This is a genomic window from Chitinophaga sp., from assembly GCF_039596155.1.
GTDB lineage: Bacteria > Bacteroidota > Bacteroidia > Chitinophagales > Chitinophagaceae > Chitinophaga.
In genome coordinates this window covers 115,343-166,840 of sequence record NZ_JBCNKF010000017.1, presented here as the reverse complement: position 1 = coordinate 166,840, position 51,498 = coordinate 115,343, and the positions used below count along the sequence as shown (strand labels likewise).

The following is a 51,498-nucleotide window of genomic DNA, read 5'->3' as shown; positions in this document are numbered from 1 at the left end:
ATTGACTATAAGCTGATATTCGCATTAATCACCACTCTTGGTCTCTTCACATACACAACTTCCTGTGCAGGAGGAGGTGGTGGAGGAGCAGGTGCATACACAACAACTGGTGCAGGTGCAGGTGCACAAACAGCTACCGGACGAGGTGCACAAACGGCTACCGGAGCGGGAACAAAGACTCTTGCGCCTGGGTGACAATCATAATATGCACCGCGGTAGCTTCTATTGCAATCTTCCCAACGGCCAGCATGAACACGATACCCTCTCTCATAGCCATATCCACGATGTCCATTCTGTGCCTGTGCACTTACTACGGCTCCGCCCATCAGCAGCATCATTATTATTATCTGTTTCATACTTGTTGATTTAGTTTTTGGTAAAAATTGATTGGAATTGAAATATAGGAATTAGAATATATGCTTAAACGTTAAAAGTGGCATTTGTAGTCTGCACCGGCATTACGACATTGTTATATGCATGACGGTAATGGCGATGTGGTCTATGCGGCCGGTGGTGCCAGTGAGGGCGATGTACGACCCTGTGATGGGGATGCGGCGGCAATGGAGGACGCGGTGGCAGCGGAGGATGTGGGGGCAAATGCCTGTGATGCCTTACATGGTGTGGATGCGGGGGCCTTGGTGGCTGCGCATTTGACACGATGAACCCTCCCAATATAAATAGAATGATGAATACAATCTTTTTCATGATCCTAAGGTTTAGTAAGTAAAATAAAGTTAGTGCGATCGGATCTTCATGAGGAGGATGGTAACAGTTACAGGGAGGAAAAGCGTACAACCATCATAGTGCCTTCTAATTTCTTACTATCTCCGCGATTTCTGAACTCGTCTGCGCGATGAAGAGTTGTGTTGAATCGCTTTCTCTTACTCCTGTACTTGCTATAGAATTTTCAAGAAGTATGCCAAAAACAAAAATCCGTGAAGATCGTTGACCAGCACCAACTTACACTTACTAAAACTTTAAACAGTTAGAAAATTATTGTTGCTGTTATTGAAAGAACAGAACAGATTGTCTACCTGAAAAGGCACGTCATCCCTGAATTCAGGGAGAACAGGAATCTCCCTGGCCGGGAATAAATATGGATGATAGTGCATATGCGAGCTTCCTGCTGATGGAATGAATGGATACATAACAGCGCAGGTAAGGTGTTAAAAAATTGGATCAATACTACTGCGAGCTTCCTGCTGATGGAATGAATGGATACATAACAGCGCAGGTAAGGTGTTAAAAAATGGATCAATACTACTGCGAGCTTCCTGCTGATGGAATGAAAGGATACATAACAGCGCAGGTAAGGTGCAAAAAAAATGGATCAATACTACCCGTGGCAGGTAATAAAACCTGGAAATGAACGGGTGTATTGATTGATCATGCGGTGCAGATGGATGCACAAAAAATGCAATTGGATGTACTAGAATTTAGGACAGGTGGACACTTTTTGTTTCCGCCAATGTCCGTACGGTCCGCTGGCGCCGCCAAACCGGTATGCGAGCGTAAACCCGGTAAATACATACCAGTCATCATACTTCTGCGAGCCTCTTGGAAACCCTTCTACGGGATATGGGCCGGGGCCTCTATAGGCATACCTGACGGTCCGCAGGCCATAAGTGGCTAACAGGGTGTTGTAATCGGCATAGCCTTTACTTACATCATCGAGATAATCAGTAAATGTCTTACGCAGGCCCACTTCAAATCCTGCCACCAGGTTGTCACGGATTAAGAATTTCACACCGGCGCCGAATGGAATGGATACGCTTGTAAGACTATATTGCTTACGGTCGGGGTAAGCGGCGAGGCCTTGCCCTTCAGTATTGAGCGCTCTTAATTTGATAACATCCCCGTTCGCATCGCGGGTGGTTGGATAGAAACTGAACACGCCGACACCGCCGAATACATAGGGAGTCCAACCTTTGTCATCTATGTCGAATAAATTTAATTCTAATCTAACATGCGCCTCCAGGATGGGAGAACGAAAACTCAGGTTCCTGTTTTTCAGTTCGATCGCTTTGTTAGTGCTGTCGGCACCTGCGACCCTGGCATAGGTGGCACCGGCACCCAATGTGATGTGCGGACTCAGATCCCGTTTTACAAACAACCCGATATGGTACCGCGTATACCGCATGTCCACCCGTGACTGAGACAGATCCCCGCTGTAATTACTAATCCCTAATGCACCACCAACCTGCCAATACTGCCCGAAAGCGGCAGCGGGGAGACAAACAAATAAAGTAACAAGTACCTTCCTGGAAATAACGTTCATAAAATGGTTCCTCAATGCAATTAGATTTGGCATCAACTTTCGTGATTGATTAGTGACTTTTGTTCATCACATTTCGATAGGTATTGCTAAGGGGTATCAGGACATTGTTTTATAACGAAGGAGACTGGCATAAAATTGTAAAGCAGGCATTCTCATTCTAAACAACGGGCGCAAAATAATACATTTTTGCAGGCGGAACAACTACGGCCAATATTTATCAAATACTCAACACTTCACCTGTGAGTGCTTCAAATGCAGACTTACACATAGATTAAAACACTCACATATTATTTATAGACGCTTAGTGTCAGGGCATTTACGTGTGTATATTTGTTGAAACGTTTTTTTTATTATTCGCAGTTAATACCTTACTTTCGAATAGTATCAATATATCGTAAAATACTATCGTTTTTGGGTTGAATTGATCCATCAGTATACACCTCATTTAGCCCTTACCCATCGCTCTTTTAATAAATTTCAGCTATGAAACAAAGACCTCCCGCTCAGGAGCAAATGGAACTGCTGGCATTAAAGGCACTGTGCTTTGCAGATGATCACATCTCTGAAGCTTTTGAGATGAAACACGTTTCCGAATGGCTTGGCATCTCCTATTCTTATTTCTATCACAGTTTTACGGCAGTCATCGGAGAACCCTATTGGCAATATGTAAAGCGACACCGGCTGGAGTTGTCCGCAGGCCTGCTCAGGCATAGCGGGTACAATATCAGTGAGATCGCGGAGCGGTCCGGTTATGCGACGGTAGCAGCGTTCACGAAAGCATTCACCCAGAATTTCGGCAAAAGCCCAAGAAGTTTCAGGAAGATCCCGACACTTCCTAATGAACAACGTACACTGCAATTGGTCGACTCAATTGTAAAAGCGTTTGACAAGAAGGGGGATACGCTGGCTTCGTTCTTCAATTTTGAGCGAACCGAGATGACGTATCTACCTGAGAGTATGTTGTACTACACGATTTTATCAAGGGGCCAGGACCCAGTGGCGCAGATGATCATGAAGATGACAATGGAGGAGGCAAGGCTGAGGAAGATCGTGCAGCTGCAGGAGCTGGCACAGGCCAAAGTGATCACCAGTACGCTGGATTCCGTGCCTGTCACTTCGTATGAGCAAATGAGTATGTTCGCAGGTATTTTCCTGCCATCCAAAGATGTGACGGCCGCATTGATGAACGTAACGCTCACAGAAAACCTGATGGCCAAGCGTATCCCGGCAGGGCATTATATCAAACTGCCGGTACCAATGGATTTTGCCATGGCAGGTATCCCCATGTATGAGTTTATAGACAGGTATGTAAAGGAAGGTGTGTTTAAGATGAGCGGGAATCATTTCTTTATTTCGCTGGTAGGACCGAACGAAAGTGAGATCTATATTCCTTACCTGAAGCAATTGTTGTAGGCTGTTGCATGCATTCTCTGGAACATCGCCATCAATACCTTCCCGGAATTTATAAAACGATACCTGTTCTTATCAGGTACCCGGATCAAATAGCCTGTATCTTTTTGAGATACGGGCTATTTTATTTCTCCTTTGGCTAGTTTATTGCTCTTTTTTCCCTTCCTTTATAAAAATAATACAAAACCTTCCCATGAATGAAGTAAAGCTACCCTTCAATGCAAGACTTGCTTTCACCCTCTTATCCCTTATCCTGCTGATGTACATTGCCAGGTTAGGACACGAGCTGTTAGTCCCGCTGGCCTTTGCTTTTCTGATAGCTATCATGCTGCTTCCGGTTGCAAGCTTTCTCGAAAAATGTCGATTTTCCCGTGCCCTTGCTGCCCTTACCTCCATCCTGCTCGTGGTTATTATCCTGTTTGGTGTAGGCATGCTGCTGGCTGCGCAAATGGGCACTTTTGTTGCTGATTTTCCACACCTGCAACAACAGTTATTACATACAATAACGGACCTGCAAGGCTGGGTGAATATGAAATTTCACATTGATTCTGCCCGCCAGATGGATTACCTGGAACAACTGGCCATGGGTACACTGGGCTCTGCCACTGCTTTTGTAAGTACGACCCTGTTGTCATTGTCTTCCCTCCTGATCTTTATCATCTTCGTATTATTATATGCTTTTTTCCTGCTCAATTATCGTTCATTACTTGTTACTTTCCTCATTACGGTGTTCCAGTCAAAACACCGGGAAGCCTTGCTGAGCGTGATTGGGGAAACACGGCTGATCATTAAGGGATATGTAACGGGATTGATGATAGAAATGGTGGTAGTAGCAATAGTAAACTGTACCCTCTTCTGGATCTTAGGTATCAAATATGCGACACTGTTAGGTATCATGGCCGCTATCTTTAATATCATTCCTTACCTGGGTATTTATGTGGCAACGGTCATTTCCATGCTGCTGACCCTGACGAACAGTTCACTGGGTACAACTATACAGGTGGGGGTTGGTTTACTGGTCGTTCACTTCCTGGATAGTAATGTGCTGTTGCCGCGCATTGTAGGGAGTAAAGTGAAGATCAATGCACTTGTAACGATCCTGGCAGTAGTAGCAGGGAACCTGTTGTGGGGGATTCCGGGTATGTTCCTGGCGATTCCGTTCATTGCGATATTGAAGATAGTTTTTGAGAATATCGAAGAGATGAGGCCCTGGGCAATATTATTGGGTGATGCTACGCTCAAGAAAGTGAAGGTACGTCGTACCAGTGCGGAGCAGCAGGCGCCTGCGCAGGAGAATTGATGGAGCCGGAAAAGTAAAGGGACTATTCAGTTTATATTTTTGCAGTACTGAACGTGTCCCTGCAAATAATAACATGAGTCATCAACATAAAGAGATGGAAGTTCCTGTATTGGCAGCAGACCATATACAACTGCGCCCCATCAGTGAAAAAGACATCGCCGCATTGTTCAATTTATTTTCATCGGAAAAGGTGACCCGCTTTATGGATATAGAACGGTTCATCAATGTTTCCGAAGCAGCACAGTTAGTCGCTTTTTTCAGGGAAAAACTGTTGACAGGGGAAGGTATGCGCTGGGGGATTTACCAGGAAGACAACGACACCCTGATCGGCACCTGTGGCCTGCATCATATCAATAAAACACATTATAAAGCAGAAATCGGCTATGACCTTCTCCCCTCCTTTTGGGGCAAGGGGATTATGACTGCGTCCCTGAACCGTTTATTGCAATATGCATTTGAAGAACTGACCCTTAACCGGATTGAAGCTGTGGTAGATCCAGCCAATAAATTATCGATTCTCCTGTTGCAAAGACTCGGTTTTCAGCAGGAAGGACTCCTGAGACAGGCTTTTTTCCAGAAAGGGCAATTTGTGGATACTTATATGTATAGCCTGCTCTCCAGCGATTACCGTTACGACCTGCATTATTAGTTATTCAATCAACTTTCTTATAACTTTTTAACTGTGACTTCCTCCCGAAAAATGAGTCCATTGTAAATTAGCAAAATCGGGGAATTACACTTAGCATCTCACGCCTAAAGCGCTATTCGGGGCCAAAATAGGGATAACCTTTATTTCTCCCGGGTGTAACCCGGAGATATCCCACCGCTGCGACCTCCATACCAGTTACTCCTCTCCTTCCTTTTTTAAAAAACCTCGTCACGCTGAGACCTATTCGAGCCTAAAATAGGGATAACCCCTACTTTTCCCGGGTGTAACCCGGAGATATCCCGCAGATATCCCGCCTCTTTATAAATGCGGGATATCAGCGGCTTATAGGCGGGATATCTGCGGGTTATAGGCGGAATATCTCCGAAGAAGCGCTATCGCGGTCCAGTCCTGTCAGCGGTTTATACTACACCACCCCGGGAGTTCCAGCGAACCAGCCCCTCCAGATGCGACCCAAAAAAACACAGCCCTCATCACAAAATATAAATCCCCAAAACTTTCTATTTTTGCCGCCTATGCAATTCAGAAACGCCACCACCCTCGACATGCCTGCTATTGTAGCCATTTACAACAGCACCATTGCCGGCAGAATGGTCACCGCCGACACAACACCTGTATCAGTAGAGAGCCGCATGCCCTGGTTCAACATACATAATCCGGAAAAACGCCCTTTATGGGTCGTAGAAGAAGATGGTATCATGATAGGCTGGGTGAGCTTCCAATCCTTTTATGGCCGGCCAGCCTACGATGGCACTGCCGAAATCAGCATCTATTTAGATGAAAATCAACGAGGTAAGGGATATGGAAAAAAAATCCTGGCGTATGCCATGGAACAATGCCCCACGATAGGCGTAAAGACCCTGCTGGGATTTATCTTCTCCCATAATGAGCCGAGCATTAAATTATTTAAGCAACTAGGCTTCACTTCCTGGGCACACCTGCCCAACATTGCGGTACTGGATGGGATCGAAAGAAGCCTGGATATATTAGGGAAAAGGATTTATTAAGCCATTCAGGAAAGGGGGTTCACCAATACCACAATCTTGTACACACATCTCCGGGCGCCGCTGATGATATGATCAGCGCGCTCTACTTCCACCCCGTCACCCATCAGGTTCTTAAATGTCTTCAGTTCTGACTTACAAATATTTACACAACTCTGGGCCGCATTACAAATAGGACAATGGTTCTCTATAAATATATAGCCACCTTCCCCATCTTCCTGCCACTCCGCCAGGTACCCTTCCCGGGTACGCAAGGCTGCAAATGCGGCTAATTTCTCGCCTATATCCGTAATACCAGACAAGGCATTAAAATATTTCTCATGCCGCTGCTGCTCCCGGGCGGCCACCACCTTGTCCAGGGCGTCCTCACCGAGCTCAACACGGATGGTCTCTAATAATTGTAAAGTGAATTCTGCATGCGTATCAGGAAAATGGGCATGCCCCATCGGGGTCAGATCCCATATCTGCACGGGACGACCTACCCCCTTAGACGTCGTTACCGACATCACCAGTCCTTCTTCTGCCAGTTTCAGCAGTTGCAGCCGGGCGCCTTCTCCTGTAATGTTCAACGCAGCCGCCAGCATAGCGGCCGACTGAGGCCCCTTCGTTTTCAGTAACTGCAAAAATCTATCTGCAGTTGCCTTCGTGATGGGTTTATAATTTTCCAAGTATTTACTTGTTTTATTCTCAAATGTCGTAATTTTGTAGGAGTAAAAAAAATTTGTTGCGACAATCAACGAGCTCCGCGGTCTCACACACCACTCAGCTACACAATATAAAAAGACACAGATGAACGTCTTGATCTTCAATGGAACGATGGACAGCGCTCCTTATACCACAGCTAACAGAGTAGCTGGTTATTTTGAAGAACAGTTCCGCCAGAAAGGCTTCGCTACGGAAGTATTCAGCCCCAAAGGCGGTCATATTCCGTTCTTTGAATATCCCAAGGGGGATATGCCCGAACCCGTTAAGGCCATGTGCGATGCTTTCCTGAAAGCAGATGTGCTGGTTTGGCTCACACCACTTTATCACGGTAGTATGACGGGGGTCATGAAAAATGCACTGGATTGGCTGGAAATGACCAGCAAACTCAGTAATCCATATTTAACAGGAAAGGTCGTAGCTTTGGTGTGCTGGGGAGATGGTCATCAGGCCATGCAGGGCATCAACGCGATGGATTCCGTAGCTAAAGCATTGAGAGCGTGGGTACTACCCTACTCCGTTCCCATCATGAAAGAACATCTGTATACCGCCGATGGTAAAGACTTTACCGAGCCATACAAGATGAAGTTCGAGCGCATGATCTCCTTATTAGGTGAATCCAGGGTATTAAAACACATACAGTAATAGGTTAATATCATAAAAAAGGAAGGAATTATGATAACAGTATCAGATAAAGCTAGTGTATATATTAAGGAGCTGATGGTGAAGGAACACCATGCACCAGATACCTTTGTCCGCGTAGGCGTTAAAGGCGGTGGTTGCTCCGGTCTGGAATATGTACTGAAATTTGAGGAATCAGAAAAACAGGACGGTGATCAAATCTTTGAAGATAAAGGTGTTAAGATAGTAGTACAGATGAAAAGCCTCTTGTATCTTTACGGTACAGAATTGGACTACAGTGACGGCCTCAACGGCAAAGGGCTTTTCTTTAACAACCCGAATGCAACCCGTACTTGTAGTTGTGGCGAGAGCTTCGCTGTATAATAATAAAATAAAAACAGCCAGGCCGCTTACTTAATTAATCCGGAAAATGAGAAATAGCAACGAAATAATTGACGACATAGCCAACAAGGAATACGAGTTTGGCTTCACCACCGACATCGAGATGGAAATGGCCCCCGTTGGCCTCAACGAGGATACCATTCGCTACATCTCTGCTAAAAAGGAAGAACCAGAATGGCTCCTGCAATGGCGCCTGAAGGCATTCGCTGCCTTCCAGAAAATGCAGTGGCCCAGCTGGCAGCATTTTAAAATGCCTGAACTGGACCTGCAGAAGATCTCTTACTACGCCGCTCCAAAAAGAAAATCATTAAAAAGCCTGGACGAGGTGGATCCCGAAATCCTGGCTACCATGGAGAAACTGGGTATCCCGCTGAATGAGCAGAAAGCGCTCTCCGGTGTAGCTGTAGACGTGGTGTTCGACAGTGTATCCGTTGCTACTACTTTCCGCGAAAAATTAGCTGAACTGGGTGTGATCTTCTGCTCCTTCGGGGAAGCAGTACGCGAACATCCGGAACTGGTAAAAGAATACCTGGGTACTGTAGTGCCTCACTCCGACAACATCTTTGCCGCCCTGAATGCAGCTGTATTCTCCGACGGCTCTTTTGTATATATTCCAAAAGGAGTACGCTGCCCCATGGAACTGAGCACCTATTTCCGTATCAACGCGGAAAATACCGGCCAGTTCGAGCGTACCCTCATCATCTGCGACGATAATGCCTACGTGAGCTATCTCGAAGGCTGTACGGCTCCCCGCCGCGATGAAAACCAGCTGCACGCTGCTGTAGTGGAACTCATCGCACTGAACCATGCAGAAATTAAATACTCCACCGTTCAGAACTGGTATCCCGGTGATAAAGACGGTAATGGTGGTATTTACAACTTCGTTACCAAACGTGGTATCTGTAAAGGAAATAGCAGCAAGATCTCCTGGACACAGGTTGAAACCGGCTCCGCTATCACCTGGAAATATCCAAGTGTAATCCTGCAGGGCGATGATGCTGAAGGCGAATTCTATTCCGTAGCAGTGACCCGCAATAAGCAGATCGCTGATACCGGTACCAAAATATATCACCTGGGTCGCAATACCCGCAGCCGTATCATTTCAAAAGGTATTTCTGCAGGTACCAGTGATAACACCTATCGCGGTCTCGTACAGGTAGGTCCACGCGCTGCCAATGCACGTAACTTTACCCAGTGCGACTCCCTGCTCATAGGCGATCGCTGTGGCGCTCACACCTTCCCTTACATCGAATCAAAGAATAGCACCGCTACCGTAGAACACGAAGCGACTACTTCCAAGATCGGGGAAGACCAGATCTTCTACCTCAATCAACGTGGTATCAATACAGAACAGGCTGTAGCCCTGATCGTAAACGGTTATGCAAAGGAAGTACTGAACCAGCTCCCTATGGAGTTCGCGGTAGAAGCTCAAAAACTGCTGTCCATCACGCTTGAAGGTAGCGTAGGATAACAGTTATAGGAACGATATATTTATTTACAAAGCAAACAACAGAGAAACAAAACATATCATGCTGACGATTAAAAATCTGCACGCAGAAGTAGACGGTAAGAAAATATTAAAGGGACTGAACCTGGAAATCAAAGCTGGTGAGATGCATGCCATCATGGGACCTAACGGTGCCGGCAAAAGCTCACTGGCGTCTGTGCTCGCTGGTCGTGAGAACTACACAGTGACTGAAGGTGAAGTGATCTTTGACGGCAAAAACCTGCTGGACTTGTCTCCTGAAGACCGTGCCCGTGAAGGCCTCTTCCTGGCATTCCAGTACCCTGTTGAAATTCCAGGTGTATCTAACCTGAATTTCCTCAAGACTGCCCTGAACGAGATCAGAACTTACCATAATCTGCCTGCAATGGAAGCGAAGGAATTCCTGAAACTGACCAAAGAAAAACAGCAGATGATGGACTTTAATGCTAATCTGATGAACCGCTCTCTGAATGAAGGTTTCTCCGGTGGTGAAAAGAAACGTAACGAAGTTTTCCAGATGGCTATGCTGGATCCAAAATTCGCTATTCTCGATGAAACTGACTCCGGTCTGGACATCGATGCGCTGCGTATTGTAGCAAATGGTGTAAACAAACTGCGTGGTGCTGACAAAGCATTCATGGTGATCACTCACTATCAGCGCCTGCTCGATTATATCGTGCCCGACTTTGTACACGTACTGGCTGATGGCGTGATCGTAAAAACAGGTAATAAAGATCTGGCGCTGGAACTGGAAGAAAAAGGCTACGACTGGCTGAAAGAAGATGTACATCAGAAAGAATCCGTATAAGGGATGCTGTTTTGACAACGTACAAATTATTTTAACTCAGGCAATCGGTCTATAGATTTCAACACATGACTAGCGATATCAATAAATCATTTTACGACTTTATATCTAACGGGATACCGGGTCCCGAGCAACAGGCAGCGGCAGGCAATGCCATCCTGCCTGCACGCAAAGAGGCTTTCAGCCGCTTTCGCTCACTGGGCCTCCCTACCCTCAAAACTGAAGAATGGCGCTATACCAACATTCAGCGCTATCTGAAAGATGCATTCACCCTGGCAGAAGAAGAGCAATCCACCGTGACTGCCGAACAACTGAAAGGCGCAAGCATTCCTAAGCTGGACAGCTATACAGCTGTACTGGTAAACGGCCGCCTGCAACCTTCCCTGTCTCAACTGCCTGCCGACGGAAAGATCACCATCTCCCGCATCAGCGACGCAGCAGGCAATGCTTCTTTACAAACCTGGTTTGACAAACATCCGCACCTGCAAAAACAATCTTTTGCAGCCCTCAATGCTGCCTTCTTTGCCGATGGCCTGTTCATTGAAGCAGGTGTAAACGCCAGTCTCGATAAACCACTGCACATCATTCATGTATATACCGCCGCTGTAAACGCTTTCATTCAGCCCCGCCACCTGGTGGTACTGCATAAGAGCGCTACCCTCGAAATCATCGAGACTTCAGTAGGCCTGAATGAAGCTGCCATCGCTTTCGTAAACAGCGTTACAGAAGTCGTACTGGAAGAAAACGCGGAACTCTGGCATTACAATGTGCAGAGCACTATCAAAAATAGCCGCCACATCTACCATACCTCTGCCCTGCAGAAAGCTGATAGCCGCTACCATCACTTCAACTTTACCCTGCCTGCAGCTGAACTGACACGCAACAACCTGAGCGTAGCACTCACCGGCAGCAATACAGAGACCAACCTGCATGGCCTCTTCCTTGCTACCGAACAGCAGCATGTAGATAACCATACTTTCGTGGACCACCAGGTAGCACACTGTAACAGTAATGAACTGTACAAAGGTGTATTGCTCGATAATGCAAAAGGTGTATTCACCGGCAAAATCATGGTTCACCAGGATGCACAGAAAACAAACGCTTTCCAGCAGAACAACAACCTGCTGATGAGCGAAAAGGCAAATATCAACTCCCAGCCACAGCTGGAAATTTATGCGGACGACGTGAAGTGTAGCCATGGTTTTACCGTAGGCCGCTTTAGCGAAGAAGCCTTGTTCTACCTCCGCTCCCGCGGTATTGGTGAAGAAGCTGCTAAAACACTCATGGTAAATGCGTTTGCATTTGATATTACCGATCAGGTACATATCCCTGCACTACAGGAATTCCTGTCAGACAAGATCCGCAGGTATGTAACCGGCGCTATCAATAATTAATTCCGTAAGAAATCAGGTAGTGTCTACAGGGAAGAAAGTTGTAAAGAATTTTTTCAAACGACAACACTATTAGAAATTACGATCTTTGCAGGAGGTCATGTCATCTTAGTATGACATGACCTCCGTCTTTTCAAAATTGAATAATATGGCACACGTTCCAGATATTGCTGCACCGGCATTAGATATAGATAAGATCAGGAAGGATTTTCCGCTGCTTCAGGAAAAGGTGTACGGCAAACCGCTCGTATATCTTGACAATTCAGCTACGACGCAAAAGCCACAGGTAGTACTGGATACGCTGGAGCGATATTATAAACATTACAACAGTAATGTACATCGCGGTGTGCATCACCTGAGCCAGGTTGCTTCCGAAGAATATGAAGGCGCACGTCACATCATCGCAGGTTTTATCAACGCCCGCGAACATGAAGAAGTGATCTTTACCAAAGGCACGACCGACAGCATCAACCTGATCGCAAATGTATTCGGCAGAGGTGTTATCCAACCAGGTGATGAAGTGATCGTTTCTGCGATGGAACATCACTCTAACATCGTTCCATGGCAGATCATGTGCGAAGACAGGGGAGCTGTCCTGAAAGTGATCCCCATGGATGAACATGGAGAGCTGATCATGAGCGAATACATTGCACTCCTGTCTGATAAAACGAAAATTGTAAGCGTAACATATGTTTCCAATGCCCTGGGCACCGTGAACCCCGTGCGGGAAATCATTGCGCAGGCACATGCCCGCAATATCCCCGTCATGCTCGATGCTGCACAGGCTATTCAACATATGCCGCTGGATGTACAGGAACTGGATGTAGATTTCATCGCTTTTTCAGGCCATAAACTGTATGGTCCGACCGGCATTGGTATCTTGTACGGCAAGAGAGCATGGCTGGATAAACTGCCCCCCTACCAGGGCGGTGGCGATATGATCAAGACCGTTACTTTCGCTAAGACGACTTATAACGATCTGCCATTTAAATACGAAGCCGGCACACCTGATATCAGTGGCGCCATTGCTTTGGGCGCTGCCGTGAAATATGTACAGGAAATCGGCCTGGAGAACATTCATGCATATGAGGAACAACTGGTGAACTACGCAGTAGAACAATTGTCTGCTATTGAAGGATTACGCTTTATTGGCCTTCCAAGGCACAGATCCGGCGCCATCTCCTTCCTCGTAGATACCATCCATCCGTATGACCTGGGAGAGCTCCTGGATAAACAGGGTGTGGCCATCAGAACAGGACACCACTGCGCAGAGCCCGTGATGGACTTCTTCTGCATTCCAGGTACCGTAAGGGCAAGCTTTGCAATGTATACAAACAAGGAAGATATTGATAGACTGGTGGTGGCGATCAACAAAGCTGTCGGGATGCTGAGATAACCTGGACGGCACCTGGTTGGGTGCCATTCCATTTTCACTCCGGCTCCACTTGAATTTTTAACGCCGCTATTGCAGGTCAACTAACATAAAAAGGAAGTAATGACGATCAACGAAAAACAGGATGAGCTCATTTCCGATTTCTCCTTTATGGATGAATGGATGGATAAGTACGAATACATTATCCAGCTGGGTAAAGATCTCCCACTGATAGACCCGAAATATAAAACAGATGATAACCTCATCAAAGGCTGCCAGTCGCAGGTATGGTTACACACTGACCTCGTGGATGGTAAGCTGATCTTCACTGCAGATAGCGATGCCGTGATCACAAAAGGACTGGTAAGTCTGCTGGTAAGTGTGCTTTCAGGCCACACGCCGAAAGAAATTGCAGAATCCGAAATCTATTTCATCGATGAAATCGGTTTGAAAAGTCACTTGTCTCCCACCCGCTCAAACGGCTTGCTGAGCATGCTCAAGCAAATGAAAATATACGGATTAGCTTATCAGGTAAAATCGCAACAATGAACTTAAGAGATCAGATAGAAGAAGTACTGAAAACAGTGTATGACCCCGAGATCCCCGTGAATATCTGGGAACTGGGTTTGATTTATGAAGTAAGGATTGGTGATAATAACAGGGTCGGCATTACCATGACACTGACAGCACCAGCCTGCCCCGTAGCAGGAGATATCGTGCGCGAGGTAGACGAGAAAGTGAAGGCCATAGAAGGTGTGAGTGATTGTGATGTGACGCTCACTTTTGATCCTGCATGGAACAAAGATATGATGAGCGAAGAGGCTAAACTCGAACTAGGCTTTATGTAATATTGAAAAGGTTGTCTCAAAGTAATCGGGCTGTCCCGGCACCTTACCTGATATTCCTGTTCAGCCGGTTACCGGACCATACCAGCCAGCATTTATCTCTGAGACAACCTGTTTCCCTATTTTGCTTCCTTTAATATATATTTCTGATTGTCTTTTTTCAGTGCGTATTTCACCGTCTTCATTTCTTTTTCAGCGAGATACTTCCTCACTACATAAGGCTGCTGGATATAAAAAGTGTCACTCCCTTTATAATCCTGTATTTCATTGTCTACATCTCCTGAAAAGATCCTCACCGGCTGGTGATTGATAAAAGTTACCCCATATATTGTACCCACCGCATCGGTTCCATCTGATTTTGTAAAAGTGAACACTTCCGGGTTACCGTCCTTATCCAGGTCACTCACAGCCGTATTGGTTACTTTTCCCTTCACATCGTGTATAATAGTACTATCCCTGGTAGGCTTGGTGGTGTCCCCTCTCATATCCTGTGCAGCGATCATAACCGTTCTTCCCGTACCATCTCCATTTACCTTTACTACAATTTTGTAATGGCCCTGGATCATGGTACCTGAACTGCGCATCCCTTCTGACTTAGCGAATTGCTGTGCCTGTGTAGCCACTTCCTCACTGGATGGCTGAGATGGGTTTGCATCCCTTTCTTCCTGCATCTGGGCAGGATTCTTTACCGGTTCATTACAGGCCATTGCTGCCATTACTGCTAATCCTAAAATTTGTAGAGCTTTCATCCTATTGCTTTTATTATAATGTGCAACAAGGAATATGCCATCACCATTTATCCATTAGCTGTTTGATATGTAAGGGCAAAATTATATATTTGTGATGATCAACTGACGAGTGCGAACTAATATGCTTCAACTAAAAACCGACAATACCATTCGGAACAGGTTTTTATTTGTTTTCCTGTTCATGACCATTTTGGGTGGTTTGACAGGTCGTGCAGGTAATATTTCTATTGATCTTCCCATTGATAGTACGAATGATGTAAAGATTGTCAATGGCAGTGTATCGGCTGTTCATGCAGATCACGATATATCCATCCATTTCCAGACGGCCAATAGCAGTGTTACAACTGTTCACCTGGAACATGATCCGGCGGCTTGCTCTCAGACAGCCCACCGCTACCAGGAACTGACATTCCGTGCACAGCCCTCCCGCCGTCAACAGCACTTATCATTCCGCCCACTTGCTTATCGCCCTCATTTCGACCTGAATAAACCTTCCAACTTCTTCATACATCTTCCCCATTCCTTAATGGAAGACATTCCTGAAGACATTACGGAAGACCAGGTTGCCTTCATTTTCCGCGCACACGAACCCCGTCACAAGCGCAGGTTCTATATTTCTGTTACCAGTCAGCAATATTCTTTTACTACCCGCCTACAACAGTTACAGCTCCTTCTGGATCAATATATACCAGAAGATGAGGATAAAACCGGTATCTACCAGTGGCATGATGCCTTTCTACCCGCTTATTATAAGTTTCTCTTCCGGTACACCCTCTTTTGAGCAATTCCTTCATTGAGGTAATGACTCCTGCTGTTTTATAGCCGAAGAAAGCCGTTCAGGCATCGGTCTTCCGCCGGCTGCAAAAACAGGAACGCGTCTGACCCCTCATCTACAGATGATAATATCGCATTGCATTCACTTGTACATCGCTTCCCCGTTATGAATGATACGTCATCAGGGAAAGATTTTGTACATACATAGAATAAATGCGTCACCAGAATTGTATTACCAGCTATACAAAGCCCCCGTTATGAATGATACGTCATCGGGGAAAAGCATTGTATACGCGAAAAAAGATGGATACCTATCATGCGCACAACTACTGTGATATTGATGAGCATCGCCCTGGGGGGATGTATTACTAAAGGAGAAAAAACTAATTCAACGGACAACCTGACTACATATCCTGTCGTGCAACTTGCTATTACTGACACTGTATTACACAAGAACTACGTAGCTGATATTGAGGCAGTACGGAATGTGGAGATCCGTGCCCGTGTAAACGGTTTTCTCAATAAGATCTATGTCGACGAGGGGCAACATGTACAACAGGGACAACTGCTTTTTAGCCTGAACGACGAAGAGTTCAGAGCGGAGCTGGCCCGCGCCAAAGCGGCCCTCAGCAGTGCGATTGCCGATGCAAAAGGCGCGCAGCTTGAACAACAGCGGGTACAACTGCTAGTAGATAAAAAAGTGATTGCCAAAACAGAACTGGAGGTGGCTGCTGCAAAAGTGGCCGCGGCCAACGCGAAAATAGATGAAGCACGCAGTGCGGAAAGTAATGCCGCCACCCGACTTTCTTATACGATCATCCGCGCACCGTTTACCGGTTATATCGACCGTATCCCTTCCAAGGCAGGTAGCCTGATCGCTGAAGGTGCTTTGCTGACCTCTGTTTCCGACATCCAGGATGTGTATGCCTACTTCAATGTATCTGAAACGGAATACCTGCAACATAGCCGCAATAAAAATGCGAATAACCATGCCGAAGTACGGCTCCTGCTGGCAGATGGTACGCTCTACCCCTACGTAGGCAAGATTGAAACCATCGAAAGCGAATTTGAGGAAAGTACCGGTTCCATTGCTTTCAGGGCGAAATTTCCGAATCCAAAAGCACTGCTGAAACATGGCGCCAGCGGCAAGGTACAATTGTCGGCCGACCTGGATAGCACCATGCTCGTTCCACAAAAAGCTGTCTTTGAAATGCAGGATAAGAACTACGTATTCCTGCTCGACGCAAATAATCATGTAAAGATGAAAAGTTTTAGCCCCGGGCCAAGAATGGCAAACTGCTATATCGTACAGGCAGGTCTGCAGCCCGGAGACAGGATCGTATACGAAGGTGTACGCAATCTGAGGGAGGGCATGCAGATCAACCCGGCACCGGTGTCGCTGGATAGTATCAGGGCCTTGTAGGTAGTTAGCCATATAGCTTACGCTAAGGTTTCCTGACCAGGTCAGCTGCCTGCATGGGGGCAATGGCAATGATGCACCGCTTCGGCGATGATGGGTATACAACTGATTCCCGTTTGGAGTGAATCAGCGATCATGCTACTGCATCGTGTTACATGGACCGGATTGATATCACTGTGCATTCAAAACAACTGATTGATCATTTTTTGGCTAGATCCATTTTCATCTTTTACATTATTTTATGTTCGATACTTTTATTAAACGACCAGTATTGTCGCTGGTCATTTCATTACTCATCGTCCTGCTGGGCTTACTGGCCCTTTTCTCTCTGCCGGTTACCCAGTTCCCCGATATCGTTCCACCATCCGTCACCGTTACGGCTAAGTACACCGGTGCAAATGCAGAAGTATGTGCCAAAGCCGTAGCCACGCCACTGGAGCGTGCAATCAATGGTGTACCGGGTATGACTTACATGTCATCCGTATCCAGCAATACAGGGGTTACACTCATCTCCGTGTCCTTTGCCGTAGGTACCGACCCGGATCAGGCAGCGGTAAACGTACAGAACCGTGTGGCAACCATTCTCGATGAGCTCCCGGAAGAAGTGATCAAAGCCGGTGTGAGCACGGAAAAAGAAGTGAACAGTATGCTGCTCTACCTCAATATTATGAGTGAAGACAGCACGCTTAATGAAAAATTCATTTACAACTTTGCAGACATCAACGTACTGCAGGAACTGAAAAGAATTGACGGGGTAGGGTTTGCGGAGATCATGGGCGCCAAGGAATATGCCATGCGTGTATGGCTGAAGCCCGACCGTATGCTGGCTTACGACGTATCTGCGGAGGAAGTGGTGGAAGCCATCCGTAAGCAAAACATTGAAGCTGCTCCCGGTAAAACCGGTGAAGCGGCAGACAATGATCCGCAGGTGTTACAATATGTATTACGCTATACAGGTAAATTTTTCGAACCTGAACAATATCAGAATATCATCGTTCGTGCCAATACAGATGGTTCCGTCTTAATGCTGAAGGAAGTAGCGGATGTGGAATTTGGGGCACTTAGCTACGGCATGGTGTCTAAAACTGACGGCAAACCATCTGCTTCTATCATGCTGAAGCAACGCCCGGGGTCCAATGCACAGGACGTGATTGCCAATGTTAAAAAACGCATGGCGGAACTAAAGGAAACATCCTTCCCGCCGGGCATGACGTACAACTTCAACTACGATGTATCCCGCTTCCTGGATGCGTCTATTCACGAAGTATTACGCACACTTGTAGAAGCGTTTCTGCTGGTGTTCGTGGTGGTGTTCCTCTTTATACAGGACTTCCGCTCTACCCTTATTCCTGCACTCGCCGTGCCGGTGGCCCTGATCGGTACACTGGCATTTATGCAGATGATGGGCTTCTCCATCAACCTGCTCACGCTCTTTGCACTGGTACTTGCGATCGGTATTGTGGTGGACAACGCGATTGTGGTGGTAGAAGCCGTCCATGTAAAAATGCATGATCACCACATGGCTCCTTTGCAGGCTACACTGGCTGCCATGCGGGAAATCAGCGGGGCCCTGGTAGCTATTACCCTGGTCATGTCTGCCGTGTTTGTTCCCGTGGCTTTCCTCTCAGGACCTGTGGGCGTATTCTACAGGCAATTCTCCCTCACACTGGCCATCGCGATCGTGATCTCGGGTATCAATGCCGTGACCCTTACTCCTGCCCTGTGTGCCATCATGCTGAAAACACATCATGCAGCTGGCAAAAAACGCAGCTGGCTGCAGAAGTTCTTCGACAAGTTCAACCACAGGTATAACCAGACTGAAAAGAAATACCAGCACCTGGTAGGATACATTGCCGGCAGGCGCATGATCACAATTGGCATGCTGGTGCTGTTTTTCGCGGCTACCTGGGGTGTGAGTGCCATTCTGCCGGGTGGCTTCATTCCTTCGGAGGACCAGGGTATGATCTATGTGAACGTAACGACGCCTGCAGGTGCGACTGTGTCCAGAACAGAAGCCGTGCTGGACGAAGTACAGAAGGTCGCCGCCAATCTGAAAGAAACAGAATCCGTATCTACACTGGCCGGGTATAGCCTGGTGAGTGAAGTAGCAGGAGCCTCTTATGGTATGGGCATGGTGAACCTGAAACCCTGGGAAGAAAGAAAACGTTCTGTAAAAGAGATCATTGCACAACTGGAGAAGGATACAAAAAATATCGGGGATGCAAGTATCGAGTTTTTCCCACCTCCTACTGTACCCGGATTTGGTAACTCCAGCGGTTTTGAATTGCGTGTACTGGATAAGAGCGGTACGGGTGATCTCAGGCAGACAGCGGATGTAACGACGGCATTCATCAATGCGTTGAAGGAGAGAAAGGAAATAGGAAGTGCATTTACCAGTTTTGATCCCGACTTCCCGCAGTATATGATTCATGTGGACCAGGCCATGGCAGCAAAGAAGGGCGTGAGTATTGACAATGCGATGAGTACGTTGCAGACATTGCTGGGTAGTTATTATGCGTCGAACTTTATTCGCTTCGGACAGATGTATAAGGTAATGGTACAGGCTTCTCCCCGCTATAGAACCAAGCCGGAAGACATCCTGCATTTGTATGTAAAGAATGATAAAGGTGAGATGGTACCTTATTCTAACTTCATCAGGTTGGAAAGGGTATTTGGTCCTGAGCAGCTGACACGTTACAATATGTATACAGCGGCAATGATCAACGGGGATGCAGCGCCTGGTTATAGCAGCGGCGATGCGATCAGGGCAATTGAGGAAGTGGCGAAACAACAATTACCGAGAGGCTATAGTTATGAATGGAGTGGTATGACGAGAGAACAGATCCTTTCCGGTAACCAGGCAGTATACATTTTCGCCATCGTATTGCTCTTTGTCTATTTACTGCTGGCCGCACAATATGAGAGTTTCTTACTGCCATTACCGGTCATCTTATCCCTGCCTGCGGGGATCTTCGGGGCGTTCATTACACTGAAGCTGGCCGGATTGGAAAATAATATATATGCGCAGGTAGCATTGGTAATGCTGGTAGGTTTGCTGGGTAAGAATGCGATCCTGATCGTAGAATTTGCGATCCTGAAACACAAGCAGGGGGCCACGGTATTGCAGAGTGCAATGGAAGGTGCAGTATCCCGTTTACGTCCCATCCTGATGACATCGTTCGCATTCATTGCGGGTCTGATTCCATTGTGTATAGCGAGTGGTGCGGGTGCGATGGGTAACAGGTCGATTGGTACAGCGGCTGCGGGTGGCATGTTGATAGGAACGATATTCGGAGTATTGGTGATCCCGGGATTGTATGTGTTGTTTGCCAGTATCGCGGAAAAAAGAAGGAAGCCACATGTGGTAAAAGCACATCATGTAGCGACGGTGCTGGTGTTGGGATTGTTGATAAGTAGTTGTTACACGCCGAAGGCAGTGGAATATCCGGCTGCACCGGTAGTGCCTGCGGCATTTGATACCGCTTCAGCCGGAGGCGTTCTTCCGGAAGGAAAGACAATTGCAGGAGACAGTGCGGTAGTGCCTGTCCTCTCCTACCAGCAGTTCTTTGCAGACCCCTATCTGAAACAATTACTGGACACTGCATTGCATAATAATACGGATATCCGGCTGGCTTTGCAGCGGGTAGAAATTACAAAGGCGCAACTGATGGTGGCAAACCGGGCCTGGTTGCCTTCAGTAAACGCTGCGGTAGATGCGGGTGTTGAAAAATACGGTGATTATACGATGAATGGCGTAGGTAACTATGATACCAATCTGTCGCCGAACATCGACGATAAGCAACGTATTCCGAACCCGGTACCCAACTACTTTATCGGCTTGAAGAGTGCATGGGAAATAGATCTGTGGGGGAAGTTGAAGAATGGCAGGAAGGCAGCGCAGCAGCGGATGCTGGCCAGTGAACAGGGGCGCCGATTAGTAACAACGCAGCTGATTGCCAATGTGGCCGGGTTATATTACCAGTTATTAGCGCTGGATAATGAGCGGGTAGTATTGGAAAGGAACATTGCTTTGCAGGAAAGTGCTTTGGCGACTGTGCGTATTCAGCAGGAAGCAGGCAGGGCGACGTTGCTGGCAGTGCAACAGTTTCATGCACAGCTGCTGAATACCCGGAGTGTTATGATGGGGATCAGGCAGCAGACCTCGAGACTGGAGAACCAGTTGAATGCGCTGCTGGGAAGATTTCCGCAGGCCATACCGAGAGACACTTCGCTGTTGACGGCGCCTTTGCCTCCTTATACGAGCATGGGTATGCCGGCTACTATGCTGGCGCATCGCCCGGATATTCAGCAGGCGGCGTTGGAATTGGGTGCAGCCAAAGCGGATGTGGCAGCAGCGAAAGCTTCCTTTTTGCCTTCATTGAATATTAATCCTTATGTAGGGTTCAATAGTTTCAGGGGGAACTTATTATTCAATGCAGGGTCAGCGGCGTATGGATTATTAGGTGGAGTGACGGCACCGATCTTTAATAAACGACAACTGTCTGCACAGTACAAGGTGAATTCAGCAAATGCATTGAGTGCATTTTATAATTACAGGCAGCGGGTGATTGATGGGTACCAGGAGGTGATGACGGCATTGAGCCAGTTGCACAATGGGCAGGAGGCATTTAAGCTGAAGGAAGCGGAAGTGATTATGCTGAGAGATGGGGTGTCGACAGCGAACGATCTGTATATGACGGGGTATGCGAATTACCTGGAGGTGATCACCGCGCAGAAGAGTGTGCTGGAAGCGGAGCTGGCGCTGGCGAATAGCAGAAGGGAGTTATTCCTGGGAGCGATTGAATTGTACCGTGCACTGGGTGGAATGTAAGTAGTAGTAGTAGTAGTAGTAGTAGTAGTAGTAGTATATAAAGTTAGAGGATTGATGAAGTACAACCCTCATTTGCTTAGGCAGGTGGGGGTTGTTGATTTAAGATACTTTCAGTAACTGTGTATCAGGACTCCCAACATTTGCATTAATTTATTTTTACATACATTTATATGGGCGCGGCGCGATTTTTGAGGTAGTCCCGTGGCCAGTAATATATAGGAAGAATGATATTAATCGTCGATGATAAGCCGGAAAATATTTTATCCCTTAGGAAGACACTAGAGCTACATGATTTTGAGGTAGATACCGCGTTATCAGGTGAAGAAGCGCTCAGGAAGATCCTTAAGAACAACTATGCACTCATCATTCTGGATGTACAGATGCCTAGTATGGATGGTTTTGAAGTAGCTGAAACCATTTCCGGATATAGTAAAGCAAGGGACGTGCCCATTCTGTTCCTCTCTGCAGTCAATAAGGATAAAAAATTCATAGCGAAAGGGTATGCATCTGGAGGTTTGGATTACATCACCAAACCTGTAGACCCTGATATATTACTACTCAAGGTCAAGACCTTCATTAAATTATATGAGCAGAACCGGCAGTTGCAGACCATGCATGAAAACCTCCGACAGGAGGTAGAAGTGCGTAAGCAGGCGCAGGCGGCCCTGAATGCGAAGGTACAGGAGCAGCATTCCATACTGGAATCGTTGCCACAGGTGGCATTCACAGCCAGGGGTGATGGTACTGTGGAATATGCGAATCGTCACTGGTTCTATTATTCCCCATCGCTGGATGCGTTTCCTGCTACCTACGACCAGGATCATGAGCAGCAACGGGTGTGGGAAAATGCGATCCTGGCGGGACAGCCCATTGAAAAAGAGGTCTACCTTCACAACCGGTTCACCCACCATTACAGGTGTCATTTGCTGCGTGCCACGCCTATTGAGGAAGAGGGCCGCATTGTGAAATGGGTGGGCACCTTTACAGATATTGCGCACCAGAAGCAGGCGAACGAGATCCTGGAACAGCGGGTAGAGGAACGCACGCATGAGTTGCAGGAAATGAACCAGGCACTGGAGGCGAGTAACTATGAGTTGCAGCAGTTTGCCAGTGTGGCATCGCACGATCTGAAAGAGCCGCTGAGAAAAATTCAGTTGTTCGGTACCATCCTGCGGGACCGGCATCTGGGCACCAACCCGGATGCGCTGCAGTATATGGAGCGAATCGTGAGTTCTTCTGAGCGGATGAGCCGATTGATCAGTGATTTATTAAAGTATTCCAGGTTGTCAGCAGATAATACTTTTGAGCCGGTTAACCTGAATGGGTTGATCAGCGATATACTGGCGGACCTGGAATTGTCAGTCAGGGATGCGAATGCGGAAATCATAGTGGAGGACCTGCCTGTTGTGGAGGCGATACCGGGGCAGATCAGGCAGGCATTGCAGAATATAATCAGTAATGCATTGAAGTTCCGGAGACCGGAGGTGCGCCCTGTGATTACAATCAAGGCGGAAATTATAGAGGGAAAAGATCTGGAAAGTGAAGCACTGGAAGCTGGTCAGTATTGCCGGATCGTGGTGAGTGACAATGGGATCGGGTTTGATGAAAAGTATTTGCCGAAGATTTTTACACTGTTCCAGCGATTGCATAGTACTGATGCATATGAAGGGACCGGGATTGGGCTAAGTATTGCAAAGAAAGTGATAGAGAAACACCAGGGACTGATCAGTGCACAGAGTAAAGAAGATGAAGGGGCAAGATTTATCCTGGTACTGCCGCTGAAGCAATCCAACTGACATAGTGCCGGGGCGGCAAAGCATAAATTGCTGACCGTGAGCAGACCTATTTGCGTAATAAGATTTTATGACTGGCCACAGGCGAATATGGCCATAAAAAAACCGCTTCAGCCAAAGGTTGAAGCGGTTTTTTTTTACTATTTCTTATAACGACATCACCCATTCTGCCATCTCCACCTGTTTCAATACCCTGTCTACCTTCACCACCGTCATTGCATGCCTGGGCATCAACGCGACCTCAGCCTCGACAGGATCCTGCACCGCGGTTACCGCTCCCATTAACTGCGCCACCTGCAATCCCTCTGTACCGTCTGTGTTTGCACCAGACAATAAGAAACACGCCAACCGGCTGCCCAATACATCTGCTGCCGACATAAACGTCACGTCTATGCTCGGCCTGCTATAATGTACCTTCTCAGAATAATCCAGCGTCAGTGTACCATCCGGCTCAATCAGCAAATGATAATCCGCCGGTGCCACATACACCATTCCCGGCGTCAGCTGATCTTTCTCTTCTGCCTCCTTTACAGGCAGCACGCTCCTGGCAGCCAGGACATTGGACAACAATGTATCGTTATCACTCTTTCGATGTAACACAATAATAATTGCCAGCTGACAAGCCGGGTTTAATAAAGGCAATAGTTTTAATAAAACATCCAGACTACCTGCGGAACCTCCAATCACGAGTGTTCGGGGAAGCGAAACTGTCATGTAGTTATTTTTCTCCAGATTTTTTCTTTGTGTGCCACTGGTTTAAACAACGGCGCCACAGCAGTAAACCGCAACGTCTCCTTGGCCCCAAGTGCCAGGAATCCTAATTGCTCAAGGCTATCACTGAACAGGTGAAGTACCTTGTCCTGCAATTCTTTGTTAAAATAAATCAACACATTGCGGCAGATGATCAGTTGAAATTCGTTAAAGGAACGATCTGTCACTAAATTGTGCGCTGCAAAGATAACCTTCTCACCCAGGCTCTCCGAAAATTTAGCGTATTCGTAATTGGCTGCATAATACTGGGAGAAATCATGCTGCCCGCCTGACTGCAGATAATTCTGTGAATACTGTTGCATGAAAGCTAACGGGAAAATTCCTTTACGGGCTTTATCCAACACACTTTCATTGATATCTGTGGCGTATATGACAGACTTGTGAAGGAGGTTCATCTCCTTGAGAAGGATGGCCATGGAATACACTTCTTCACCGGTAGAGCAGCCGGCATGCCAGATCCTGATTAACGGATAGGTGGCCAGCACTGGCAGTACCTGCTTACGCAATGCGAGGAAGAACGCCGGATCCCGGAACATCTCCGTCACATTCACAGTTATCTGTTCCATCAGGTGTGTGAGATAGCTTTCATCATTCCTGACCTTATAGCGAAATTCAGCGAAGCTGGGAAATCTGTCATTGATAAACACCCGCTGCAATCTTCGCTTCACAGAAGCGAATGAGTAATCAGTAAAGTCGTACCCATATTGTTCTAACAAATCGTTCAACAATACATTTACTTCCTCATCCTTCAAATGGTGCACGTGCTCCTTCATTATCGATTCATTAATCTTTTATTCCCGGGCGTAATTTCGTAAAGTTTTTGCTCATTTGTGTAGTGTTCGCCAGACACCCTTTTCACAATGTGAGAAACATCTTCACCACATTCCGCCACAATCTATAACATATTTACGTCAGTACATATATAAAAAACTTACAAAATCCAACATTCGATGTATTCCGTAAGTAATCCCGAAAGGTATCTTTATACAACCTAACTATTGCCAACATGAGTTTATCCTTACACAGGGGAGCGTTGAGCGCTACCGTACTGTTAGCAGCATTTGCCTTTAGCGCATTTAAGTCTGCAACAATTTCCCATAACGGGGGCTTGCTACATGCGATTTCGTCGCCGACAGACAAAACCGTCATCAGCTACAATGAAGACAAAAGTATTGCCAAACTGGTCACTACCCATGCGATGGGCGACGATCAATACACCGATATACGTATCCCGGTGTATCAATCCGGCAAGCTGGTAAAAACAATGAGTACTTCTAACGAAAAGGAGCAGGCTCCTACCCTGTTCTCTGCTTTTGGTTACGATGCCAGTGGACGCATTGAGAGGATCAGTTATTATGAAGAGAACCGGGTATCTGGTTATGACTCGCTGGTGTATGACAATAAAGGTCAGTTGGCCGCCAGGTATTTCTTTGTCATGCCAGCCGGCAAGCAAACTTTTGAGAATCATTATTGCCAGCTGTATACCTGGGATGCAAAGGGCAATATTATCCAGCAGGAGAATATGGGGCGCCGGTCTGACAATGTTGAGTTTGCCCTGAGTTCAACTGTAGCGTACAAGTATGATGACAAGAAGAATTCACAGCGTAGCGTGGCAGATTTTGGGTATATCACTGACCTGAATGCGGTGAACCTGTCTACGAATAATATCGTGTCTGAGGTAATTACACCTGCTAATGGTGCAAATGCGACTGCAAAGAGTTATGTGTATGCTTACAACAGCAACAAGTATCCTGAAAAGGTGACTACGAAAAATAACAATGAAGAAGTGATTACTGAATTGACCTGGGAATAATATCTTAATCTTTATTGAAACGAAAGGGTGTCTCATTCAGCTGAGACACCCTTTACTATTCATCCTTCCTATTAATGCTTTTTATGGGCGATTGCTATTGATCTCTTTCAACCAGGTATACAACCTGCCCCCGCTTCCTGCAATCCACACGATATCTCCAGCCTGTAACACGGTGACTGAAGCCGGGTTCAGTAATCGCTGTCCCTTTCTCTCTATCCCCAATACGATACCGCTGGTGCGCTCCCTGATCCCTGCTTCCCGGATCGTTTTCCCTTCCAGGGGGGATTTCTCTGCTACCAGAAACTGCTTCAGTGCAATCGGATCTCCATCATTCACCGGCGCGGCAACGGCACCATTCGAGGGCTCCAGGTAGTCGTTGAATTTCTGGAGCTGTTCATCTGTACCGATGGCCGTTACCACATCCCCCGGAAACAACCGGGTGTATTTATCCGGCGCATACATCTTGATCCCGCTTCGGTTAATCAGGGCGATATTGATTCCATAGTTCTCTCTCAGCTGCAACTCTTCCAGTGTGCCACCTGCCACCGGCGAAAGTGGTTTGATCTCCGCCACGGCAAGATGTGCATCCCAGGGTGCTAATACCGACTTATTGATATTGCCCACCTTGGTCTCCCGGGCATTGAAGTTGGAAAAGAACCTTTCTTCGATAGTGGTATAAAAATCCCCGATCTTATGCCGCAACACGAAGATGAGTAAGATCATGATCGCGGTAACGGCTATTGCCACCGAGTAAGAGAAGAAACGGTCGATAAAGAACCCAAGCAGGAATACGGCAATGACAATACGTGCGATACGCAGTAGCATCAGTGGCCCCCTGTATTTCTTCTGCTCCCAGATGCGGTTGGACTCTGCACTGGCGATATTCCTGAAGCCCAGTGCCCAGAGGAAGGGCATCAGGAGGAAAAAGGTGATGATGGCACTGACAATCCGTCCCCATTGATATACGCCGGACATAGGTAGCAGGTAGTACGAGGATAATAATATAATGGCCAGCAGTACGACGGTATATATAACGATGTTGGTAAAGTAGCTTCTGAGCAATACCTTCCAGTCACTCACCACGGAAATGGTCTGGGCGGCGGCACTGTACCGGTTGATGGCTGTCTTCCAGCGATGCGGCATAATGGCCGAGAGTTTTTCGTAAACGGGGCCGGACAACTTAACCATGTAAGGTGTAGTGAAAGTGGTCACTGCCGATACGGCTACCGCAACAGGGTAGAGAAATTCGCCCGTTACATTGAGGGTCAACCCGAGTTGGGCGATGATAAAGGAAAACTCCCCGATCTGCGCAAGGCTCATCCCTGCCTGTACAGAAGTCTTGAGTGGCTGGCCGGATAGCAGGGCACCCAGGGCAGTGCTCAGTGTTTTACCCACAAGGGTCACCACAGTAATAATAAGTACCGGAACCGCATATTTTACCAGCATGGCCGGGTCGATCAACATACCAACAGAAACAAAGAAGACAGCACCGAATAATTCCTTTACTGGTTTTACGAGGTGTTCTATTTTCTCAGCCTGCGTGGTTTCAGCCAGGATAGATCCCATAATGAAGGCGCCCAGTGCGGGAGAAAAACCGGCCTGAGTAGCCAGTACGACCATAAGCAGACAAAGGCCTACGGCAGTAACGAGCAGGGTTTCTTCATTCATGAGTTTTTTCGTCATGCGGAGTAAGGAAGGGATAAAGAAGATCCCTGTCACAAACCAGGCAATGAGGAAAAAGACGAGTTTGACAACGGAGATGAGCATTTCTCCGCCTTCGAACTGACGGCTCACGGCCAGGGTAGACAGCAGTACCATGAGTACGATGGCCACCAGGTCTTCAACCACGAGGATGCCAAATACGAGACCTGCGAATTTCAGTCCTTTAACGCCCAGTTCTTCGAAAGCTCTTATGATAATAGTAGTAGACGAAATGGAGATAATACCGCCGAGGAAGATGCTATCCATGGGAGACCATCCCATGATCTGCCCTAACAGGTAACCGAGGGCGAGCATGAAGATGACTTCTACGATGGCGGTAATGGAGGCAGCCCCTCCTACTTTGATCAGTTTCTTAAAACTGAATTCAAGGCCGAGGCTGAAGAGTAAAAAGATCACACCTATTTCAGACCATATATGGATATTCTTTTCATCGGAAACGGTTGGAACAAGCGAGACGTGTTGGCCTACCAGCAGACCTGCTACAATGTACCCTAATACCAGCGGCTGACGAAGACGCTTGAAAATCAGGGTGGTAACAGCTGCGGCAATGAGGATCAATGCCAGGTCTTTAATTAACGGTGCTAAATGGATCATCTGGTCAGTCGGATTAATTAATAAAGTAATGGCTAATTCCATTCCAGCTGCTTGCAGGCGGGCAACCTACAGCCGGACAATTACCTGGATGCTTTCAAAAACGACGAGTTTAGGAATTGTGCGCATCCTTTTGGGAAATACTTACAGTAGTTGAAGTGCTTACCTTTTTTGCATAAGCGTGTATGTTACACCAACCACACAACATGCAACTGGTTACCAGAAAATATGATTGGGAAAGATGAGGGTTTTGACAATAGCATGCAAATCTACCAGGAGTCTTCCTGTAGACAATACTGCCCCATACAAAGGGAGGCGCGGTAAAAAGTACCCACTGAAATGACCTGGACCAGGTCTGTCAACGCACTTATTGGGGGAACTAAAACTGCTATTGAAATCAACGATGGTTTCCGGCAGGTATCCGGTACCGATATGCCATCCTGGTTTGGGATGGCTTTTTATTACTTTCAGTACAGTGGTTGCAGGTTTCCTTTTCGCAACAGCGTCATATTGTTTTTTGCACACGTGGGCACCCGCCTGGCAAAAAGAGAACAATATGATGATATATAGAAGAAGGTGACGCATGAGGACGAAGATACGTTTTTCTGCTCCTATCTCCTCACCTTATCCAGCAGATCGCTCAGCTGCGCGGCTTCTTCAGCACTTAACCGTTCGGCTATATCGTTGTAGAAATTATCCATGGGTACATCCACTTCGTCCAGCAGTTTCAATCCTTTTGGCGTGATATTGATGTCCATTTTACGACGGTTGTGTGGGCATAACCGGCGCTGTACGTACTCCAGTTTTTCAAGTTTGTCGAGCAGACGGGTTACATCGCTGGCTTTGTCAAGCATTACTTCCTTGATGCTACCTGCGGACACTGGTTCCGGATGGCGGCCGCGGATAATGCGCAAAGCGTTGTAATGCTGGGGCAACAGCCCGTACGATTTCAGGTTGGCACCCAGCGAGTCTCTCAACCAGTTACCCGTATACAGGAGGTTCACCACCATCTTGTGGTGATCATCCTTAAACTTGCGCTGATTAATGGCTTGTTCAATTCTCATGGGTCAAAGATAAGAAATATGGGTGTTGCAACATATTAGGACTATTGCATTCTATTAACATTATGTGGATATTTACAGGTGAGTATATTTGTATATACATCCTCCAACCATAAAGTTATGTTATTAAAACTACTCTCTGCACCCTGGCCCTGGTATGTGGCGGGACCGGTTATCGGTCTTACGGTACCTTTACTTTTACTGTTGGGTAACCGGGCCTTTGGTATTTCATCATCACTCAGGCATATTTGTGCGGCCTGTTTTCCGGCGAACATTCCCTTTTTCAACTATGAGTGGAAGCGGGAAAGCTGGAACTTATTCTTTGTGGCAGGTATCGTGCTGGGAGGATTTATAGCAGCACACTGGTTGGCGGATCCGGCGCCTGTTCAGATCAGTCCAAAGCTGGAAAATGCTTTAGGTGAATTTGGCATCAGCAACCACAACGACCTGTTACCCAGCCAGTTATTTAATTGGCCGGCATTGCTGACCACGCGCGGTTTTATCCTCATAATTGTGGGTGGATTCCTTGTCGGGTTTGGAACGAGGTATGCCGGAGGCTGTACTTCGGGGCATGCAATTTTCGGATTATCGACTTTGCAATGGCCATCATTGGTAGCGACCTGCTGTTTTATGGCGGGTGGGTTTATTATGTCAAATTTAGTCTTACCATTTATCCTTTCATTGTCATGAAGAACATAAAATACACATTTGCCGGGATGCTTTTTGGCATAGTGCTGGTAAAATCGCAGGTGTTATCCTGGTTCAGGATCCAGGAGATGTTTCATTTAGAGTCGTTTCATATGTATGGGGTGATCGGGTCGGCTGTAATTACAGGTCTTCTTTCCGTAACACTCATTAAGAAGTTTAAAATCAGAACGTTCGGTGGCGATGAGATTGTAATACCGAAGAAGCAATTTTCAAAAGGAAATATCTATGGAGGGTTGTTATTTGGGTTTGGCTGGGCATTGACGGGGGCGTGTCCGGGGCCATTATTTGCACAGGTGGGGGCCGGATTTACGGTAATGGCAGCAGCGTTGCTGAGTGCGATAGCGGGGACCTGGGTATATGGGGCGGTGAAGGACAAGTTGCCCCATTAGCTGCTTACCTAAAATAAGGCAGTCGTCCTGTTCACAGGCAGACTGGTGCTACTGAAAAAAGCTGAAACGTTATATTAATTAAATATGTGTGTTAACATAATAATCGGGGGGAATGTGCATGCAGCCACAAAGAGGCGGTATGGCCTCCTTGTGAGACCTTACTAACAATGCGTTAAGTTTTCAAATTATATTGAGTACTAGTTACCTAAAACGAGGGATATTTTGTTAATTTTTCGTTAACGGCCATTAATTCGTGACGTTTACCAGATAAAATATAGCCTTTACCAAAATTGACTAGGCGGTATGGAGCTGTCTTATATCTTTGGTTCAGGTTTTTCATAGGATATGGTTAAAAAATTAAGGGCGGTATTCTTACCGCCCTTCTCTATTTTGTTAAAAATGACTTAGACGCTTCATTTTCAGGGATTTTTACACTTCTCTTACAGATTTATATTAAATTCTCTCATTATCGCTTCAATAAATAACTTATTTTTGTATTTTGTTCTCAGCTGTTCCTGTATTCCTTAAGCACAACGGCTAACCAGTATTATATATGAATTATGCACTAATTACGGGCGCAAGCAAGGGAATTGGACGTTCCATCGCCGCTATATTGGCTGAAAAAAAGTATAACCTCATTCTTGTAGCAAGGTCCACGAGTGAATTGCAAGTGGTCTCGTCGGAGTTGATAACCAAATATGGTGTACAGGTTGAATATATCGCGCTAGACCTGTCTGTACCTACAGCAGCAGGAGAATTGTTTGAATGGGTTCAAAAGAACAGGTACAACATTTCCATCCTGGTCAACAATGCTGGGTATGCGGTATGGGGTGAATTTGATATCACTTCATTGGAAGAGCAAAACAGGATGTTGCAGGTAAATATGCAGACACCGGTTGCACTTTGTCATCATTTTCTGCCTATGTTGAAGCAGCAACCCACGGCTTACATTATGAATGTGGCCAGTACAGCAGCCTACCAGGCAGTGCCCACGCTTAGTACGTATGCGGCCTCCAAAGCTTTCATGTTATTATTCACCAGGGGCATCAGGGCAGACCTGAAAGGTACAAATGTATCAGTGACCTGTTTATCGCCAGGACCGGTGAATACTAATTTCATCGACAGGGCGGGGATGCAGGTGATCAAGGCGACCGCTGAAAAATATGGTATGATGCCAGATGAGGTAGCACGGATAGCCGTAAAAGCGATGTTCGACAGGAAATCGGAAGTGGTACCTGGTGCATTAAATGCAGCCACCGTATTCTTCACCAGATTGGTTCCCAAGGCGATGGTAGAAAAAATTGCTGGTAATCTATATAAAAAATAAGTAAATTCATCCCTCAAATTGACATGCAATTTATAATTTGGGTACAAGATAAAATACTATTATCTTTACCCTACAAATTTAGTAGACTAAAAGATGCGTTACAGATTATTATCTATCAAAATACTGCAGCTAACCTGCTTATCGCAAAGTAAATGGTGTCCGTATTGTTGAGAACAAAGACCTATTTATCCTGTACTGACAGGGATTTATAAAAATTAATTATTTTCAATAATTCGTGATCAATCACCAATCATCTATAAATTTACCACATCATGTCTACGGCTTATACTACGTTTACACTAGGTGATACGCTAACCGAAGAACAAAGAGCATTTTTTGACCAGCATGGATACATTCACTTTTCCAGGTTCTTTACTCCTGAACAAGTGCAGGAAATCATTAAAGCATCTGAAGAAGTACAAGAGAAATGGATCGCTGAAAAAAGAGAGAAAGTAAATGGAGTTCCCATCAAGTATGGTAAAGACTTGAATGGTAATCCTATTGTGCAACGCTTTGCCTTCATCAATCAGCATGCACCAGTTTTGGCCGAGGTATTGCAAGACAAGCGTTTTGATGCGCTGTTAAGCCTGATTGGCCCTGGCGCCCGCCTGGGTATCAACGAGAAAGACGGAATGGTATTTAATCATTACGTAAATGGTCCTGAAAGCAAGTTCACCAAAATGGGCTGGCATACAGACGGTTTACGTGACATCTTCATGGGCGGTAAACTGAATCCAATGCTCAACGTCGGTTTGCACCTGAGCACACTGAAAGTTGAGAACGGTGGTCTGAGAATTATTCCAGGTACACACAAACAGAGCAGACTGAGCATGCTGTTCAAGAAGAGATACTTCATTGACCACACGCCAGACAAGAATGAAATTGCTATCACGCCTACAGCCGGTGACGTAACTGTACATGATGGCCGACTCTGGCACCGCGTGGCGCTGAGCTCTGTAATTGGTGAAGAAAGCCGCAGAAGAGTGATCTATGTGCCTATCATCGCCGGGAAATATGCCCCGAAAGATGAGAACAGTCCTACCCAGTTCTACCAGCGCTTTGCCGGTATCGTGAAATAAGGGCCAGGACACAAATAGGGATATGCGAACATTTTCTTCAAAGTTTTGAGGCAGGATTTTTATTATCTTATTTTCCTATAAATATGCTGATAGGTGTATCATTTAGTTGATACACCTTTTTTATTGGTGGTGGGCTGTGCCTGTTTTACGTTTGGATAACTGAGATATCTGCGTTGAGATCCGATTCCCTTTTACGATGATTATTTAAGCCGGTTACCAGACCTTTTTTATTGGTGATAAATGGCTGTTCGAGTTTTAACCGCGATATGAGATATCTATGCTGTGATCCCATTTCCTTTTACGATGACTATTTAAGCCGGTTACCAGGCCTTTTTTATTGGTGATAAATGGCTGTTCGAGTTTTAACCGCGATATGAGATATCTACGCTGTGATCCGATTTCCTTTTACAATGACTATTTAAGCCGGTTACCAGGCCTTTTTCATTGGTGATAAATGGCTGTTCGAGTTTTACCCGCGATATGAGATATCTACGCTGTGATCCGATTTCCTTTTACAATGACTATTTAAGCCGGTTACCAGGCCTTTTTCATTGGTGATAAATGGCTGTTCGAGTTTTACCCGCGATATGAGATATCTACGCTGTGATCCGATTTCCTTTAGCCATGAATATTTAAATAGATCAGCCGGCTGGCACCGTATTTTTCCCGCTCGTTACTATTAAATTATTCAGCATTTTATTGCCGAAGTGGCCCCTTTTTTTGTTATTTTCGTAGTAACCATGTTTTTATTTTCACTGTAGCCTGTTTACCCAAATACCCCATTCTTTGAAGAAAAACCCATAATATGGCACTTAATACTGCAACCTCATTTTCTATTGCCGGCAATCAGTTCGACACCTTTCAGTCTATTGAATTAAGGCAATACCTGAACGGCCATCACGAGTTTGAGATTTACGTCAGCTATGACTGGTTCGAGAAATTAGGAGGAGGGATCTCCGGTGCCTCTGCAAAATTCCTGGGAGAAGAGATTGAAATCAATGTCGCCCCCGCCGAGCAACTTCCCGATGTACAAAACCTGATCTTTAAAGGGATCGTTATGCAGATCGCCACCGGCAAACAGGGTGATGGTACACACGGTAACTGCATCATCAGGGGCCAAAGCCCCAGCATCCTGCTGGAAGATGACTCGCATACTGCCGCATTTGAAAACAAGTCCCTCGCTGATATTATTTCCACGACCACCCAAAGCTACCCTCCTAACCTGCTACGCACCAGCATCAACCCCGACACCAAAGAATCACTCAAATACATCGTTCAATATAAAGAGACCTCCTATGCCTTTATCAAAAGATTGGCAGAGCGTTATGGAGAATGGTTCTTCTATGACGGCCAGCAACTGGTATTCGGGAAGAACAGCCCGAAAACCACTGTACTCACTCACCAGGTAGACCTGCTGGATTTCAACATTGAAGTATCAGTGGTGCCCAACAATGCCAGGTTCAATGGCTACGATTACCGGCAGGATAGCGTAGTGGAAGATACCACTAACGCAAAAGCGGCCGGAAAGATGAATGCCTACTCACAGAAGGCAAGTGATGTAAGTGCGAAGTTGTACAACAGGGAAGGCTTGTTCAAAATGAACTATCCCTTTACCAGCAGTGCAAAGTCACAAATTGACAAACTGACAACGCTGCAAAAGAAAAGCCGGTTGTCCCGGATGGTGCAGCTGCAGGGAAGCAGTACGAACCCCTCTTTCAGGATTGGAGATACTGTGAGCATCAAGGATTCTGCTTTTGCGCAGGAACAGCATCACGGAGAATATATGATTACAAGCGTGCGCCATTACTGTGGTGCCAATGGCAGTTACTATAATGTGTTCGAAGGCATTCCTACTGATGTAGCCGCCCCTCATGTCGATTATACCAATATTCCTTATTGTGAGCCCCAGTCTGCAACGGTGACCGATAATAATGATCCGAAGGCATTAGGCAGGGTGCGGGTGAAATTCCGCTGGATGCAGTCCGGACAAACCCCGTGGATCCGCGTAGTATCCGCCTCCGGTGGTGGAGACAAAGGCATGTTTATCATGCCGGAAGTGGGTGAAGAAGTGATTACGGAATTTGAAGGGGGGAATGCCGAACAGCCGTTTGTGATCGGTGCTACCTATAATGGGAAAGCGAAAAGTAGTTATGGGAATGCAGGAAATGATGTGAAAGCATTGAAAACGAGAAGCGGCAATACCATCCTGCTGAATGATGCCGCAGGTAGTGTGACCGTGACGGATAAAAATGGCAGTTCAATGGCCATGGACGGTGCAGGAAATATCACCATCAGCAGCCAGACGCTGGTAACGGTGAAGACGGATGATCATATTATCGTAGATGCACCCAATAAAATTGAGTTCCTGTCGAAGGAGATCCATTTGAAAGGAAGTGAACTGGTTGTGATCGGGGAAGGTGCTGCACAGGTGAAGGTGGATAATAAAGCAAATAAGATTACCTCAGGGGCAGATAAGATCACCCACAATGCGGTGACGCTGCACGAGACGATTAGCAGTGCAAATATCAGGATGAAGTCGGAAGTGTACCAGGTGACCAGCGGAACAAAAATAGGCATGGCGAGTAAGAGTGTGCTGGTAAATGGAGAGGCAGATACAGGGATCAATGGAGGAACACTGAAGTTGAATTGTTAACGGTAAGCCGCAGTTATCATACTTACAGGGCGCTTACCGGCCCTAATTGTCGTAAAAACGGAAACTTATGCTCATCAGCAATAAACATTTTGTTCCGGTCATTGGACTGGATATCCATATCGTTATCCTTTTCGGATTTCCCATTCCCCTGCCCCACCCTTACATTGGCTTTGTGCTGGACCCCATGGATTACATTCCTTTCCTTGGTGCCACTACAAAGGTCAACCACGTACCCAGGGGGGTTAGTGATACCAGTGGTATCATCATTATCCTCTTTCACTTTCCCATGGGTGGTCCCTGGCTGCTGGCGCCACTCATTGCCCATGATTCTGTCAACTTCTTCGGCGCCAAAAATACCCTGGCAGAAGGCAGAATGCTCAGCCCTACAGGTCATATGCTCATGACCTGTAACGATATCGGCTTGCCGCTTTCCCTGAAACCCGGCAAAAAGCTGATCCCGATGCCCAGTATGTACCTGCCTACCTCTTTTTCCATTCCCCTCTCCTTTGGCAAACCTGTGATTGTAGGCGGCCCCTATGTACCTGACTGGGCAGGAGTACTCATGAACCTCATTACCTCCTTCGGGTTTGGAGCTTTGATGAAAGGCATCGGCAAACTGGGGAAGAAAATGATGACTAAATTCAACCATGCCCTCAAAGGAAAACTGGGTAGTAATAAGCTGAGCAAGTTCCTTTGTAAGCGCGGTTTTGAGCCCGTAGATCTCGTGCAGGGCATCGTGATTTCGGAAGGTCTTGATTTTGAAATGTCAGGCCCGATCCCGATTGTATGGGAACGTACCTGGAACAGCGATAGTAACCATAAAGGAATACTGGGACACGGCAATCACCTCTTCTATGACATGAGGGTACAGGAGTTTACCACAGATAATGCTACGGTTGTTTTACTCCGGGATGGGCGCAGTGCAGTATTCGACGCCCTGCCTTACAGTGGCGACAAAGAATATAACCGGCATGAAAAGCTGTTGCTGACCCGTACAGATGCCGACGAATTTGTACTGTACAACTACGAAGAGAAGCTCTATTATACCTTTAAAAAGATCCGTGACACGGACGAGCAGTACCGGTTGTTCGCCATTCACAATAAAATGAATTTCCTGGTGACCCTTCATTACAACCAGCAGGGTCATTTATTGCGCATCACGGACAGCATTGGCAGACAGTTCCATATCAGGAACGACTTTGAAGGCCGCATTACCAGTGTTACAGCGCATCACCGCGGTCAGGAAAAGCTGCTGGTATCTTATGAATATAATGAAGAAGGTGATTTAATCACCATTGCCGATGCTTTAGGGCAAGCTACCCGTATCCAGTACAGGCATCACCTCATGATCTCCAAAACAGATCGCACCGGGCAAACCTTTTATTGGGAATATGATAATAAGAAACGTTGTATTCATACCTGGGGCGATGGTGGTCTGCTCGAGGGTCATATAGCATACCATCCGAAAGAAGGATATAATCTTGTAACCAATTCACTGGGTCAAACGACCACCTATTATTATTCCCCTGACTTTGTCATTTCCCAGATCAAAGACCCTATGGGGAATTCTACCTTTATTAATTATACCGAAGACTTCGAGATCTACCAGGAAATAGATGAAGAAGGTACAGTAGCCGGGTACACCTACGATGATATGGGCAATTTAGCCAGCGTAGTACAACCGGATGGCAGTAGTTATTCCTTCCTGTACAATGACGAGGGTGAAATGATACTGGGTATGGATGCTGAGGGTAATAGCAGTACCTATACCTATTACCCGGAGAATGGTTTGCTACATACCAATACCCGGCCGGATGGCAGTATCCAGATCATGCGTTATAATGAACATTTATTGCTGGCCAGTGTGGAGGATACAGATGATAATGCCACTCTAATGGAGTATGATGAGGACCTGAACCTTGTAAAAATGATCCTGCCGGATGGAGGTGAGGCCACATGGACCTACGATGTATGGGGCCAATGTACCAGCTCTGGTAATCCTGCAAAACAGGTACAGCGATTCCAGTACGATGCCCTCGGTCGTATCACCACTATTGATACCCCCGATGGTAATCATATCCGGATGGAATATGATGCTTACTTCCAGGTACTGCGCGCAGTTGATAAACACCATGACGTAAAGTTCTCTTACACCCCGCTGGGGAACCTGCGTACCAGGGAAGAGAATGGAGCAAAGATGAATTACATCTACGACACGGAGTGCAGACTACGGACCATCATCAATGAGAAAGGAGAATCTTACCAGTTTGTACGCAATGCAAAAGGTGAAAGTATTCATGAGACAGGTTTTGATGGTATCAGTTATGGCTTTGTACGCGATACGACGGGTAAGGTGATCAGGGTAGAAAGACCTGGTCAGAAGCATACAGTGTACGAATATGATTATAATGGTATGCTCGTACGTGCGGAACATAGTGACGGTACCTGGTCTTCCTTTGCTTATGACCGGAATGGATTGCTGATAGAAGCGGTCAATGAAAACAGCACGGTCAGTTTCAGGCGGGATGCCATGGGCAATGTGATAGAAGAGTGCCAGAACGGGCACGTGGTAAGTACCCAATACGATGAGAACAGCAGGAGAATGCAGTTGCAAACTTCATTAGGGGCGCAGGTAAATTTACTACGAAACCGGATGGGGGATATTACCGGCATGCGGGCTACGGTAGAAAGAAGTAGTGTAAATGGCAGTCATGCGATGGCGGGTGGTGTTATTGATCCATGGACACTGCAAATAAAATATGACCTGCTGGGGATGGAGACGGAACGTTTACTTCCCGGAGGCATCAGCAGCAGCTGGACATACGACAAAGCGGGGATGCCTGCTTCGCAAACGGTGAACAGTAACAGCCGCACCATACGCAAAACGTATTATCGCTGGGATGCCAATCAGCGCCTGCGTGAAATGGTAAACGCCATTAACAACAGCAGCGTGAAGTATGCCCACGATAGTTTTGGCAACCTTGCCTGGGCGCAGTATGAAGATGGGCACTTCGATTACAGGCAACCGGATAAAACAGGTAACCTTTTCAGAACTGTTTCGCAGCAGGACCGTAAATACGCGCCTGGTGGTCAACTGCAGGAAACGCCGGCCGCAAGATTTGAGTACGATGCAGAAGGATTTATGGTCAGAAAGATCACGGCAGATCTGCAGGAATGGACGTATGAATGGACAGGCAGGGGCACCTTGCAACAGGTAACAAGACCAGATGGCAGAACGGTGCGTTTTGAATATGATGCGCTGGGCAGAAGGACAGCCAAGATATATAAACAGGAGATTACGCGGTGGGTATGGGATGGCAGAAATCCCGTACACGAATGGACATACAACGTCAATGACCGGCCACAGACGAGGATCGATGATTTGGGCAATATCACCCAGGCACCCGAGCCGGTGCCGGAAGATACTTTGATCACCTGGGTATTTGAAGGTGATTCCTCTATCCCGGTGGCAAAGATTGTAAATGGCAGGCAATATTCTATCCTGTCTGACTACCTCGGCGTACCTTTTGCTGCATACGACGACGCCGGCGAAGAGCGCTGGTCCTGTGAATTGGATATTTATGGAAAGGTTCGTAAGTTAGCAGGGAGTAAGGGTTTCATCCCCTTCCGCTACCAGGGGCAGTATGAAGATGTAGAAACGGGATTATATTATAACCGTTTCCGTTATTACAGTCCAGACGAAGGCATTTACATCAGTAAAGATCCTATCGGCCTGGATGGCGGCAGCAGGTTGTATAGCTTTGTGAATGATCCAACCAACCTGTTTGACTTACTGGGATTGCACCCCATCTTCGATGATGCGCTGGCAGAAAAAGCCAGACAGGCGCATAACCTGCTAAAGCGGAATATAGAAGGTAAACCGGAGATCGGGTTTAACCAGTCCACGGTATCCATTGCTGAGGGTACCCTGCCCAGTGGAGAAAAGCAATTGTTTGCCTCTGGTAATGGTGCAAAGTTAACACCGGCGCAGCGCGCCAAACTGGTAGAGCTGGGTGTACCACCAGAGAACATCTATAGTGGCGTGGCTTATATGAAGCAGCCGGTCAACAAATCGAAAGTGAAATCAGTAAGGAAAGCTTACAACCTGGAGAACCATGCGGAGCGGGTAATTATCAGGAACGCGCCGGAAGGTACTAAATTTACACGATGGGGTATCTCGTGGGCGAAATATCAGCGGAATGAACCATGTAGTAACTGTAAGCCCCATGTGGAATGTGCATCATAAAACAAGTAATCGATATAAATGGCATTACCTTATTCAGCGTACAAAAAGAAAGTACAACCTGAGCTGGCAAAATTATCACCTGAGCAATTGCTCTTTGTAGGTGCATGGACAACAGAATACCTGGATAGACAATATGGAACAATCCTGGATGGTGATGGGTTCGCACGGGAACATGAAGTGTTGCAAAATGCGATTGCATTTTTGTGGAAGGGAGTAGATGATCCGGCGACATTGGTGGAAGCAGATGTGAAGAAACAGTTGAAGCAGGTGAGGAATATTGATATTGATGGTCTGGATTTCGCAAAACCAAAAGATTGCGGCATTCTGAAACTGATGGAGGCAGTGGAGAGTACATTGAGTTATGTGAAAGACAGGAAATTGGATGGAATACTGATGACGGCATGGTTTCCAATGGATGTGCTGAATGCACAAAAGGATGAAAAGTACGTGATGAATGAAACACCGCCGAAGTATAAACTGGATGACCCGTTTTTTGCGGAGGAATTGGAAGCACAGTTAAAATTGTTGGCTTACCTGGCTGAAGGGAAAGCTTTTAGCAGTGCAAATAAATCAATATTTAGATAGCGGTGTTTAAAATAGGTAGTAGCAGGTTAACTGCCTGCCAATAAATTTATTATTCGGATGATGGAACAATTAACCTTTTCTTCTTTTGATAAAACCTTAAGAGAAAACTTTGCGAATCTTTCCTTTGACCAGTGCCTGTTCTTTGGTGCCTGGAATGCAGAGTACCTGTATAACAAATACGCCAATCACCTGTTGACACTGGAAGATGAGGAAGGCTACGAGATCGTAACAGAAGCCCTTACTTACCTGTGGGATGCGGTGGACAAAACGGCTAACGTGGAAGAGGAGGAAGTAGATGCGCAGATCCTGCGCCTGCATGATATTGATATAGACCAGCTGAACCTGGAGGAGGAAAAAGGTACTGGGGTGATGAAACTGATGGAGTGCCTGGAAAGTTCGCTGGTGTATATAGAAGAAAAGAACTTCGAATTTATAGCCGCTTGTGCTTACTTTCCTATAGATGTAGCGGATGTAGTCATGACGAATGAGCTGGGGCTCGATACGAATGATCCGAATAAGCATATTCAGCATCCTTTACTGCAGGCGGAATTTGAGGCGGAGTTTAAAATGATGGCGTATTTGAAAGCACACGACGTTTTGAGCAGCAGGGATAGACATCTTTTCAGGTAGAACCTGATTTCTTGATCCAGGGAAGAGGCCTTTACGGCCTCTTTTTTTATGTCCTGCCATTTCAGGCGGTCGTCTTTTTAGCTTTCGCCTTTTCCTTATCCCCGTATTGCTTTCTGTTGTCTAAAATTGTCTCAATATGTGCCTGTCCCCAATGCAGCAGGTTATTGATGGGAGGAATCAGGCTGTTACCCAGTTCGGTCAGTTCGTATTCTACTCTTGGGGGTATTTCAGGAAAGAACTCACGCGAAATCAATCCGTCTGCTTCCAGCGATCTCAAAGTAACAGTGAGCATTTTCTGGGAAATATCTCCAATATGGCCTGAAATCTCGCTAAACCGCAACTTTCCTTTTTGAGACAACAATTCCACGACCAGAATGGACCATTTATCACCAAACCTATCCAGCACATGACGGATAGGACAAAAAGCCGGCTTAAATTTTTCATCATTATTTTCAATCATAACTCACTGATTTATAACTATAGTTACCAATTGGTAAGTTGGGCGCTGGCAGGTGCCTTCTTTGTTAAAAGTTACACACCATTTACCTTTGGCTCTCCAAAAGAGAGTGACTCTCTCCGCTACGTAAAAGTAGCACAAAATTTCTGATAAATAAGTGTAAGGATTCAATAAGTGAAAATGAAAACAGCCACCACAAAGAATTTATATTAAAATATCTGTTGAAACACATTTTATTTAAAAAAGTATATATCTTCGGCCTGCAATTGAGACAAACGAGCAGAACTATAATCGGTATTTTTTCAATTGCAGGGTTATATAGACCGGTAATAGTGAGTGAAGGAATTAAACGAATGGTAATACACGGGTCAAAACATTTTTGACAAAAATTCATTTACAAACAGGCAGAACATTTTTTTAAAATAAAAGCAATCTTAAAAACACCAGCTAACATGAAAAAAATCTCAATCGTTGCATCAGCACTGTTATTATTTGCATCTGCATCTTTCGCACAGGCTACATGGACTGTAGACAAAGCGCACAGCAGACTGGGTTATGGCGTTACTCACCTGGGTATTGCTGAAAGTGAAGGTAACTTCAAATCTTACGAAGCAAAGATCACTGCATCTAAAGCAGATTTTTCTGACGCGGTAATCGAAGTAACTGCAGATGTTAACAGCATCAACACTGACAACGAAATGCGCGACAAGCACGTAAAGAGCCCGGATTTCTTCGATGCTGAGAAATTCGGTACCATTACTTTCAAGAGCACTTCTATCAAGAAAGCAAGCGGCAAGACTTTCAAAGTAACCGGCGACCTGACTATGCACGGTGTAACTAAGCCAGTAACGCTGGAGCTGACTATCAACGGTACTACTACTAACCCAATGAGCAAGAAGGAAGAAGTAGGTATCAAAGTAACTGGTACTTTCAAACGTACTGATTTCGGTATCGGCGCTTCTATGCCAACTCAGATGCTGAGCGACGAAGTTGTACTGAAAGCTAACGGCGAATTCGTAAAAGGATAATGGCAATGAAAAAACTAATGATATTTTCAGGAACACTGCTGCTCACGGCAGCAGTGTTTGCCTTTAACCTGGTATCACCGCTGTGGAAGATTGGCGACAAATACAACATTTCGTTTTCTTCTAATGAAGTGAGTGGTATATTCAAGGTATTCAAAGGCACTATTAATTTTGACGAAGCGAATCCGGCGGTTTCTAATTTTGATGTAACCGTTGATGTGGCTTCTATCCAGACTGGTAATGCGTTGCAGAACAAGCATGCCAAGAGTGATGAGTGGTTTGATGCAGCGAAGTATCCGGTGATTCACTATGTATCTAAAAAGATCGTGAAGGCTGGTGCGGGTTACCAGGTAACCGGTGATCTGGAGATCCATGGAGTGAAAAAGGAATTTACTATTCCTTTTAATTTTGTGAAGAAAGGAGCTGGTGCGACCTTCGCTGGTACATTTAATGTGAACAGAAATGATTTCCATATTGGCAAACCAGGTGGGGATGTTGCGGATGTGATCAAGGTGGAGATCGCGGTACCTGTTACGAAGTAATTATTAAATCGAACGTATGCTGAAGAAGTTATTAATATTAGCAGTAGTTTCAGGTGTGCTGGCAGCAGTAGCGAGTTTGGTATACCAGAAAGTATATGCAGAATCGCTGGGGGATGGTTTTAAGAATATCGTTACCCTGCAGAAGATCTTTGCCGCCTGTTTAGGAGCGAACATCGTAGCAGCGATCGGTTATTTCTTACTGAGCAAAGTGCTGAAAAGTCATACAGAGGCGGTATTCAACCTGCTGTTTGCAGTTATTACCATTGTGACGATTGTATATCCTATCGGGTATAAGCTGCCGTTGGATGTTGAGATGCCGGAATTGTTCCCGGGATTAGCGATTCCAATGCACTTCTTCCCGGTACTGGGCTGGATGACGTTGAAGCCATTATTTGCTAAGAATATTTAGTTTTAAAACCGCCCCTGTTTGTTCAACAGGGGCGGTTTTAGATTATACAAAGGCACTGAAGCCGGTGATGGCCCGGCCTACGATCAGTGAGTTGATTTCTTTTGTGCCCTCATAAGAATAGATTGCCTCCGCATCTGCGACAAAGCGGGCTACGTTATACTCCAGCAGTATCCCGTTTCCACCCATTACTTCCCTGGCCCTGCTCACGATATCCCGGGTGCGTAAAGAGCAGAATACTTTTGCGATAGATGCATGTTCATCTTCCAGCAGGCCATCGTCCTGTAACTGGGATAACCTGAATACCATGGTTTGCATGGCTGTCAGGTTAGAGAGCATTTCTACGAGGTGGTTTTGTATAAGCTGGAAACTGGCGATGGGCTTTCCGAACTGTTTGCGCTGACGGGTATAGGTCAATGCATTTTCATACGCTCCCCTGGCACAGCCTACTGCTAACCAGGCAACGCCGGCCCTGGTCATTTGCAATACTTTGGCGGTATCTTTAAAGGAATTGGCGTTGGCTAAGCGATCACTTTCGGCTACTTCACAATCTTTTAAAGTGATGATGCCATTCTGGACGATGCGTAAGGCCATTTTATCATGCATTTTTTCAACGCTGAAACCGGGCGTCCCTTTTCTCAGGAGGAATCCTTTTACCTGGTTATCATCTACATCTCTTGCCCAGATTACCAATACGTCTGCAAAGGTGGCATTGCCAATCCATTTCTTTTGCCCGTTCAGCACCCACCTGTCCCCTACTCTTTTTGCAGTGGTAGTAAGACCACCGGCGGCACCGGAGCCTACTTCGGGCTCGGTCAGTCCGAAGGCCCCGATTATCTTTAATTGCTCCATACCCGGCAGCCATTCCTGCTTTTGTTCTTCTGAGCCCAGGGTATGGATAGATCCCATGGCCAGCCCATTCTGTACACCGAAGAAGGTAGCGATAGAGCAATCTACCCGAGCCATCTCCATGGCAATGATGCCTTCCATAACGAAGGAGTAATCGCCCCGGAAGGTACCGCCGCAGATATTTAATTCGGCCAGTTTAGGAATAATTTCAAAAGGGAATTCGGCTTTAAACCAATATTCGTTGACGATAGGTTGTATTTCCGTTTCCATGAAATGACGGACTTTCAGCTGAAGGGCACGTTCTTCATCTGTGAGCATAGCCGAAAGATCGTAGAAGTCACCGTTGACAGGTGGGAGTTCTCTTTTTCGTCCACTGCCCCCGGTAAGCATTTTGGTTAATCCGGCCAGTTGCTGGTCGTTCATTTTGCCAACGGCGGCCATTACTTTTGGCAGGTCTACTTTTTCAGCAATATGTCCGAGCTGTTCGAAATCAATACTTTTGAGTAAGTGAAATGCCTGTCTGATCGTGGAAAATTTTACTGCCATATGGGGAGTTTTTTATAAATATAAGAAAATCCTCAGCTAGCTGGCCGCCTGCTGAGGATTACATTTGTCCGTACTAACGGGACAAGAAAAATTTTACTGATCAATTTAGCGAAATACGTGAATGAATGCCGGTACAGATGCAACTAACTCATATGTGCATCGGTGAAGCGCTGCATGTATGCATTCAGACGATTGAAAACATCAACCTGGCAGGCAGCGCTGCTGCTAACCGGATGTACTGGATTTTTTCTTCTACCAGTTCTTCAATCTTCTTTTTTGCAAACATGCTGTAAGGAAATTTTAACGTAATCTTAAATTTAATAGCAGGTTCATCGTCCTGTAGCCTGTAACCGAAACGGATGTCCTTAATTTTCTCCTTTCCTACCACGCTGGTAAGGAATTCTGCTATTTCCGCCGGATGCTCTAAAGTTGTGCGTTGTTCCATGTCTGGTTTAGTTTTGGGGGCGTTGGCCACGCCTTGGTTTCTTCAATAAATGACTCTAGTTAAGCTTCAACAGGTGGGAATAGGACTGGGTTTAACGGAAACAATGAATCTATTTTATTGCAAATCCGGTACATTTGTGTACTATGCACAACTACCGGTAATATAAGACGCGTTTTGGCACATTTTAGTATTAACCTTATCCAGGAATTTACCTCGTTAAGAATTAAATGAAAATATATTTATTCACTGCAATCGAACAGGAGTTCAAAAAAGAGTTTTACCAGCAGATACAAGCGCAGAATTTGCGGGTAACTGGTATAACAACTGCAGTTATTACACTTACCACGCTGATCACACATATTCTGACGATTACTCTACCGGTAGGTAGAACTATGCCTGTGGTGCAATTTGACATTCTTACTACAATACAGCGATTCTTAATATTAAGTTCAGCTATTATTGCTTTGATTATCTACCTTATTCGTAAAAAACTGCCATTTATACAGCAAATTCGGTACCATTTTTTAGTGATTCTCTATTCGTTATGTTTTATTGGCAGTTGTATGGCGCTGACATTCCTGGCGCAGCACAACCCCAAAAATACCATGACCATGATGGTGATCGGACTTTTGGTGATTGCGATGGTACAGGTTTTTTCGTTCTTTCAGCTTTTAACTATATGTTTTATAACGGGAGTTACTTTTTCGTCTTTTCTTCATCTTTTCCAGGTGGACCCGTTACAACTGGTAGGTAATATTAATATATTCTGGCTGATGATGTGTGCTTTCTATGTGGTTTCCAGGATGTTATATTCTTACCATGCCAATTATTTTATTAAGATCAAAACAATTGAGCGGAAAAATGAGGAGATAGCGGCGGCGAACAAGTTGAAGACGGAGATACTGGGGATCGTGGCGCATGATCTACGAAGTCCCATTTCTGGGATCCGTTCTGTATTGCACCTGATGCAGGAGTATCCGTTTACGCCTGAACAGGAGAATAAATACCTGCAGTGGATCGGGGAAGCTTGTGGAACGGCAGATCAGATCATAGAGGAGCTGCTCACCGCTGCACGGCAATCAGAAGGAGACAAGTTACAAACGAACTATGTGTGCCTGAATGACTGGCTGGAGAATGTACGGGATAACTGGCAGCAACAGGTGAAGCATCAGCAACGATTATTGCTGGAGTTACCTCAGGGAGAAATAAAGGCACATATACATACCGGTAAATTACAGCGGGTGGTGGATAATCTGGTGCACAATGCGTTGAAGTTTACGCCTGATGGCGGGGCTATTACCCTTGGCATGCGGCCGCATCGCGGAGGTGTGCGGATTTCTGTAACTGATACGGGAATAGGTATTCCGCAGGAAATGCTACCAAATATCTTCGACAGGTTTACTTCAGCCCGGCGGAAGGGCCTTCATCATGAACCTTCCACCGGTCTGGGTCTGCACATTTGTAAGCAGCTGGTACAGCAACACGGTGGTAATATCTACGTTTCATCACAAGAAAACAAAGGTACTGTCTTCAACATAGACCTCCCCTATACAGTGTTATAAAGGTTGGTTAGTATAAACGTCTTTTACGCGGAACTGACTCACACCGTTGACGACATCCATGATCGTACCCCGGTTACCTGACCTTCTACCTACAAAGTGTTGTGGATTCATGGGTAAGATGTGGCGGCATTTCCACGATCTTCCACATGTACTACCTCGAGGATGCGGGTAGCAATTGCATTTACCAGTTGCGGATCTGCTGCGTAATCCGGGTTAGGTTGTAAATCGCCGTTTACCTGCAGTAAATAATCGATGGAATGTTCGTCGTCCAGCACTGCTTTGTAGTGCTCGATACCTCTTGATTCATGCGGTTGCACAACTACGATGTAGTTGCTACCTTTCAGGTCAAAGTCTAAGGTGAAATCTTTCATATGGCATCACTTTTAAATGCAATACGCAAAATTGTCCATACAGCGTAATAGGTTGTAGTTGTAGATTGTCTGCTGCTCTTTTTGCGTTATATAAATATAACAAAATTAAGGCCACGCAGTTGCAAAAAATCTATTAACAATTAGTCTTCTTTTCCTCCTTTTTCACCCGTGAACCAATGTTCTTTTTGTTTGAAGAGCACGTTGAAGGTGGTGAGGGAGCCGTATATGCGGGTAATGTATTGCTGCATGTTCACTTTGTCTTCGTCAGAGAGCTGCTTATGACTGTTGACCTGTTGTTCCAGTACGCGCAACCGGTCTCTTACCATGACTATTTTATGAAAGAAAACCTCTATAGGTAGTTCTTTTGGTTTCAGCGATGCATCTTTTGGCTGGAGCAGGATCGTACCTCCCTCCCATTTATCACCGAGGGGAATAATTTCGGTGGGTTCACCCCAGAGCCGGAGGATTTTTAATAGAGAGGTTTCGACGGCGGAAGTAGTTTCGACTTCGACAGATTGGTTTTCAATGTGGAGGATTTCGAAGAGGGGGTCAGTTTTGTCTATGTCGATGATGCCCTGGTCCATAAAAGTGACTACGTATTGTGCGTATTTAACACCGATAATGACACCCGGACCATATTTGGCGTGTTGTACCCTGGAACCTTTGCCTGCAGTTAATTCTTCCATGCTGTGATATTTTTTTACAAGATATTGAAAAAGTGTTAGTTATTCGCCAGCAGTACGATGGAAGGGCTTCGACGCCGAATGGATTATTGCAGACCGGCAAATTGTTCAACTTCCCGGCCTGCAACTATCAATATATATTACTATTCCAGTTCTACCATTGCTTTGATGACACCTGTCTTTGGATCTAACCAGCTATTAAACTGGTCTTTTACCTGGTCAAACTGCACACGATGCGTGATATAGGTTACCGGATCTACTTCTCCGCTCTTCATATTCTTCACTACATGTTCGAAGTCTTCTCTTGTTGCATTCCGGCTACTCATCAGGGTCGCTTCTCTTTTATGAAACTCCGGATGGCTTACACTGATCTCGCCTTTTTGCAATCCTACCAGCACATACCGGGCGCCATGTGCCATATATTCAAAACCGTTGTTGATAGCTTTCTGGCTTCCTGTAGCATCAATCACAACAGTGGGCATATCACCGTTGGTGATTTCCTGCAGTACAGCCATTACATCTTCCGTTACCGGATTAATTGTATGAGCGACCTTTAATTTATCCTTACAGAACTGGAGGCGTCCTTCATTAATGTCCATAGCGATGACTTTGCCACCGGCTATACGGGCAAACTCCATAATACCCAGTCCGATAGGCCCGGCACCGATCACCAGTACAAATTCTCCGGGAGTAACACCGGCACGTCTTACCCCGTGGGCGCCGATCGCCAGTGGTTCCACCAATGCCAGTGCTTCCATACTCAGGCCTTCTCCATGAATTAAGGACGACGACGGTACGGAAAGGTACTCGGCCATGCCACCATCGATGTGTACGCCACAAACCTGGATGCGGGTACAGCAGTTTGGTTTGCCGCTACGACAGGCGATACAGGTCCCGCAATTAAAATAAGGGATGAAGGTCACGGCCTCGCCGATTTCAAAACCGGGGGCATTGTCGATCGCTACCAGTTCCCCGGCCAGTTCATGACCAAGGATACGCGGATAAGCAAAATAAGGTTGTGTTCCTTCAAAAGCGTGGAGGTCCGTGCCACAGATACCGATGCGTTTGATTTTAATGATGGCATGATTAGCAGTCAATGCTGGCATTTCTTTCTGGCCGTAATCAAACTGCCCGGGCGTGGTACAGGTGAGTATTTTTATCATAATGCGTAAAATAAAACAAAAAATCCTGCTTTTTCTTGCGAAAACAGCAGGATTTTTTTGAACACTTTGTCCGACATGCAACTCGCCTGTCAATTATCTTTTGGGATATTTAAAGTAGAACTGTCTTTATCACTTTTTTTATTTTTCTTCTTCTCCTTTTTTTCCTGTTCTTTTTCCTTTTTCTCCTGTGCTTCTTCCTTTTTTTCCTGTGCTTCCTTTGCCGCTTTTTCTTTTTTGCGGAAATATCCTCTTAACAGGAAATTGTGCTTTAAGGCCTCCATATTCTCACTAAATCCTTCCGACCCTTTGTGTACGGCCTTCATCGTTTTCTTTGCCTCATTCACAGTACCTTCCAGGTCATTGGCCATACTATCGCTATACAATAATCTACCTATACTACCCTTTCCCTGGTTCACCTGCGTAGCAATACCTGCCAGCTGGCCTGTGATTACCTCGGCATTGGTAGCTACCCCGGAAATCCTGTCGAGTACTTTATCAAATTGCAATGGATCAACTGCCTCAATTGTCTCGCCGTCTTTCACCGGCACGTTGGAATTAGCTCCGGAACTGATTGCCACCAGCTTGTCTCCCATCAGCCCATCAGAGGTGATATTTGCTATCGCACCTTTTTTGATAAAGGGCTGCACCTTCTTTTGTACTCTTAAAGTAACCCGCGCAGTAGAGTCTGACAGGATATCGATATTCTCAACGGTTCCTACATCAATCCCTACAAACCGGATATTGTTCCCTACCTGTAATCCGCCTACGTTTTTAAACGTACCGTACAGGGTAAAGGTGCTTCGAAACATATTCTTATTCCTACCGATAAGGAAAACCCCTACCAGCAACAACAGGATGGTAACCGATGTAAAGATTCCAACCTTCACTTTCTGAGATGTCTTGTCGTGCATATCGTATTATTTGAAGAAGTTATTAATAAGTTCATCCGGTGATTTTGCCAGCTCGTCATATGTACCGGTTGCTATATATTTTCCGTCGTTCATCACTACAATTCTATCAGCCGTAATTCTTGCGCAGGGCATATCGTGGGTAATAATAATGGACGATGTATCGTATTTTTCCTGCAGTGCCACAATCAATTCACTGATTTCTCTGGCCGTGATCGGATCCAGACCGGTAGTCGGTTCGTCGTACAAAATGATCTGCGGCCGCAGGATCAATGTCCTCGCCAGTCCTACTCTTTTCCGCATGCCTCCTGAAAGGCTGGAAGGATACTTGTCTATCGCATCTTTGAGGCCCACACTTTCCAGTGCATCTTCTACCCTTTTGGTCAGTTCCTCTTTGTCTGTTATCTGCAATACCCGGGTAAGCGGAAATTCCAGGTTTTCTCTTACGGTCATTGAATCGTATAAAGCACCACTCTGGAAAAGAAAACCGATCTTTTTCCTGATCTCTTTCAATTCATCTTCGTTCAATGACGGGATCTCTTTCCCCAATACCTCCAGCTTGCCTTCGTCGGGATCCATCAGGCCGGCTATACATTGGATGGTGACAGACTTACCTTGTCCTGAACGGCCTAATACGACAATGTTTTCGCCTTTGTGCAGTTCGAGGTTGATATCTTTCAGCACTTCATTTTCACCAAAAGATTTTTTCAGGTGTTCGATGCGGATCACGACGCCATCTGCCGGCGTCTGGTCCTCGTTACTGGCGGTCTCCTGCTCCACTTCAGTGGCTGGAGCCTGTTCTGTTTTATCTGTTAGCGCCTGCTCCATAATTAATAATATAATAGGTTAGTGATCTGTACCGCAATTGCGTCCAGCAATATGATCCACAGAGAAGCGGTAACAACCGCAGAATTGGCAGCCAGTCCTACGCTTTCAGTGCCTCTGGCAGCATGGTAGCCTTTGTAACAACCCACAAAACCGATGGCAAATCCGAAGAAGAACGTCTTGATAACAGCGGGTATCACATCACTAAATTCAAGTGCGGCAAAGGCTTTTCGGTAAAACAGCGTAGCGCTTACATGGCCCTGCAGGTTTACGCCCAGCCAACCACCGGTT

At 46.0% G+C, this 51,498-nt stretch carries 48 protein-coding genes (1 of these 48 running past the window's edge); 31 read left to right on the top strand and 17 right to left on the bottom strand.

The features are described from left to right. Positions 1-5 precede the first annotated feature (5 nt). Positions 6-356 (bottom strand): hypothetical protein, encoded by a 351-nt coding sequence (locus ABDW33_RS17725; RefSeq protein WP_343691421.1) that lies wholly within the window; start codon positions 354-356, stop codon positions 6-8. Between the two features lie 117 nt (positions 357-473). Between ABDW33_RS17725 and ABDW33_RS17720 the strand changes: the two genes are divergently transcribed. Continuing rightward, positions 474-662 (top strand): hypothetical protein, encoded by a 189-nt coding sequence (locus ABDW33_RS17720; RefSeq protein WP_343691420.1) that lies wholly within the window; start codon positions 474-476, stop codon positions 660-662. A gap of 767 nt (positions 663-1,429) precedes the next feature. On the opposite strand, the gene ABDW33_RS17715 is transcribed toward ABDW33_RS17720, so the two are convergent. Further along, positions 1,430-2,311 carry a DUF6089 family protein gene (locus ABDW33_RS17715; protein ID WP_343691419.1) on the bottom strand — a complete coding sequence of 294 codons (882 nt, stop codon included), beginning with the start codon at positions 2,309-2,311 and terminating at the stop codon, positions 1,430-1,432. 450 nt (positions 2,312-2,761) lie between these two features. On the opposite strand from ABDW33_RS17715, the gene ABDW33_RS17710 reads away from it, so the two are divergent. From ABDW33_RS17710 to ABDW33_RS17695, 4 genes are all read left to right on the top strand, one after another. Continuing rightward, positions 2,762-3,691: an AraC family transcriptional regulator gene (locus ABDW33_RS17710; protein ID WP_343691418.1), complete on the top strand. Its 930-nt coding sequence runs from the start codon at positions 2,762-2,764 to the stop codon at positions 3,689-3,691. A gap of 190 nt (positions 3,692-3,881) precedes the next feature. Further along, positions 3,882-4,988 carry an AI-2E family transporter gene (locus tag ABDW33_RS17705; RefSeq protein WP_343691417.1) on the top strand — a complete coding sequence of 369 codons (1,107 nt, stop codon included), beginning with the start codon at positions 3,882-3,884 and terminating at the stop codon, positions 4,986-4,988. 73 nt (positions 4,989-5,061) lie between these two features. Next, positions 5,062-5,637 (top strand): GNAT family protein, encoded by a 576-nt coding sequence (locus ABDW33_RS17700; RefSeq protein WP_343691416.1) that lies wholly within the window; start codon positions 5,062-5,064, stop codon positions 5,635-5,637. Positions 5,638-6,170: 533 nt separating this feature from the next. After that, on the top strand, positions 6,171-6,662 hold the full coding sequence (locus tag ABDW33_RS17695; protein WP_343691415.1) for an N-acetyltransferase family protein: 492 nt from the start codon (positions 6,171-6,173) through the stop codon (positions 6,660-6,662). Between the two features lie 5 nt (positions 6,663-6,667). On the opposite strand, the gene ABDW33_RS17690 is transcribed toward ABDW33_RS17695, so the two are convergent. Continuing rightward, positions 6,668-7,327, bottom strand: coding sequence for a metalloregulator ArsR/SmtB family transcription factor (locus ABDW33_RS17690; protein WP_343691414.1), 660 nt, complete (start codon positions 7,325-7,327; stop codon positions 6,668-6,670). Between the two features lie 121 nt (positions 7,328-7,448). Between ABDW33_RS17690 and ABDW33_RS17685 the strand changes: the two genes are divergently transcribed. The 8 genes from ABDW33_RS17685 to ABDW33_RS17650 all read left to right on the top strand — a co-directional run bounded on the left by ABDW33_RS17685 (position 7,449) and on the right by ABDW33_RS17650 (position 14,286). Continuing rightward, complete coding sequence (locus ABDW33_RS17685; RefSeq protein WP_343691413.1) at positions 7,449-8,006, top strand: NADPH-dependent FMN reductase; 558 nt, start codon at positions 7,449-7,451, stop codon at positions 8,004-8,006. Between the two features lie 30 nt (positions 8,007-8,036). Beyond that, positions 8,037-8,366: an iron-sulfur cluster assembly accessory protein gene (locus tag ABDW33_RS17680; RefSeq protein WP_343691412.1), complete on the top strand. Its 330-nt coding sequence runs from the start codon at positions 8,037-8,039 to the stop codon at positions 8,364-8,366. Positions 8,367-8,412: 46 nt separating this feature from the next. Beyond that, positions 8,413-9,855 (top strand): Fe-S cluster assembly protein SufB, encoded by a 1,443-nt coding sequence (gene sufB / locus ABDW33_RS17675; protein ID WP_343691411.1) that lies wholly within the window; start codon positions 8,413-8,415, stop codon positions 9,853-9,855. A gap of 58 nt (positions 9,856-9,913) precedes the next feature. Further along, positions 9,914-10,678: a Fe-S cluster assembly ATPase SufC gene (sufC, locus tag ABDW33_RS17670; RefSeq protein WP_343691410.1), complete on the top strand. Its 765-nt coding sequence runs from the start codon at positions 9,914-9,916 to the stop codon at positions 10,676-10,678. Between the two features lie 65 nt (positions 10,679-10,743). After that, positions 10,744-12,069, top strand: coding sequence for a Fe-S cluster assembly protein SufD (gene sufD / locus ABDW33_RS17665; protein ID WP_343691409.1), 1,326 nt, complete (start codon positions 10,744-10,746; stop codon positions 12,067-12,069). 145 nt (positions 12,070-12,214) lie between these two features. Next, complete coding sequence (locus ABDW33_RS17660; protein WP_343691408.1) at positions 12,215-13,462, top strand: cysteine desulfurase; 1,248 nt, start codon at positions 12,215-12,217, stop codon at positions 13,460-13,462. Positions 13,463-13,561: 99 nt separating this feature from the next. Further along, a complete protein-coding gene (locus tag ABDW33_RS17655) occupies positions 13,562-13,987 on the top strand; it encodes a SufE family protein (RefSeq protein ID WP_343691407.1) in 426 nt (141 codons plus the stop codon). Next, a complete protein-coding gene (locus ABDW33_RS17650) occupies positions 13,984-14,286 on the top strand; it encodes a DUF59 domain-containing protein (protein WP_343691406.1) in 303 nt (100 codons plus the stop codon). The genes ABDW33_RS17655 and ABDW33_RS17650 overlap by 4 nt, the downstream gene beginning before the upstream one ends. A 116-nt stretch (positions 14,287-14,402) precedes the next feature. Here the strand turns inward: ABDW33_RS17650 and ABDW33_RS17645 are convergent, their stop codons facing one another. Continuing rightward, positions 14,403-15,032, bottom strand: a complete 630-nt coding sequence (locus ABDW33_RS17645; RefSeq protein WP_343691405.1) for a hypothetical protein — start codon at positions 15,030-15,032, stop codon at positions 14,403-14,405. Positions 15,033-15,153: 121 nt separating this feature from the next. Here ABDW33_RS17645 and ABDW33_RS17640 point away from each other — a divergent pair, with 121 nt between their 5' ends. The 4 genes from ABDW33_RS17640 (at position 15,154) to ABDW33_RS17625 (ending at position 23,853) form a co-directional block, all read left to right on the top strand. Beyond that, a complete protein-coding gene (locus ABDW33_RS17640; protein ID WP_343691404.1) occupies positions 15,154-15,813 on the top strand; it encodes a hypothetical protein in 660 nt (219 codons plus the stop codon). A 309-nt stretch (positions 15,814-16,122) separates the two neighbouring features. After that, positions 16,123-17,229, top strand: a complete 1,107-nt coding sequence (locus ABDW33_RS17635) for an efflux RND transporter periplasmic adaptor subunit (RefSeq protein ID WP_343691403.1) — start codon at positions 16,123-16,125, stop codon at positions 17,227-17,229. A 238-nt stretch (positions 17,230-17,467) separates the two neighbouring features. Then, complete coding sequence (locus tag ABDW33_RS17630) at positions 17,468-22,057, top strand: efflux RND transporter permease subunit (RefSeq protein ID WP_343691402.1); 4,590 nt, start codon at positions 17,468-17,470, stop codon at positions 22,055-22,057. A gap of 224 nt (positions 22,058-22,281) precedes the next feature. Next, positions 22,282-23,853, top strand: a complete 1,572-nt coding sequence (locus ABDW33_RS17625; protein WP_343691401.1) for a response regulator — start codon at positions 22,282-22,284, stop codon at positions 23,851-23,853. 144 nt (positions 23,854-23,997) lie between these two features. On the opposite strand, the gene ABDW33_RS17620 is transcribed toward ABDW33_RS17625, so the two are convergent. Together ABDW33_RS17620 and ABDW33_RS17615 are read right to left on the bottom strand one after the other, a co-directional pair. After that, the gene (locus ABDW33_RS17620) at positions 23,998-24,564 is read right to left on the bottom strand and encodes a chemotaxis protein CheB (protein ID WP_343691400.1); all 567 of its coding nucleotides are present in this window, start codon (positions 24,562-24,564) and stop codon (positions 23,998-24,000) included. Continuing rightward, the gene (locus ABDW33_RS17615; RefSeq protein ID WP_343691399.1) at positions 24,561-25,394 is read right to left on the bottom strand and encodes a protein-glutamate O-methyltransferase CheR; all 834 of its coding nucleotides are present in this window, start codon (positions 25,392-25,394) and stop codon (positions 24,561-24,563) included. Before ABDW33_RS17615 ends, ABDW33_RS17620 begins: the two co-directional genes overlap by 4 nt. Before the next feature lie 233 nt (positions 25,395-25,627). Here ABDW33_RS17615 and ABDW33_RS17610 point away from each other — a divergent pair, with 233 nt between their 5' ends. Next, on the top strand, positions 25,628-26,434 hold the full coding sequence (locus ABDW33_RS17610; protein WP_343691398.1) for a hypothetical protein: 807 nt from the start codon (positions 25,628-25,630) through the stop codon (positions 26,432-26,434). 81 nt (positions 26,435-26,515) lie between these two features. Here ABDW33_RS17610 and ABDW33_RS17605 read toward each other — a convergent pair whose 3' ends face one another. Then, entirely contained in the window at positions 26,516-28,792 is a 2,277-nt protein-coding gene (locus ABDW33_RS17605) for a cation:proton antiporter (RefSeq protein WP_343691397.1), read from the bottom strand. A gap of 294 nt (positions 28,793-29,086) precedes the next feature. Here ABDW33_RS17605 and ABDW33_RS17600 point away from each other — a divergent pair, with 294 nt between their 5' ends. Beyond that, complete coding sequence (locus ABDW33_RS17600) at positions 29,087-29,317, top strand: hypothetical protein (protein WP_343691396.1); 231 nt, start codon at positions 29,087-29,089, stop codon at positions 29,315-29,317. Between the two features lie 41 nt (positions 29,318-29,358). Here ABDW33_RS17600 and ABDW33_RS17595 read toward each other — a convergent pair whose 3' ends face one another. Next, complete coding sequence (locus tag ABDW33_RS17595; protein WP_343691395.1) at positions 29,359-29,811, bottom strand: MarR family transcriptional regulator; 453 nt, start codon at positions 29,809-29,811, stop codon at positions 29,359-29,361. Between the two features lie 117 nt (positions 29,812-29,928). Between ABDW33_RS17595 and ABDW33_RS17590 the strand changes: the two genes are divergently transcribed. From ABDW33_RS17590 to ABDW33_RS17555, 8 genes are all read left to right on the top strand, one after another. Further along, on the top strand, positions 29,929-30,498 hold the full coding sequence (locus ABDW33_RS17590; protein WP_343691394.1) for a YeeE/YedE thiosulfate transporter family protein: 570 nt from the start codon (positions 29,929-29,931) through the stop codon (positions 30,496-30,498). Further along, a complete protein-coding gene (locus tag ABDW33_RS17585) occupies positions 30,495-30,905 on the top strand; it encodes a DUF6691 family protein (RefSeq protein WP_343691393.1) in 411 nt (136 codons plus the stop codon). Before ABDW33_RS17590 ends, ABDW33_RS17585 begins: the two co-directional genes overlap by 4 nt. Before the next feature lie 553 nt (positions 30,906-31,458). Further along, positions 31,459-32,232 carry an SDR family oxidoreductase gene (locus ABDW33_RS17580; protein ID WP_343691392.1) on the top strand — a complete coding sequence of 258 codons (774 nt, stop codon included), beginning with the start codon at positions 31,459-31,461 and terminating at the stop codon, positions 32,230-32,232. Positions 32,233-32,504: 272 nt separating this feature from the next. After that, positions 32,505-33,311, top strand: coding sequence for a phytanoyl-CoA dioxygenase family protein (locus ABDW33_RS17575; RefSeq protein ID WP_343691391.1), 807 nt, complete (start codon positions 32,505-32,507; stop codon positions 33,309-33,311). An 805-nt stretch (positions 33,312-34,116) separates the two neighbouring features. Next, positions 34,117-35,964, top strand: a complete 1,848-nt coding sequence (locus tag ABDW33_RS17570; protein ID WP_343691390.1) for a contractile injection system protein, VgrG/Pvc8 family — start codon at positions 34,117-34,119, stop codon at positions 35,962-35,964. Between the two features lie 67 nt (positions 35,965-36,031). Next, positions 36,032-40,210, top strand: a complete 4,179-nt coding sequence (locus ABDW33_RS17565; RefSeq protein ID WP_343691389.1) for an RHS repeat-associated core domain-containing protein — start codon at positions 36,032-36,034, stop codon at positions 40,208-40,210. Between the two features lie 18 nt (positions 40,211-40,228). Then, a complete protein-coding gene (locus ABDW33_RS17560) occupies positions 40,229-40,795 on the top strand; it encodes a hypothetical protein (RefSeq protein WP_343691388.1) in 567 nt (188 codons plus the stop codon). 57 nt (positions 40,796-40,852) lie between these two features. After that, positions 40,853-41,425: a hypothetical protein gene (locus ABDW33_RS17555; RefSeq protein WP_343691387.1), complete on the top strand. Its 573-nt coding sequence runs from the start codon at positions 40,853-40,855 to the stop codon at positions 41,423-41,425. A 61-nt stretch (positions 41,426-41,486) separates the two neighbouring features. Here ABDW33_RS17555 and ABDW33_RS17550 read toward each other — a convergent pair whose 3' ends face one another. Continuing rightward, positions 41,487-41,885 (bottom strand): helix-turn-helix domain-containing protein, encoded by a 399-nt coding sequence (locus ABDW33_RS17550; protein ID WP_343691386.1) that lies wholly within the window; start codon positions 41,883-41,885, stop codon positions 41,487-41,489. 449 nt (positions 41,886-42,334) lie between these two features. Here ABDW33_RS17550 and ABDW33_RS17545 point away from each other — a divergent pair, with 449 nt between their 5' ends. The 3 genes from ABDW33_RS17545 to ABDW33_RS17535 are packed head-to-tail and all read left to right on the top strand — an operon-like array spanning position 42,335 to position 43,858. Beyond that, complete coding sequence (locus tag ABDW33_RS17545) at positions 42,335-42,910, top strand: YceI family protein (protein WP_343691385.1); 576 nt, start codon at positions 42,335-42,337, stop codon at positions 42,908-42,910. A 5-nt stretch (positions 42,911-42,915) separates the two neighbouring features. Then, complete coding sequence (locus ABDW33_RS17540; RefSeq protein WP_343691384.1) at positions 42,916-43,449, top strand: YceI family protein; 534 nt, start codon at positions 42,916-42,918, stop codon at positions 43,447-43,449. 16 nt (positions 43,450-43,465) lie between these two features. Beyond that, positions 43,466-43,858 carry a hypothetical protein gene (locus tag ABDW33_RS17535; RefSeq protein ID WP_343691383.1) on the top strand — a complete coding sequence of 131 codons (393 nt, stop codon included), beginning with the start codon at positions 43,466-43,468 and terminating at the stop codon, positions 43,856-43,858. 42 nt (positions 43,859-43,900) lie between these two features. On the opposite strand, the gene ABDW33_RS17530 is transcribed toward ABDW33_RS17535, so the two are convergent. Together ABDW33_RS17530 and ABDW33_RS17525 are read right to left on the bottom strand one after the other, a co-directional pair. Beyond that, on the bottom strand, positions 43,901-45,250 hold the full coding sequence (locus ABDW33_RS17530; RefSeq protein WP_343691382.1) for an acyl-CoA dehydrogenase family protein: 1,350 nt from the start codon (positions 45,248-45,250) through the stop codon (positions 43,901-43,903). Between the two features lie 184 nt (positions 45,251-45,434). Then, complete coding sequence (locus ABDW33_RS17525) at positions 45,435-45,695, bottom strand: hypothetical protein (protein ID WP_343691381.1); 261 nt, start codon at positions 45,693-45,695, stop codon at positions 45,435-45,437. Positions 45,696-46,258: 563 nt separating this feature from the next. Between ABDW33_RS17525 and ABDW33_RS17520 the strand changes: the two genes are divergently transcribed. Then, complete coding sequence (locus tag ABDW33_RS17520) at positions 46,259-47,257, top strand: HAMP domain-containing sensor histidine kinase (RefSeq protein ID WP_343691380.1); 999 nt, start codon at positions 46,259-46,261, stop codon at positions 47,255-47,257. Between the two features lie 107 nt (positions 47,258-47,364). Here ABDW33_RS17520 and ABDW33_RS17515 read toward each other — a convergent pair whose 3' ends face one another. From ABDW33_RS17515 to ABDW33_RS17490, 6 genes are all read right to left on the bottom strand, one after another. Further along, entirely contained in the window at positions 47,365-47,628 is a 264-nt protein-coding gene (locus ABDW33_RS17515) for a hypothetical protein (RefSeq protein ID WP_343691379.1), read from the bottom strand. A 140-nt stretch (positions 47,629-47,768) separates the two neighbouring features. Next, positions 47,769-48,314, bottom strand: coding sequence for a hypothetical protein (locus ABDW33_RS17510; RefSeq protein WP_343691378.1), 546 nt, complete (start codon positions 48,312-48,314; stop codon positions 47,769-47,771). Between the two features lie 140 nt (positions 48,315-48,454). Next, a complete protein-coding gene (locus ABDW33_RS17505) occupies positions 48,455-49,474 on the bottom strand; it encodes a zinc-binding alcohol dehydrogenase family protein (protein ID WP_343691377.1) in 1,020 nt (339 codons plus the stop codon). An 89-nt stretch (positions 49,475-49,563) separates the two neighbouring features. Continuing rightward, positions 49,564-50,385: an MlaD family protein gene (locus ABDW33_RS17500; protein WP_343691376.1), complete on the bottom strand. Its 822-nt coding sequence runs from the start codon at positions 50,383-50,385 to the stop codon at positions 49,564-49,566. Positions 50,386-50,391: 6 nt separating this feature from the next. Then, positions 50,392-51,210 (bottom strand): ATP-binding cassette domain-containing protein, encoded by an 819-nt coding sequence (locus tag ABDW33_RS17495; RefSeq protein WP_343691375.1) that lies wholly within the window; start codon positions 51,208-51,210, stop codon positions 50,392-50,394. Positions 51,211-51,212: 2 nt separating this feature from the next. Beyond that, positions 51,213-51,498, bottom strand: partial view of an ABC transporter permease gene (locus ABDW33_RS17490; RefSeq protein WP_343691374.1) — the 3' portion only. The gene runs 500 nt beyond the window's last position; 286 of the gene's 786 nt are visible here — the last part of the coding sequence; its start codon lies beyond the right edge, outside the window; it ends in the stop codon at positions 51,213-51,215.

What these genes read in the sequence shown, in the direction of transcription:
- ABDW33_RS17575 (WP_343691391.1), top strand. Translation starts at nt 32,505, where the DNA reads ATGTCTACGGCTTATACTACGTTTACACTAGGTGATACGCTAACCGAA.
- ABDW33_RS17635 (WP_343691403.1), top strand. Translation starts at nt 16,123, where the DNA reads ATGCGCACAACTACTGTGATATTGATGAGCATCGCCCTGGGGGGATGT.
- ABDW33_RS17500 (WP_343691376.1), bottom strand. Translation starts at nt 50,385, where the DNA reads ATGCACGACAAGACATCTCAGAAAGTGAAGGTTGGAATCTTTACATCG.
- ABDW33_RS17620 (WP_343691400.1), bottom strand. Translation starts at nt 24,564, where the DNA reads ATGACAGTTTCGCTTCCCCGAACACTCGTGATTGGAGGTTCCGCAGGT.
- ABDW33_RS17590 (WP_343691394.1), top strand. Translation starts at nt 29,929, where the DNA reads ATGTTATTAAAACTACTCTCTGCACCCTGGCCCTGGTATGTGGCGGGA.
- ABDW33_RS17505 (WP_343691377.1), bottom strand. Translation starts at nt 49,474, where the DNA reads ATGATAAAAATACTCACCTGTACCACGCCCGGGCAGTTTGATTACGGC.
- ABDW33_RS17530 (WP_343691382.1), bottom strand. Translation starts at nt 45,250, where the DNA reads ATGGCAGTAAAATTTTCCACGATCAGACAGGCATTTCACTTACTCAAA.
- ABDW33_RS17535 (WP_343691383.1), top strand. Translation starts at nt 43,466, where the DNA reads ATGCTGAAGAAGTTATTAATATTAGCAGTAGTTTCAGGTGTGCTGGCA.
- ABDW33_RS17545 (WP_343691385.1), top strand. Translation starts at nt 42,335, where the DNA reads ATGAAAAAAATCTCAATCGTTGCATCAGCACTGTTATTATTTGCATCT.
- ABDW33_RS17660 (WP_343691408.1), top strand. Translation starts at nt 12,215, where the DNA reads ATGGCACACGTTCCAGATATTGCTGCACCGGCATTAGATATAGATAAG.
- ABDW33_RS17605 (WP_343691397.1), bottom strand. Translation starts at nt 28,792, where the DNA reads ATGGAATTAGCCATTACTTTATTAATTAATCCGACTGACCAGATGATC.
- ABDW33_RS17655 (WP_343691407.1), top strand. Translation starts at nt 13,562, where the DNA reads ATGACGATCAACGAAAAACAGGATGAGCTCATTTCCGATTTCTCCTTT.
- ABDW33_RS17685 (WP_343691413.1), top strand. Translation starts at nt 7,449, where the DNA reads ATGAACGTCTTGATCTTCAATGGAACGATGGACAGCGCTCCTTATACC.
- ABDW33_RS17625 (WP_343691401.1), top strand. Translation starts at nt 22,282, where the DNA reads ATGATATTAATCGTCGATGATAAGCCGGAAAATATTTTATCCCTTAGG.
- ABDW33_RS17640 (WP_343691404.1), top strand. Translation starts at nt 15,154, where the DNA reads ATGCTTCAACTAAAAACCGACAATACCATTCGGAACAGGTTTTTATTT.
- ABDW33_RS17630 (WP_343691402.1), top strand. Translation starts at nt 17,468, where the DNA reads ATGTTCGATACTTTTATTAAACGACCAGTATTGTCGCTGGTCATTTCA.
- ABDW33_RS17700 (WP_343691416.1), top strand. Translation starts at nt 5,062, where the DNA reads ATGAGTCATCAACATAAAGAGATGGAAGTTCCTGTATTGGCAGCAGAC.
- ABDW33_RS17510 (WP_343691378.1), bottom strand. Translation starts at nt 48,314, where the DNA reads ATGGAAGAATTAACTGCAGGCAAAGGTTCCAGGGTACAACACGCCAAA.
- ABDW33_RS17695 (WP_343691415.1), top strand. Translation starts at nt 6,171, where the DNA reads ATGCAATTCAGAAACGCCACCACCCTCGACATGCCTGCTATTGTAGCC.
- sufB (WP_343691411.1), top strand. Translation starts at nt 8,413, where the DNA reads ATGAGAAATAGCAACGAAATAATTGACGACATAGCCAACAAGGAATAC.
- sufC (WP_343691410.1), top strand. Translation starts at nt 9,914, where the DNA reads ATGCTGACGATTAAAAATCTGCACGCAGAAGTAGACGGTAAGAAAATA.
- ABDW33_RS17565 (WP_343691389.1), top strand. Translation starts at nt 36,032, where the DNA reads ATGCTCATCAGCAATAAACATTTTGTTCCGGTCATTGGACTGGATATC.
- sufD (WP_343691409.1), top strand. Translation starts at nt 10,744, where the DNA reads ATGACTAGCGATATCAATAAATCATTTTACGACTTTATATCTAACGGG.
- ABDW33_RS17720 (WP_343691420.1), top strand. Translation starts at nt 474, where the DNA reads ATGCATGACGGTAATGGCGATGTGGTCTATGCGGCCGGTGGTGCCAGT.
- ABDW33_RS17600 (WP_343691396.1), top strand. Translation starts at nt 29,087, where the DNA reads ATGACCTGGACCAGGTCTGTCAACGCACTTATTGGGGGAACTAAAACT.
- ABDW33_RS17540 (WP_343691384.1), top strand. Translation starts at nt 42,916, where the DNA reads ATGAAAAAACTAATGATATTTTCAGGAACACTGCTGCTCACGGCAGCA.
- ABDW33_RS17710 (WP_343691418.1), top strand. Translation starts at nt 2,762, where the DNA reads ATGAAACAAAGACCTCCCGCTCAGGAGCAAATGGAACTGCTGGCATTA.
- ABDW33_RS17580 (WP_343691392.1), top strand. Translation starts at nt 31,459, where the DNA reads ATGAATTATGCACTAATTACGGGCGCAAGCAAGGGAATTGGACGTTCC.
- ABDW33_RS17555 (WP_343691387.1), top strand. Translation starts at nt 40,853, where the DNA reads ATGATGGAACAATTAACCTTTTCTTCTTTTGATAAAACCTTAAGAGAA.
- ABDW33_RS17595 (WP_343691395.1), bottom strand. Translation starts at nt 29,811, where the DNA reads ATGAGAATTGAACAAGCCATTAATCAGCGCAAGTTTAAGGATGATCAC.
- ABDW33_RS17515 (WP_343691379.1), bottom strand. Translation starts at nt 47,628, where the DNA reads ATGAAAGATTTCACCTTAGACTTTGACCTGAAAGGTAGCAACTACATC.
- ABDW33_RS17725 (WP_343691421.1), bottom strand. Translation starts at nt 356, where the DNA reads ATGAAACAGATAATAATAATGATGCTGCTGATGGGCGGAGCCGTAGTA.
- ABDW33_RS17525 (WP_343691381.1), bottom strand. Translation starts at nt 45,695, where the DNA reads ATGGAACAACGCACAACTTTAGAGCATCCGGCGGAAATAGCAGAATTC.
- ABDW33_RS17715 (WP_343691419.1), bottom strand. Translation starts at nt 2,311, where the DNA reads ATGCCAAATCTAATTGCATTGAGGAACCATTTTATGAACGTTATTTCC.
- ABDW33_RS17570 (WP_343691390.1), top strand. Translation starts at nt 34,117, where the DNA reads ATGGCACTTAATACTGCAACCTCATTTTCTATTGCCGGCAATCAGTTC.
- ABDW33_RS17680 (WP_343691412.1), top strand. Translation starts at nt 8,037, where the DNA reads ATGATAACAGTATCAGATAAAGCTAGTGTATATATTAAGGAGCTGATG.
- ABDW33_RS17650 (WP_343691406.1), top strand. Translation starts at nt 13,984, where the DNA reads ATGAACTTAAGAGATCAGATAGAAGAAGTACTGAAAACAGTGTATGAC.
- ABDW33_RS17645 (WP_343691405.1), bottom strand. Translation starts at nt 15,032, where the DNA reads ATGAAAGCTCTACAAATTTTAGGATTAGCAGTAATGGCAGCAATGGCC.
- ABDW33_RS17585 (WP_343691393.1), top strand. Translation starts at nt 30,495, where the DNA reads ATGAAGAACATAAAATACACATTTGCCGGGATGCTTTTTGGCATAGTG.
- ABDW33_RS17520 (WP_343691380.1), top strand. Translation starts at nt 46,259, where the DNA reads ATGGCGCTGACATTCCTGGCGCAGCACAACCCCAAAAATACCATGACC.
- ABDW33_RS17495 (WP_343691375.1), bottom strand. Translation starts at nt 51,210, where the DNA reads ATGGAGCAGGCGCTAACAGATAAAACAGAACAGGCTCCAGCCACTGAA.
- ABDW33_RS17610 (WP_343691398.1), top strand. Translation starts at nt 25,628, where the DNA reads ATGAGTTTATCCTTACACAGGGGAGCGTTGAGCGCTACCGTACTGTTA.
- ABDW33_RS17705 (WP_343691417.1), top strand. Translation starts at nt 3,882, where the DNA reads ATGAATGAAGTAAAGCTACCCTTCAATGCAAGACTTGCTTTCACCCTC.
- ABDW33_RS17560 (WP_343691388.1), top strand. Translation starts at nt 40,229, where the DNA reads ATGGCATTACCTTATTCAGCGTACAAAAAGAAAGTACAACCTGAGCTG.
- ABDW33_RS17615 (WP_343691399.1), bottom strand. Translation starts at nt 25,394, where the DNA reads ATGAAGGAGCACGTGCACCATTTGAAGGATGAGGAAGTAAATGTATTG.
- ABDW33_RS17550 (WP_343691386.1), bottom strand. Translation starts at nt 41,885, where the DNA reads ATGATTGAAAATAATGATGAAAAATTTAAGCCGGCTTTTTGTCCTATC.